The organism is Haloterrigena sp. H1, assembly GCF_005938085.1.
Lineage (GTDB): Archaea > Halobacteriota > Halobacteria > Halobacteriales > Natrialbaceae > Natrinema.
In genome coordinates this window covers 517126-572397 of record NZ_SMZK01000002.1, presented here as the reverse complement: position 1 = coordinate 572397, position 55272 = coordinate 517126, and the positions used below count along the sequence as shown (strand labels likewise).

Genomic DNA, 55272 nt, shown 5'->3' with positions numbered 1-55272 from the left:
GATCGTGCATCCAGACGGCACGCTGGCGACTCGTCACGGCCGAGTCGGTGATCACGATATACGTCCTGCCATCGGTCCAGGCATCGGCACTCGCCTCGCCGTAGTACACCTCTCGGTCAATCCCAAGCTCCCGTGTGAGCACTCGAGCGACTCAGAACATATTTACCAATTGAGTAATGTGTTCTGGATATCTCCGAAATGGCAGTCTTGAATGATTTCTCTGGGTTCGAGTTCGAGGATCTGATGGAAGACGTCTTCCGAAACCTCGGTTACGAAAACGTCCAGCAGGTCGCAAAAACGGCTGATGGAGGTCGGGACATTCTGATGGAAGAGATCGTCGACTCGAGGAGCGATTGTTGTCGAGTGTAAGCATACAGGGACTGTCGGACGGCCGGTCATACAGAAACTTCATTCGGCCATTGCGACGTTTGACTTCGACGGACCCAAGCGCGGAATGGTCGTCACGACAGGTCGGTTTACCAGTCCCGCCCAAGAGTACGCCGACCACCTCGAGCAGAACGGCAATCCCTATTCGTGGACATCGTACGGTTCGACCAGCGTCAGGATCTTCTGTTCTAGTTCACCGCCAATAAACCGGATATTATCCGTTTCACCCTCATAGTCGATTATCGAGCCTCGTCCAGTTTTGGAAGATGGGTATGATGAAGTGCGATCCGGACGCGTTGTCGGTGTTCGTCTGACTCCCATTTCGCGTCTTCGTCTCGAACCCGGTCTGCAACGCGATCTACAAGCACATCGTATTCCAGTGTCTTCTCGGATGCGTGTCCAACGCGTCGAGATGGCGCGTCGGTGTTCGTTCGCTACTGCCGACAGAATCGTATCGGGGGAGATCGGTCTCTCACACCCTGAAGAATCGGAAACCGCATCAATTGACTGAATATCACGTGTTCAGATCTCGATTCTCTCCATACTCACATAGTGTGGGTCCAACTGGCTGGTTCTGTCCCATGGTGTATCAGGAAACAGTCAGTCCACTTGCCCCGCTGACTCGGGAGTGAGAAATGCGTACCTCCCGAACTACGATGGCACGACGCAGTCGCTCCGTTACTGCCTGATCGGAAATCCCGAGTTCGTCGGCTAACTCCGCAGTCGTACAGCCGCGTGGAATGTCGTAGTATCCCATTCGAACGGCAAGCGTAAGCGCTTCTCGTTGGGCCCACTCAAGCCGTACCACGGACCGGCTCAGGGTCCGTCGGATGTATATACGGGTTAGCTTCAGGTGATGTGCGCGTCCTCACAACAGTCCTGGCACTGACTCAATGTCTCGCGGTCTGAGAATCGCATCTCGAAATTCCACCCTTCTGGTATCCAGTCGCACTCAGTATTGCCCGTCGGTTCCAAGATGCATCGAAAAAGGTGTCCTGGCTCGCATCCCATTCGAGCCTGATCAACGTCCGGTCTTCGAACACGTCCACCTTCGTGACGCTGTTGACAGTTGGATAGCGTTCGACGGTATCGAGAAAGCCGTCTTCGACCGGTTCGTAGACCAGAAGAGCGGCACGGTCACGTCCCCACTCGGGACGAGCGTTTCAAGCTCGATGGCCGACGCTTGCTCTAGACTGAGATTTGTCCGAGTTCGAAATCATCGGACGGGATCCGAATCTCCGTTATCACACTCATGCTCGCTTGTGAGACTAGATTGCTTGGTCGTACAAAAGGAGATGACATGGTACACCATGGCTTCTCGGAATTCGACGAGGACTGCCTATTCGTGAAGTACCTCGGGGACAAGCCCCGAGGCATTCGCCCTACTCAGCCTGTAGAAGGCACGATAACGATAAAACAACCGTGTGTTGTCTCTTCTCGAAGCTATGGTACATCACCCGTGCCGGTATCTTCCTGCTAGACGAAGGCTTACCATGGCGACTGTGATGGAGTTTACGAGTCCAGTAGAGGAGTTTCCACTGGGAGTGTGTTCGAGAACTTGCCGGGAGTGACGGTCGAACTGGAGCGGCTTATTCCACACGAGACGCTGATTATCCCGTACTTCTGGGTACGCGGTGCGGAAACGGAGGACATCGAAGCTGCGTTCGAAGAACACGCCGGCGTAAGCAACATCCGACTGGTCGATAGCATCGAAGACGAGTATCTCATGCGTGCCGAGTGGGAACAAGAGTACTTGGCATCCTGAATGCGCTGGCCAAGGCCAACGTCGTCGTGCTCTCTGGAATCGGAACGAAAGACGAGTGGCGATTCGAGGTGCGTGGCGAGAGCCAGGAGGCAATCGCTGATTTTCGAGAGTACTGCCAGAAAAACGACATTCCGATAGCGATCACCGCCGTCCACGCCATGCTTCCGATCCAGGGAGAGGGCTACGAGTTAACCGAGATGCAGCGCGAGGCGTTGGTATTAGCATACCAGCGAGGGTATTTCAACACCCCGCGCGAGGCGTCGCTCGAAGAGATCGCTGACGAGCTCGACATCACCCAGCAGTCGCTTTCCTCACGCCTTCGACGTGGGCATCGACGCCTCATTGGAGCTACGCTCAGCAGTTCGTTGTGATCATTCGGAGAGACACTACGTTATAAACCACCTGTATAATCAGTACCCCTATTGAACCGACTCAGACGGCTAGAATCAGGCAAGATGGACGCAACGGTATCTGGGGTTGGAGTTGAAGCGGTTGAGTACTCTCAGGAATCTGGGACTGCTCGCACCCAGTTCGATCAAGAGAAGACACCTGCGAGCATGGCTGTTATCGCAACGCTGGCGGACCTAATGGGGACTGATCCGGTTGAACTCGACCCGCTCCATTCTACTGTTGACCCCGACGAATTAGATGCGCTCGTCCGCGTTCGAAACGGGACGAACGGAGATTCCCACGTGACATTCACGCACGAGGGGCACGCGATAACCGTACACAGCTACGGTGTGATCACCATCACACCAGAACAGGAACTCACAGCGGAGAAGTACGAAAGGGACGTGGGAAGATGACTTCTGAGGAGGCCTCGCTTACGTCCAAGAAGGAATTGAACGTGGAGCTGAAAGCCCTCCTTCGCAGGGCCTACGAGAGTGGAATCGATGTGGAAGGCGGATTCGAATGTCGGAATGGGGTCGAACATCCTGACTGGGACGTGATCGTCACGGAAGTCGAAAAGAACGGGCGTTCGGAGTGACCGACGACGAGGGTAACCGGTCGTAGCAGATAACAGGCCCGTGGGACAGAAACTCTGTTACGAACTCCATCACGTTCTACTCCCCGAATTAACGGATATGGAACTTGTCGAGTTCGGCAGGTTCGAAGACGAGGTATAGCGAGGACTGAGATTCGACGAGGTACTTCGATTTCTCGAACAGATCGCTGACGATAATGACAAGTAATCTGGAACTGTAATCGCTTTGCTGCTGAATATGCGCCCTGAGAATTGCACGACGCTACGAACATCATCCATAGCTGGTAGGAATCCAGCAGTCCGTTCTCACATCTACTTACTGGCCAATTCACCGCAGCAGTCGGTGGATCAAACCAGTAGGAGAATCCTCTGACACCCGCCGAGAACAAGGTTTAGTCGGGACGGCGCGTAACTCCACTGTATGCCATTCAGCGTCAGTTGGCACACTCTTCTCGAGCATCTGGATGAGTTGCCGGCAGACGCAACACTGATCACACCATTGTCGCACTCTCGCATCCATATCACAGATATCCAGGAACACCGTATTGTCGTCCAGTTTGACGAGTCCAACGAGAAGCGTCCGCTCCAGCGCGAGCAGTTTGAGACACCCTACCATCAGATACAGACTGCGCACGATGGGTTCGATCTCGACCGGCTGCCGCCAGATGCCGACCCGTATCCAGCGGTGTTGAGCGTTCATTCCCCCTTCGAGACGACGACCCCACCGATCCCATACTCCCGTTTTGTCGTCACATACAGTCCATTACTGTAGATGTCGAGTCCCTCGTGGGGCGTGTACTCGAGTGCGAGAATCGCATCTTTAGTTTCGCGTGTGAGTGACGGATGGGGTGAGTCAGCCACTGCCTCGAGTGGATCGCCCTTGTCGACTGACTCGCCGTTGATCACGACCGAGACGCCTGTCCGGGATTGCACGTATGCGAAGCGCTTGCGAAGATCGCGAACGTAGCGTCGCCAGCGGTAGCTGTCCGGGTCCGGCACTTCGTCTTCGCAGTGGTCGATCTTGACGAGCATTCCCTCGAGATGATGCACAGCGTCCACGAGCTGGCCATCACGTCCGCTGACGTCTGCCCACTTCCCAGAGTTGCGTCGATCTCGGTAGTCAAAACACAGTGCGGTGTCGTGACTCCAGATACGAACGGCACCCTTCGCGATGATCGCACCCTTGCCGATACCCCACTCGCCGATTGTCTCGTCGTCTGCGCGTTGCTTGCTTCCTGCGCCGAGCACCGACAAGTTGCGTCGTCCCTCAGTCGACTCGAGGTCAACGTCAGCACCGTCGTCGAGGATGATCGATCGCTCGGGTGAGATGCTGATCAACACACGGGATGACCCAGGACTGCCGATGCCGTTTTGGACCGCTTCACGGATCGCGTCTGTGAGATCCGCCATCTGATCTTCGATAGGTGCGTTGCGACCCGCTCGTCAGCTGTCATCGTCACGGTCTCGTCAGCCGATGGCTGACTAGCTGGCTTCGAGTCAGTTGTCTCGTTCGTGGTGAACTCCGATAGCGTCGGATGGTCTGTCATGGTGTCCACTCATGTGGCATCATAGAAACCGAACCGTGCGGTCACTTGGGAACAGGAATGAAATCCGGTTCGACTTGGCGCAGTCTCCCGGTGCTCTCGAGGAACTCGGGGACCGCGTTTCGTGCGTGCCCGCTGAAAGCATCGCATTCAACTCCGCTCGTTCATCGGCAGACAGATCGGCAGAGTACTGTTGTGTTCGTGGCATAATTCTCTTCAGAGAATTTCTGAACACACCACGCAGGCGCTCTACGCAGACAAAGCTAGCAGTTCAGGGCTGAAGACGCAATAGGCCACTAACTCCACACTGCTGGCGAACCGTCCGTTTCTGCTGCGGTACTCAGTTGGTACTAGATCTCGATCGTTCTACTGAATGCAGACATAGTTCTGAATAATGTACTGGGTCGTGTTTAGATAAACTGGTTCCTGTGATGACGAACGATTTAACCCACTAATCAGTCCCAGCCTCTCATCCACTTGAGTGCTGACGACTTGATCTCGAGAACTTGTTTGAACTCTTCTGAGACGGCGATCAAAACCGAAAGCCGTCGGTAGTGATTACATATCAACCTTCCGTTTAAACCAGGTACCGTCCGTTTCTCCAATTGCATGAGCGGGGAAGCCGACACTCACAACAGTATTGAACCACCCGAGATCACTGCCGACTCGATCCATCAACTCGACGATCCTCGGTTTGCGAATGAGAACGTGGCGATCGTAACTGGCGCGGCTTCGGGATCGGCCGTGCGACGGCGCTTGTCTTGGCAGCAAACGGCTTGACGACGATCGCAACTGATGTCGACGAGGACGGTCTCTACGAGACAGTCGAGAAAGCAGACGACCTTGCGGTGGAGGGTAACCTCGAGACGGTCGTCTGTGACCTGACTGACGACGCCGAGATCAAGGCGCTTGTCGAAACGGCTGCTGATGCAGGACAGCTTCGGTACGTCGCGAATATCGCCGGCGTACAGCATATCTCACCAATCACGTCGTTCCCGATGGAGATGTTCGACCTGCTCTATCGGGTGATGCTCCGTGCGCCGATGTATCTCACGAAACTGGCGCTCCCACACATCCGTGAGGCTGAGGACGGCATCGGCGCGATCGCCAACATGGCGTCCGTCCACGGTCACTACGTGACTCGCGATAAGGTCGCTTACAATACGATGAAATTTGGCCTTCGAGGGCTAACCAAGTCGACTGCGGCCGAGGGTGATGGTGATATCCGTGCGTTCACGGTCAGTACGGGCTACGTCAAGACACCACTCGTATTGGATCAGATCGAGGATACGGCTGAAGAACGCGGTATTTCCGAGCGAGAGGTTGTCGAGGACGTGATGCTTGGACAGGCACGGTCTTCCGAGATGATGGAACCGGTTGAGGCTGGCAACTTGTTCGCCTTCGGACTTTCACGTCACGGTAAGCATCTTAACGGCGACGACCTGTTGTGGGATGGCGGCTTCGTGAACACGTACGAGTGATGTACACATGGAACATACAGATCGGGCCCAAAGGCGCGAATTGGAACACAGAAATCAGAGCCTCAAGTCGACCATCGAGAGGGCAGCGACATGTTAGACGGCGAGATAGACGTCGAAGGAATGACCTCGAAGCTGATGCTCGTAAGCGGTGTGCTATGGACAGCTGTGCTCGGACTCGGGATAGCCGGCCACTGGTTCATCGCCTTACTCGTCTCGGTGTTCCTCTTTCATCCGTGGTTCGTCATCGGTGCGAGCTCCAACGGGACGATTTCGACGAAGCTACTCGTCTACCCCCTCGGAATCTGGACTGGGCTCCAGCTATCGGCGTTCGTCCTTACCGAGTACTACTCGAACGCGTTCGCAGGCGGCTCCCCGGAGTTTCTGATTACCGGAATGCATCCGTCCTTCGCCGCCGTCTACTGGCTCTACTGGGTCGGCGGGTTCATGACAGTCACGCTTGCCTACGGAATTTACTTCCGGACACATTTCCTGCCGGACGAGGAGTGGGACCGGTTCCTCAAGGAAGTCGAGCAGGTGAACACGGAGAGCGAGACACAGGATGTCGACGAGTCCATGGAGGTGTCTAGCCAATGAACGACGTGCTCGTTCCCGGTTTCGTTGCGCTATTTATCCTCTCGGTATTCGCTGTCGGCCTCTATAGCCAGCGCCTGATCGACTCCTCCGATGAGTTTTATGGTGCGACGAAGATGTTCGGTGCGGCGGTCATTACCCTCGCGAGTATGTCCGGGATCATGAGTGCCTTCGGGTTCATCGGCGGCCCGGGGCTCGTTTACCAGATGGGCACGTCCTCGCTGTGGATGACCTTCGCCAGCGGCCTCGGGTTTGCGATGGCCTACTGGATCGTCGGCAAGCGCGTTCGCGGGATGGCAGACGTCGCCAACATTGGCACGCTCGGTGACATCGCCGACGAGCGGTTTAACAGCGGCGCGATCCGGGGGATACTTTCGGTGATTCTGTTTATCGCGTGTTGGGCCTACCTTGCCTCGCAGGTCGCTGGCGGCGGCTACGTCCTCTCGGTGATCCTCGGGGTCTCGATGGAGACCGCCGTCTGGCTCGTGTTCGGGCTGATCATTGTCTACGTTGCCGTCGGTGGGATGGCGTCGGCCCAACTCGCGGGGGCGTACACGGGTGCGGTGATGCTCATAGGCGTCGTCGGTGTCATCGTCGGGTTCTTCCAGATTGCCGGTGGGATGGAGAACACGACCATGACCGTTGTTGAGGCCGGCGAACTCACGGGCGAAGACGTGACGAAGGCCTTTACCCCCAGATGCTTGATGGCTGGGGGCTCGCTGAAGGCTCTGCCCCCGGTCTACTGTTGATCTGGCCGATCGTCTTCAGTATCGGCGTCATGGGCCAACCCCAGGTTCTCCAGCGGATGTTCTCGATCAACGACCCGAAGGGACTGAGAACCGTCGGCCTCGTTAGCGGCGTCACCTATGCCGTCGGGAGTCTTCTCTGGTTGCTTATCGGCTTCATTGCGCTCTATCTGGTCGCTTCCGGAGCGATCGAACCGCTTGCGGATCCAGACATGGCCGCCTTCGAGTTCGTCGAACGGTTGCACATTGTCCTGCAAATGATCATCTACGCGGGGCTGGTCGCTGCAATCATGTCCACCGCCGCATTCTTCCTGTCGGTCGCCTCCGGCGCGATCGCCCGTGACTTCGTGCGAGCGATGGGCTGGGAGTTTTCCGAACGACGGGAAACGTGGCTGGGTCGGGTTGCAGTCCTCGTTGTCGGCGTCGGCGCGGTGATCTTCGGCCTGTACGGCGGCCACCTCGTCGCGATTCTTGGCACCTTCGGCTGGGGGACATTCGTCAGTGGAACGATACCCGCTGTGGTTGTCGGCCTGCTTTGGAAGGGTGCAAGCCGAGAGGGCGTCACTGCCGGCCTCGCCTCTGCACTCCTGCTCAACGTCATACTGCTGACTGCGACACAGCTCGGGTACTCGTTCCCGATCGGGATGGACTTTTACTTCATCGCGATCGCCGTTTCGATCTCCGTGACGACTTTCGTCTCGTACTTGACTGACGGTGCCAGCGGCGAAAACGTCCCGGAGCACGTCAAACCCATCTTCAAACTCTAACGGAGGTGAAAGACATGGAACTCTGGCTCGTCGGCTTCGTCGCGATGATGGTGATCAACCTGATCATCCTCTTCTTGAAAATATAGGCGGCTCTCCGCTGGCCGCCCTCCTCGCTGTTTCACGGCGCGACTGTGCCTCGTTTTCGAAGCACCCACGACGGCTGTCGACTCTCTCAGTCAACAGTCACAACCGATATCTGATTTGTTCCAGGAAACCCGTTTCCCAGACCTGCCGTCATGTGTTAGCGCCTGCGAGCCCGGCATTGGTATACATATCAACCCGCCGGTTTTCGCCGCTAGAGTACCTTTCACCAGTAATGGCAGAGATACTGATAGCTGGTGTCGGTTCGACCGCGTTCGGCAACCATACCGACCGAACCGGTCGGAAACTGTTTGCCGAGGCGCGCTCAAGCGCACTCGAGAAAAGCGCCGTACCACGTTCGGACGTCGATGCTCTCTACTACGGCAACTACATGGGAGAAACCTCCGAGAAACAGAGCCACCAGGCCCCGCTAATGGCTTCCGGGATCGGGACGCCCGGTCTTGAGGCGACACGCGTTGAGAATGCGTGTGCCTCCGGCGGCTATGCCGTCGCCGATGGCGTGCGGGCGATCATGAGTGGCGAGGCTGATGTCGTCCTCGTCGGTGGACTCGAGCGAATGACAACTCTAGAGACCGCAGAGACAACGGCAGCACTCGCCCGGGCCGCAGACGAACTTCACGAGGGACGTCCCGGCCTGACGTTCCCCGGGGCGTACGCGTTGCTCGCGGATGCCTACATGGAGCGCTTCGGCGGCACGCACGAAGACCTGGCACACATCGCGGTGAAAAACCACGAGAATGCGGCGACCAATCCGAATGCACAGTTCCATGACAGAATCGACGTCGAAGACGTCCTCGAGGCTCCACCGGTCGCCGATCCACTCGGCTTGCTCGATGCCTGTCCCATCAGTGACGGGGCTGCGGCAGCCGTCCTTGTCTCGGGCGAGTACGCGGCCGAACACAACCTCAAGCCCGCAGTCGCGATCACTGGTTCCGGATGCGGGACGGAGTCACTATCTTTGCAAGAACGGGGAGAACTGACGCGGACGAAAGCGGCTGAATCGGCTGCCCAGGCCGCCTATAGTCAGGCCGAAGTGACCGCTGACGATGTCGACGTTGCCGAGGTCCACGACTGCTTTACCATCGCCGAAGTGCTCGCGCTCGAGGCACTGGGGTTTTACGAGCCCGGTGAAGCAATCACAGCAGCCCGCAAGGGCGAAACGGTTCGCGACGGACAGCTGCCGATCAACCTCTCCGGCGGGCTGAAAGCGAAGGGCCATCCCGTCGGTGCGACGGGTGTCAGCCAACTCGTCGAGCTGACCAAGCTACTCGCGGGAACGCACCCGAACGCCGACGCGGCTCCCGATGCGGAGGTCGGCGTGACCCACAATGCGGGTGGGACGGTTGCAACTGCTGCTGTCCACGTCCTGGAGGTGGCGGAATGAGCGTCGAGATAGCCTGCGAGACTGGCTACGACGCCTGGCTCGACGCACTCGAGGCCGGCGAGGGCTACTACCTCCGTCGCGACGGGCGGGCACTCGTCCCGCCGGCTATGGCGGGGGCAGCAGCCGACCTCGAGCGTGAACCGCTTCCCGACACTGGGACAGTCGAAGCGAAAACCGTTATTCGTGTCCCCCACCCCGACTTCGGATCGGACGTCCCCTATGCGATCGCAATCGTCGAATTCGGCCCTGTAACGCTGACGGGACAGGTCACTGGAATCGACCCCGAAGCCGTCGGGACCGGCTTCGAGGTCGAGGCGACGGTACTCGAGGCGGAGACGAGCGGCAAGCGGTTCGTCGCGTTTCGCCCCGTAGGCGAGGTGAGTGATCGATGAACGTCATCGACGAGGGGAACGGCGAACTTGTTGGTTGGGAACACCCCGATGATGTCCGAAAGTGGAATAGTGAAAAGCGCTCGCGTGCGTTCGAGGACAAACGCATGGACGCGGGCGAGGCGGTCGAACGGTTCGTCGACGACGGTGATCTCCTCGCCAGCGGTGGCTTCGGTCATGTCCGGATCTCGACGCCGATCCTCCACGAGATCGTCAGGCAGGACATTGAGGATCTGACGCTCTCGGGGAAAACCACTGTCTTCGACGCCGATCTACTGATCGCAGCAGGTGCAGTCTCGAAAGTTGAGGCCGCTTACTGTTTCGCCCACGAGACCCGCGGGCTCGCACCTGCAGGTCGTCGCCGAGTTGAGGAGGGCGATGTCGAGGTCGTCGCCGAGGCAAGCAACGCAACTCTTCAGTGGCGATTTCTCGCCGCGAAGATGGGTGTCCCGTTTGTTCCATCTCGGATTCTTGCAGGAACAGAGACCTTCGAGAAGAGTGCAGCGAAGATCGTTGAGGATCCCTGGACTCGCGAGCCGATCACGCTCGTTCCCGCCTGTTATCCTGATATCGCTTGTATCCACGTCTCGAAAGCCGACAAGTACGGGAATGCAGTTATCGACGGTATCAGCGTCGAAGACCCGGAACTTTCGGGAGCTGCGAAGCGGCTGATCGTCACCGCCGAAGAGATCGTCGACAGCGACGAACTCCGGGCGCGGCCCAAAGACGTTGAGATTCCCTACTTCCTCGTCGATGCGGTCGTCGAAGCGCCCTACGGGAGTCACCCCGGTGAGATGCCCTACCAGTACTACTTCGACGAGGATCACCTCAAGGAGTGGATGGAACTCACAACGACTGAAGAAGGCCTAGAGGAGTATCTCGAGCGCTACATCACCGGAACCGAGGACTTCGAAGAGTACCTCGAGGCTGTCGGCGGCGAGGAACGACTCGCTGACCTCGAAGCGATCGAGAATTACGAGCGCCCGGACGCGGGCGGTCCCGAAGGAGGTGAGCGCGCATGAGTGAGGAGTACACATCAACGGAGCTGCTGACGACCGTCGCTGCAAGCCTCATCGAAGACGAGAGTACGATCATCGTCGGGACGGGGATGCCGATGCTTGCGGCGATGCTCGCTCAGCGGACGCATGCGCCCGATGCGACCATGATCTACGAGGCCGGTGGCATCGGCCCCGAAGCACCTGAACTGCCGATATCGGTCGGCGACGAGCGGACCTTCCACAGGGGCGTAAAAGCCGCCGGGATGCACGACGTCATGTCCTACATGAGCGCCGGCTTCGTCGACTACGGCTTTCTCGGGGCCGCACAGATCGACCGCTGGGGAAATCTCAACTCGACGGTCATCGGCGACTGGGAGTGCCCGACCGTTCGGTTCCCAGGTAGCGGCGGTGCAAACGACATCGGGTCGCTCGCCAACGAAACGATCGTCACGATGCGCCAAGACGAGATGAGTTTCGTCGAGGAACTTGACTTCCGCACCACACCGGGCTACCTCAAGGGGCCGGGTGCACGCGAAGAGGTTGGGCTGCCTGCCGAAACCGGACCGAGCCACGTGATCACCCAGTATGGCGTCTACGGCTTCGACGACAACCGCGAGCTGACACTCGAACTCTTACACCCAGGCGTTGAAGAGACAACAGTAAACGAGGAAAGCGGCTTTCGGATTCATGTTGGGACGTACGATCGGAGTCCGGAGCCGACCGCAGAACAGTTACGACTCCTGCGCGAGGAGATCGATCCACGAGGCATCATCCGCTGAACACCCCTCCGACTGGCCGAGAATCTCTCACACTTATCGAGTGCTCTATGTTTCGTCCTGTAACTCCATCTGAGCTTCAACGTCGTTCATTACGCGAACAATTCGGCGGAGAACCTTGCGCTGGCTCCGACGAAGGTTCTTTGAGGCACCCATTTTCGAGATGTCAAACTCCCCAGCAACGTCGTCTAGGGTCGCTCCCCGCGGTGTCGAAAAGTACCCCTTTTCGACTGCGGTCTCGAGGGTCTCGCGCTCCCTGTCGGTGAGATTCTGCAGCGCCCGAAGCATTGCACCGAGGGATTCAACGTTCTGAAGGATATCGAAGAAGTCGTCGATGTGGACCGAGTCGTCACCCTTGACAGTGAACTCGTTCGAGGCGTCGAGTTCTGAGAGAGCATCGTCCGCCAACCGCTCTCTATCGAAGCCGACGTTCCAGATCTCACTTCCGTTTCGAATTACGAACGGACCTGTAACATAGCCATCATTATCGCGGATCGTCTGCATGGCGTCAGTTTCATCGATTCGCGACCGGATGAGCGCCGTATTCTGTTTCCGAGAGAGGAGTTCATACCCCTGAAGCATCTCGTAGCCAGTGAGCGTCTCGAGTGCACCGTGTAGCTCTTTTGGGTTCTCCCCGATCGCAAGCAGCCGCGTCTCGAGGGTCCGATCCGCCTGGTTGAAGTCCCAGTGTTGGGTGTGAAAGGTGATGTCGTGTTCTCGAGTAGTCCTGATGTACGGACAGTCGTACTGGACCATGTCAAGCTTTAACGTATTCATTTTGCAGAACTCTTGTGATCCAGCCGTATAGCGTTTTCTAAACCCGAATTGCAAGATACACTCGTTTACAAACCTCTGTGGAGAATTGTGATGATAGTGTGGGAATTATAATATCTATGAGTGGGTCATAGAATGACCTTCTCACGACCCGGATCATCTCCCCGCTCGAAATTCGTTGGTATCTCCGGGACAAAACCTGAGGCACTTGCCTTGTCCACCTGTAGACGCCAGCGAAGCCACCGAATGGGTGAAGGGTCCGTCTCACAAAGCGTACAACGAGGGGACGAGCGAGAGGGCCACGATGTGACCGAATTACCTGACTTAGAGACATCCACACTGGTGAATCTCTACACACTGCTGTCGGATGTCCAGCGTGACGCTAACGACTTTCGACAGGAAGTCGCCGATGTGCTTCTCTCACGGCTCCATCACGACCGTCCTGTTGCCGGTCAGTACGGCTCGGTCCAGCGCACGAGTCGCCGTAACCGCTCGCTCAAAGACGACGAGGACGTCCTCTCGATGCTCGAGGCGGAAGGGATCGACCGTGAGCGCGTCATGAGCGTTGATCGCCAGAAAGTCGACGAAGCACTCGAGGTGACGACACTCACCGAGTCCGATGTCTATGAGATCGATGAGAGCGAATACGTTCGCAAGGCGGAGGTTGATGACGACGTCAAGGAGTCACGCCTCCAGGGCTTGAAGGACCGACTTGCCGCTAGCGAGGAGACAGAAGCCGAGGAACTGCAACAGGAAATCGAAGCACTCGAAGAGCGTATTGACGACCTCACGAGCTTCCGGGAAGGGACGGAGGTACAGGGATGACTGCTAACGGCTTCTGTGGCACCACGTGCAGAGCAAGGAATTGGCAGGGTTCCTCCCGGTCGTCCTACAATCTGCCAGCAGGCACGTCGAGTTAGTCATCCTTGTCCTGTGAACGGAGTTCGTTGGCTCGCTTCTCGAGTAACCGGAGGATTGGGACACGTTGTTGGTGTTGGTTTTCGTAGGCGATGCAGGCTCGCAGCGTGTCCATATTGTTGCTCTGTTGAATGCCGACGCCTTCTGCGGATTGTATCGCTGATTTCAGGGGATTTGGACGCCGTCTGGCGATATGGGACGTCTCAGGAACCTCGCACAGACGTTTCAAGAGTTTGCCATAACCCACGTAGAAGAGCCAGACGTACCCGCCGTCGCCGACGGCGACGACGGGTACGACAAATCCACGAAGATCGCGTTGCTCTTGCTCAAAGAGGAAGTCAACAAGCCGCTCCGGCAGTTCGAGGACTATCTGAACGAGATGCCGGGAATTCTTGCTGTGTTTGGCCTTGAGAAATCACCTGATTACACGTCTTTCAGCGTGTGGGACGGAGAATTCCCGATGAAAGAGTTGCGCCGCCTGCTCCGCCGGTCAGCGGAGCAGGCGGGGCTCTCGGGAACTGCTTCGATCGATGCCAGCGGCTTCCAGCGAGATCAGGCTAGTTCGCACTACCGAAATCGTGTCGGCTACTCGTTCAATGCGATGAAGACAACGCTGCTCGTCGATACGGAGTCACTTGCTATCATGGACGCTCATTTCACCACAAAGAAAGCCTATGACGGCCACATTGGGCTGCAGGTCTTTCGGCGCAATGCCGAAGACCTGCAGGCACTTCTGGCTGACAAGATGTACTCATGGAGCAATCTCCGGGAGGCCTGTCGTGAAGCGTCAACGCGACCAGTGATTAAACACTGTGAGCAAAACGCACTCAAGAAGGCACATAACGTCAGAATTGACGACGAAGTCTACAATCAACGGTCAATGAGTGAGACCGTATTTGCGATGCTGAAGGACGATGGCGACGAGATCCGCTCCCGGAGCTGGCATGGCCAGTTCCGGGAGCTCACACGGAAGTGCATCGTCCATAACCTTGCGCAGGCGGCGAGTTAAGGCTCGCCGCCTGCTCCTCTTCTCCGGACGTATTCGAGAGAGGCATCGCCATCGTCCATCTCACACTTCGTGCAGTATCTTGTGAAACTGACGTTTTGATTACTGCACAAGTCGGCTGAAATCGAATCGTCCGATCTCAGAACCTACCGATAGAGCGTAGTTACCGGTGGAAAAGTGAATGTCAAAATTCCTATGACGGCGCTGTCTTGCGTTCAACACTGCATGAAGCCTAAAATAGATTTCACGATATTTCGCTCAGACTAATCGAAATCGCCGCTTCGATCAGTTCTTGCGAAGTCAGTTAGGGCCCATCCCATCGACGAGAGACTCCGTGTCTGTGACGCGGTGTCTCTCTTTGAGTTCCCGAAGGAACTACGTCGGTGCTTTCGTCGCACGTTGGGGAGAAAAAGTTCTTGATAGAAGGGCTTCTTACTCATCAGCCTCGATTTACCAGTGCCATCACGAACTCTTTCCAAACATCTAAGATAGTTCGTAGCGAAATATTGTCTGTATGTCGGACACGTACAGAAACTACTGTAACGGTGAGTGGGTTGAATCGAAATCTGGCAATACGTTCTCTGTCAATAACCCTGCAGACGTAGAGGATATCATCGGTCATTTCCAACTGTCCACTGCGGCAGACGCAAATCAGGCTATCGATGCAGCCTCAGCAGCACAACCAGAATGGGCGGCAACACCTGGTGTTGACCGAGGAAAAATTCTACTCGAGACTGCATCACTGCTTGAAGACCGGATAGACGAACTCACTGAAACGCTCTCCCGCGAGGAGGGGAAAACAAGAAGTGAGGCCGCTGGAGAGGTACAACGAGCGGTTGATATTTTCTACTACTATGCCGAGAAGGCCCGTGATTTCGGGGGTACCATCAAATCCCCGAGTGAGCCAAACATGGAACTGTACACAAAAAGTGAACCACTTGGAACAGTAGGGCTCATTACACCCTGGAACTATCCAATCGCAATTCCAGCATGGAAGCTTGCGCCTGCGCTCGCAGCCGGGAACACAGTTGTTCTAAAACCAGCATCAGAGGCACCTCGTGTTTCACAAGCGATTTTCGAGTGCCTTGACGAGGCAGGGCTCCCTGAAGGTGTCGCTAACTACGTAACCGGTTCCGGGAGCGAAGTTGGATCTGCGTTATATCAGCATGATAGTATTGATGGTGTTTCGTTCACGGGTAGCACAACGGTTGGAACAATGGTCGCACAGTCTGCGGCAGACGATCTGAAGCGTGTTCAATGTGAGATGGGCGGGAAAAACCCGACAATCGTCATGCCAAGTGCCGATCTTGATGAAGCTGTCACCATAGTCGGCTCTGGGACGTTCGGAACTACGGGACAGTCCTGCACTGCTACTTCGCGTGCGATTGTCCACGAAGATATCTATAACGAGTTTACTCAGTTGATTACTGAGTATGCTGAATCGCTCGATATTGGGCCTGGACTCGAGGACCCTGATATGGGGCCTCACGTCTCGCAAGACGAAGTTGAATCAACCCTAGATTATGTCGATGTCGGTGAGAAGGAAGGCGCAACGCTCGAAACCGGTGGTAGCCGGCCTACTGATCAACAGTACGATGACGGACATTTTGTCGAACCGACTGTCTTCTCTGATGTGACCAGCGACATGCAGATCGCTCAAGAAGAGATCTTTGGACCGGTACTATCGATAATTGAAGTCGCGGATTTCGAGGAGGCGCTTGCAGTCGCAAATGATGTTCAGTTCGGCCTCTCTTCAAGTATCGTCACGCAGAATCTCACAGAAGCAAACCAGTTTATTGACGACATCGAGGCAGGTGTCGCTAAAGTTAACGAGAAAACGACCGGACTGGAACTGCATGTCCCATTCGGTGGCTACAAGAACTCTTCCACGAATACGTATCGGGAACAGGGCGACGCTGGCCTCGATTTCTTCACAACTACTAAAACAGTTTATCTAAATTACTGACTACATTAGTACATCGTGTTCAGAAGAACGGATTCCATGAGAAGCTGAACAATTCGAGCCACTCGTCAGCGGTTTCGACTTCCGCGTTGCTGAAACAGTTTGAGAACCGAGAGTTCCGTGTTTTATTACTCTGAAGACACGTTCATCAGCCTTCTGATTTCCGTGTTACCCGTATCTGAAATCAAAACCGTGACCGATGACACGCATTCTGTAACGAGTGCGAGCCGTTGACGAGAAATACAACATCGTTGATGTCGTGTTTCTCGCTGCGTCCGATGAGAAACGACTGAGCCAGAATCTTTGTTCTGGTCGTCTCAGGCATTGTGTGCAGCAAAGAATTCGTTTGCGGGTCGACAGCGGCGTACAGTCAACACCTCTCAACACTCAGTTGAATTATGGTTTTATTAGCCGCAATGTGATCTGATGATCGCCCATCCTTCGACTGTAGATCGGCCTTGTGAACACCACTTCTGTACCGTCGATCGAGCATGTACGACACAAATACCTCAAGAAAAGATATAGTATTCGAAAGTGAGAGCCCAGCTGGATACGACTATACACTCGACTTCATCAGCAGCCGTGATATCATAACTCGTTGATGTGGTAACGTAAGCCGCTCTTGATTTTATCGTTTGACTATGTTAAAAGAAATCGGCACAGATCTCTGTGAGCGGATCGCCCGCCGAAACGCGGTCGATCTTCGAATCATATGATCACGCACACGACGCCCGTATTAACGACAATCGGTATGCTCAGCAGTCAATGACCGAAACCGCGAACGCAGGGATAAGGCGCTCGCTCGACTACGCCGTGCGAACGCCTGCATAATATCGAGGATGGGGAGTTACGTGAAGGTTATAATATATGATTTATAATATCAGGGCCATGCCACAATGAAATACAATACCGTGTGGCGATTCAACAGAGCCGAATTGGGACAGCGGCAGGGCGGATACTCAAGGAACGGAATACAGCGAGCGACGGGTGATAGTTACTGTGAGAACGCTCAATAGTCGGCTAGTCTGATCTATTCTACCCAGACCGTTTTTCTGTTCACGAACTCTTGGATACCAATCGCTGATAATTCTCGACCATAACCGGAATCACCGATACCGCCGAACGGGACGCGAGGGTCCGACTTGACGAGTTGATTGACATAGACACATCCCGCATTGACATCACGAGCCAATCGTTCACCACGTTCTCGGTCAGCGGTCCAGATACTCGCTCCTAGTCCAAACCGAGTGTCGTTGGCAATCTCGAGCGCTTCGGCTTCGTCGCTAGCATGATAGACTGTCGCGACGGGACCGAACAACTCTTCGGAATCCGCCGGACAGTCTGCTGGGACATCTTTCAGGACGGTCGGCTTGTAGTATGCTCCTGGTCGATCGAGCGGTTCACCACCGGTTAGGACCGTTGCTCCGGCATCGACGCTGGCAGTCACCTGCTCGTGAAGATTATTACAGAGGTCGGCTCGAGCTTGCGGACCGATATCCGTCTCTTCGTCCAGAGGTTTGCCAATGGTCAACGCATCGACTTCCTCAACCAACTGGTCTACAAATTCATCATAGACAGCGTCGTGGACGACGAACCGCTTCGCAGCGATACACGATTGGCCGCCGTTCTGATTGCGCGCCCACGCACCCTTCTCGGCCACGCGTTTGATATCAGCATCGTCAAGGACAATGAACGGGTCACTCCCACCGAGTTCAAGCACGGTCTTTTTCAGGTTTTCACCTGCTGTCGACGCAACGGCTCGTCCTGCTGGTCCACTCCCGGTGAGTGTTGCAGCACGTATACGTTCGTCGGCGATGATATCGTCGACATACTCCACCGGTGCTAGCAGGGACTGAAAAACACCGTCGGGATAGCCGGCCGTACGGAAGATGTCCTCAATCGCCCGTGCACAGCCTGGGACGTTCGTAGCATGCTTCAAAATTCCAACATTCCCTGCGGTAAGATACGGTGCGGCAAACCGAAATACCTGCCAGAACGGGAAGTTCCATGGCATGATCGCAAGGACGGCGCCAAGTGGGTCATACGCCGTCTTAACGCTTGACCCGGCTGGGCTTGGGTGATGTTCGTCGGCGAGATAGACGCTCGCGTGCTGAGCGTAATGCTCACACCCCCAAATACATTTCTCGATTTCTGCAGTCGCCTGCGAAATCGGTTTGCCCATTTCTTGTGTTATCAATTCGGCGTACTCGGCCTTTCGTTCCCGAAGTACGTCCGCAACACTCGCAAGGAGATTTTCCCGCTCCCGTAGTGGTCGATCTCGCCAGTCGTTGAAGGCCTCCGATGCTTGGGTGAGCGTCGCTTCCACGTCGCGCGTATCGGCTTGTTCATATGTCTCGATGTGCTCACCGGTTGCCGGATTGATCACTTCAATCTCGCTCATGGAATTCTTCTCTACCACACAGACACACTCTGTCGGAATAAGTCTAGCTGATCTAGCCAACATCGGATTTAGTACAATATATTAGAGTGATGCTGAACGGCATGAGTTATTAGTATACTACTACATCTTTCACAGCGTACATGGCGAATTCAGACCATGCCGAATCTAGATTCTAGTGAGGGGTGAAATGCGCGTGCAAGCAGTGCGTCCGACAGGTGCACGCCAGTGAATCCGAACGTCACTGTTAATATTAGGAATGCGATAGTTTTCCGCTAGGGGCCTTCAGTAGTCAGTCTGTCCTTGGTCGCGGACGTGTAACACGAGGAGACGATGACCATCATCCACGCGAGGACAACGCCGATCCACTGGCGATCTAGCCGAGCACCTGTCTATCAAACAGTGGTGAGAACACCGAGAAGTTGTCACTACGCGCTTCGGTCAGTAACGACAGAGATGTCTCGTCTGCACCACGGCCTCGGTCTCCCAGTGGCCTAACCAATATTCCTATATACGTGATGCTACTATTGGATAGTATTCAGGATTCGCCCATGGATGAGAAAGATATTCGGATTTTATCGGCGATTGCCAGAGAGGGAACGGCGAGCCCGGAAAAGCTTGAGGATGCGACTGGAATACCGAAATCGACGGTTCACTATCGGTTGAACCAGCTCCGCGAATCTGATGTCATCACTAACGATCTCTATGATCTCGATCTAGAGAAAGTCGGCATCTCTATCACGCTCATTTCGGAAATCTGGGCGGCGTTCGAAGAAGGATATCACGAAACTGTCGGCGATAAACTCGCCTCGGTCGAGGGTGTTAATCAGGTGTACTTTACCATGGGAGATACCGACTTCATCGCAATCGCTCACGTGACGAGTCGCGAGATGGTCGAGTCGCTCGTTGAGGACTACGAAGCCATTGGAGAAATTGAGCGAACGTCCTCAAAGTTTGCCATCAAGACGGTCAAGGATGAACAGAACCCGCTCAACGACTTCGACGTCGAGACGCTCATCGAGGAGCTCTCCGACTGATTCAACCACGGCTCGCCTGCGTCCTCGTCTTCGCTGACCGAGTGCACAACCACTGGTTAGGTGATCCGTGGAACTCCCGTCTTTCTTTAGATAACGTCACGGTCGGCGAGTTCTGCGATCATCTCGTCGTCGTACCCGAACTCGTTGAGGATTTCTTCGGTATGTTCGCCGAGCAGCGGTGGATGCCGCTCAATCACGGTTGGTGTCCGTGAGAAGTGCATCGGACTCCCTGCCATTTCCACGGACCCGATAGTCGGGTGATCGACGGTCTGGTGCATGTTCCGTGCCTGCACCTGTGGACTTTCGAATACGTCTTCCATATCGCGGACGCGACTAGCCGGGACGCCGGCGTCCTCCATCCGCGCGACAGCCTCGGCAGTCGAATACTGTGCGAACTCCTCGTCGAGAATTTGATCGAGTTCCGAACGGTTCTCGACGCGATCAGCGTTGACTGCAAAGCGCTCATCCTCGATCAGGTCCTCGCGGTCGAGTGCGTGGCAGAATTTCGGCCAGATGTTCTCGGAAGCGGTCGCGACTACAACGTAGCCATCGGTGGTCTCGAACGCCTGATAGGGTGCAATCGTCGGGTGTTTGCTCCCCATGCGACCCGGCGGGTCGCCCGTCGCGAAGTAGTACGATGCCATGTAACTCATCCATGCGACCTGTCCGTCGAGTAGACTGACGTCGATCTTCTGGCCGTTGCCGTCGCCAAGTTCCCGATAGAGCAGCGCCGCGAGGATGGCCTGCGTAGCGTACATGCCAGCCCCGATGTCAGCGATCGCGACGCCGACACGCACCGGGGGCCCGTTCTCTTCGCCGGTGATACTCATCAGACCACCTTCAGCCTGCATCATGATGTCGTAGGCCGGTCGGTCCTTCTGTGGTCCCCATTCTCCGTAGCCCGACAGCGAACAGTAAATCAGTTCAGGGTTGACCTCGCTGAGCGTCGAGTAGTCCAATCCCCACTCTTCCATCTTCCCGACCCGAAAGTTCTCGACGAGCACATCGGCCTCCGATGCCAAGTCGCAGAACACCTCGCGCCCCTCTTCGCTGGCGAGGTTTAGCGTCAGAGAGCGCTTGTTGCGGTTGACACTGACATAGTAGGCGCTCTCTTCGCCATAGGTCGGCGGGTGCCAGCCACGGGTCTGGTCGCCACCGTCCGGTCGTTCGATCTTGATGACTTCCGCGCCCAGGTCGCCCAGTTGCATCGTACAGAACGGCCCTACAAGGACCCGCGAGGCGTCAAGGATCGTCAGTCCATCGAGGGGCTGGTCGTCGCCATCAGGAGTGCGTGCCTCGCCAGTCATGGATCACTCGTAGGCAGCGATGCCGGTAAGGTCCTCACCGAGGATGAGGGTGTGGATGTCGTGAGTGCCCTCGTAGGTGTAGACCGTTTCGAGGTTGGCCATGTGACGCATCGGCGAGTAGTCCGCCGTAATCCCGTTGCCGCCGAGTATCTCACGGGCAATACGGGACTGGTCGCGGGCCATCCGGACGTTGTTGCGCTTGGCCATCGAGACGTGCTGAGGGCGCAGATCTCCCCGTTCTTTGAGGTCTGCGAGTCGGTGGGCGAGTAGCTGGGCGAGCGTGATCTGGGTAGCCATCTCGGCGAGCTTGTCCTGCTGGAGCTGGAAGCGCGCGATCGGACCGCCGAACTGTTCGCGGTCGGTGGCGTACTGGCGTGCAGTCTCGAAGGCGTCCTGAGCAGCGCCGATGACACCCCAAGCAATGCCGTAGCGGGCCTGGGTGAGACAGGACAGCGGGCCTTTCATGCCGGAGACGCCGGGAAGAACGTTCTCCTCGGGGACGAACACGTCGTTGAGGCCGATCTCGCCGGTGATCGAAGCCCGCAGGGAGAGTTTCTCGTCAATCTTGTTCGTGCTGACGCCGTCGCGGTCGGTCTCGACCAAAAAGCCCCGGACGGGCGTGTCAGGGTCGGTCTGGTCACGGGCCCAGACGACAGCCACGTCGGCGATAGGGGAGTTGGTGATCCAGGTCTTCGAGCCGTTCAGCAGGTAGCCCTCGTCGGCTTCCTCGGCTCGAGTCTCCATTGCGGTGGGGTTCGAGCCGTGTTCAGGCTCAGTGAGGCCGAAACAACCGACGGCCTCGCCGGAGCCCAGTTTGGGGAGCCAGTGCTCTTTCTGCTCCTCGCTGCCATAGGCGTGGATCGGGTACATGACGAGTGCGCCCTGAACGCTCGCCATCGAGCGCAGGCCCGAGTCACACGCCTCCAGTTCCTGCATTAACAGGCCGTAGGCCTTCTCACTGACGTTGGGCGAGCCATAACCTTCGAGATTGGGCGCATAAAAGCCCATCTCGCCCATTTTCTCGATGAGATCCGTTGGAAAAGTTCCTTCAATCCAGTGCTCGCCGATGTCGGGCCGTACCTCCTCGTCGACGAACTCCCGCGCCGACTCCTGGATCATCTTCTCTTCTGCTGAAAGATCCGCTTCCACTTCGTAGTAATCGAGCATGAATCTACACATGGTTCTAATATATAATAAAATTTTGGATTAGGTGCATCCTAGGACCATATAGTTGGAAATACTATAGCAGGGGTGGATTCATTCTTGATCGCCAACCATCTATCTGTGCAATCGACGGAGAACTGTATAGCGGAGTGTCGGATTCGTCCTGGCCCTACTGGATCAGGCGTCTTCTTGAATTGCTGTGATCACGGCCAGAGACCGCGATTAGCATGGGCGTCAACTAACCGCGAGAGTGCGACGATGTATGCCGCATCTCGCCACGTCACCTCTCTCTTTTCAACCTCTGCCCGAACGTCATTCCACGCAGACATCATTTCTTGGTCTAGTACCGTCCCAATCGTGGACAGCTAGGTTATCTCCTCTGGCGCGTATCTACAGGAATGAGCCGGAAGAAGTACATCGCCGATCTCTCATGAAGAACGCACTGAACTCGGCGTGAGTATATGCGTGAACGGCTTGCGGACGCTTTTGAGGTGGACCAATGATACGGTCTGCTGTCACTGTGTACCGGTGCAACTGCGACCGTCGTGCGGGTATACTAGACCTGGCTGACAGAATCCGTATCACACACTCGAGCAATCTCTCTTGCTGAGCGAGCGCTTCACTGTGGAGTAGGAGGTCTCGTCCAGAGACAACATCACCACCAGCGATACGAAGGTGGCTCGTCGTCCACTGTTTACGCAGATAAATGTCAGGAGGAAATACTATTGACCGCTAAGCTCGTTCCGAGATCGGAGAATGTTTCTCCGAAGTCGAGGTAAATAGTGAGCTAAATTAGTCGTTGTCAAAATCCCCACGACCTCATCGTCATCAACGACTGGGAGGTGTTGAACCGAATGCTCTCTCATCAGTGCGGCCGCTTCACGGATCGATTTGTCACTTGTGACCGTGACGACGGCGGTGTTCAGATAAGGATGACGGATGAAGCGGTTCGTTTTCTGAGTGATCTATGCCCGAAAACGACCGCCTCAATGGTTGTTTAGACGAGATCAACTTAGAGTTTGTTGAACGAGAAGCGACACCGCGATTGCTGATGAAGCTCAGTATTCAGCTGCATCTCGCGGGACTCTCGCTTTCGAATACTGTCTCTATTCTTGAGGTATTCGGTGTCGAACGCGCTCGGTCCACCGTTCACAATTGGGTTCACAAGGCCGATCTACAGCCCGAATCTGATCGGTGTCCGGATCACGTTGCGGTTGACGAGACTGTGATCCAACTGAATAATGAGCAGTATTGGCTGTACGCCGCAGTCGATCCCAAGACAAGCGAATTGCTCCACACAAAGCTTGAGCCGACAACAGCGAAGGTTCTTGCTCATTCGTTTCTTACGGAACTCTCCGAGAAACACGACGTCTCCGACGCCGTGTTTCTCGTCGATGGATCGCATTCGTTACAAGATGCATGTCAGCGTCACGGCTTCGATTTCAGATACGAGAAACATGGAAATCGGAATGCTGTTGAACGTGTCTTTCGAGAGATAAAACGACGAACTCTCTGTTTCTCAAACTGCTTTAGCAATGCCGAAGCAGAAACTGCCGACGACTGGCTCAGATCGTTCAGCTTCGCATGGAATCAGCTTATCTGAACACTACCGTGACGACCGGTGTCGACATAAACGTACCCACAGAGATGGACGAGATATCTGCATCAACAGCGACCTGGTGCATAATATCGGACTTGGTAACGATACCTAGAATACTCTTCATTTCTGGAGAGGTCACGACCACGGATCCGATATCGTCTTCCGCGAACACTCTTGCAATAGTGCTGGCCGTCGTCTCCCTGGTGGTAGTCTGTACGTCTTGTGTCATTACGCTTGATATGGTTTGTTCTATCATGGCTGTGGTACAGTACAGAGACGGTTAACTCCTCGCTCAAGCGGGCCGTCAAACAGTGAAATCCAACGCCGTATAGCGATTCAGTACAGCCGACAGTTCTGTCGGTGTACTCGTCCTTTTAGTGCACTGATCGGGTCAAATCGATGGTGTTGAGGCGGCGACAGGGGGTTCAAGTTGATTCCGAAGTTTCGAATAACCCCGTTGAGGAAAACATATTAGTATCTACTTGTATAAGCTATTGCTGATATGGAAGAGGATGCGATCGCTGACGGAACCACCGAAGGAGCTGAGACCTGCTGTGCACCTCCCGGCGACGTCGACTCGGACGCGATGGCGACGGACCTCCAAGTGCTAACTGCGATGGGGAACGACACGCGATACGAACTGCTTCGCCGAATCGCGAACGCAGATGACGGCGTTTGCGTCTGCGATCTCGAAGCCGCAGTCGGCGTCAGTCAGAGTGCCGTCAGCCAAGCGCTCTCCCGTTTGTACACCGCAGGACTGGTCACGCGCCGCAAGGAGGGGTCGTGGCGGTACTACGAACCGACTGAAACGACCGCGGCCCTCCTCGAAACACTTGACGACCTGCGAGGTACCCATGAATAACGATACGGTGGCTGGTGACCGCGACCCCGAGGAGACCCGTGAGATGGTGCGCGAACGCTACGGGACTATCGCTTCGGACGGTCAGGACTGCTGTGGCGATGTCGGCCTCGATGTCACCGACGACGGTGGGTGCTGTGATGGCAACGCGGACGTGACCGGGAGCGAACGCCTCGGCTACGACGCGGACGATGTCGCGTCGGTCGCCGACGGTGCAGACCTCGGCCTCGGGTGTGGAAATCCGAAGGCGTTCGCCGAGATGACGCCCGGCGAGACAGTGCTCGACCTTGGCTCCGGTGCCGGCTTCGACTGCTTCCTCGCTGCACAGGAGGTCGGCCCGGACGGCGACGTCATCGGTGTCGATATGACACCAGAGATGGTCGCGAAAGCGAGGGAAAACGTCACGAAGAACGACGCCGACAACGTCGAGTTCCGCCTCGGCGAGATCAGTCACCTTCCCGTTGCCGACGCGACCGTCGACGTCGTCATCTCGAACTGCGTCGTCAACCTCGCCCCCGAAAAACAACACGTGTTCGACGACGCCTACCGTGTTCTCAAGCCCGGCGGTCGCGTCGCCATCTCAGACGTCGTCCAAACCGCGCCGTTCCCTGACGACGTCAGGATCGACCCAGACTCGCTAACTGGCTGCGTCACCGGTGCGTCAACCGTCGACGCCCTTGAAGCGATGCTCGACAGTGCTGGCTTCGAAGCAATCGAGATAGCGCCCAAGGACGAGAGCACTGAGTTCATCAGCGACTGGGACGCTGACCGCGACCTCGGTGACTACCTCGTTTCCGCCACTATCGAGGCCCGGAAACCAGCGCACGACACCTGACTGACCAGCATGTACGGACGGTCCTGACCACGTAATCACTCTTATAGACAAGTTAAACGTGACCCTACAAATTGAAGAGTGCTGTCTCGACCCTAACGAGGGTCATTCTGCATCCGTCGCGAGTGCGCTCGCGAGATCAAGCAATTGGAGTACAGCTGTGTCTCCGATTCGGTAGTACGTCCACTCACCTTGCCACCGCGTCTTGACAAGTCCCGCATCCTGGCATTGTCTAGTTTACCGGCTCCGACGTAGAGAGGCGTCTTACCGTCTACTGCGGCGCTAGAGTGAAAATGGAGACAGTCACTCTTTGTGAGAAGTGTGCTAAAACAGCTGAATTTCCGCTGCTCATGGAACAGCGTCTCGTTATGACAGCTTGAATAATGACTACTATCAGAACTATGGGGTACTGTAATCACGTCTCAGGAGAGTTCGTTAGCCGATGGCATTTGATTTGCGATATTGGCAGCTATAGCTGCTTATATCGCCAAAATAGAGCATTTCCACCATTTGTCCACGCAGATCTGCCATCCACGAAAATTGCATGGACACCTCTGTCCACGCAGAATCGCATGACGGGAACGCTGTCCACGCAAAAACACCACCCAAAACCAACTAGTATACACTGGATACCATCCGCAGAACGATGCGGGGACAGGGAGCTTAGACACCATACACAGAATCGACATTTCTATCTATATTCTGATATAGTTTGTTCGAGGGCCTCAGTAAGTGCCCCTCGGGGGTATTACCAATGAGTTCTACACCATCACTCGATAGAACAGTACTCCCAGCAGACTTGCGAAAACGCGATCAGTGGGTCTGCTGGAAAGAAGAGCCTCGAGATGGGAAGCCGACGAAGATACCCGTGACACCCGGGAGTGACGCGTTCGCGTCATCGACGGACCCGGAGACATGGGAGTCATTCGAGACAGCGCTCGAGTACGCTGACACGGGGAATGCCGATGGCATTGAATTCGTCTTTACCGACGACGATCCCATCGTCGGCGTGGATCTGGATGACTGTCGGGATCCCGAAAGCGGTGACGTTGACGACACAGCACTGGACATCATCGAGCGACTCGATTCCTATACGGAGATCTCTCCGTCGGGTACTGGGTTCCATGTACTCATTGAGGGGGAACTCCCAGACGGGCGGAACCGGCGTGGTAGCATCGAACTGTACGACACTGCGCGCTTTTTCACCGTGACCGGCGATCGCCTCGAGGACACGCAGGCTCGCGTTGCACGTCGGCAGGACGCGCTGGTCGCGATCCATCGTGAGTACGTCCAAGATACTGACCCGAATCCAGAGCACGAACCTGGGGGCCATCGCAGTAGGGACGAGACGGAAACGACGGGCAGTGCAGCCCATACCGATGTTGACCTCGAGGACGAGGAGCTGCTCGAGCGAGCACGGAACGCATCGAACAGTGAGAAATTCGAGCGGCTGTGGCGTGGCTCGACTGCTGGTTATGAGAGTCAGTCAGAAGCGGATATGGCGCTGTTTTGTTTGCTGGCGTTCTGGACTGGCGGTGACCACCAGCAGATGGATCGGCTCTTCCGCCAATCGGGACTGCTCCGAAACAAGTGGGATGAAGTCCACTATGCTGACGGCTCTACGTACGGCGAGAAGACCATCGAACGAGCGATCGCGAGTACCTCTGAGTTCTACGATCCGGACACTCGAGAGACGGCAACCGAATCTGCACACAGAACGAGCGAGCCGTCGACCACTGCTAGCCGTGACAAATCGGAGCGGACTCCGAATCGTGCGTATCTGGTCGAGAAGAATCGACTGTTGACTGACCGTGTCGACGAACTCGAGGCCACGCTCGAACAGAAAACTGAGCGTATCAATGAACTCGAGGCAACCAATCGAACGCTTCGCGATCAACTGACAACTTGTGAGGAACGACTTGAGAAACATGATCAGCGTTCAGAACGCGAGACAGACGTGGATTCGTCTCCCGATCGTGATTCACTCTGGACTCGTACAAAGCGGTTCGTCGACAGAAGAAAGGAGTAGCTCTGATGGTCACACATCTACTACGCAGATCTGTAGCCGAGCTACTACCGTGGATACTGCTCTCGGTAGCGGTATTTCTCGGTTGTGCTCTCTATGTCAGATGGGCTGTTCCGACCGTCGACCTCTCTATGGTCGCCATCCCCTTGGCAGTCATGAGTGTCATGGCATCTGCTCTCGTACACTCTGTCGTTTCCCCAGCACAATATGTGCTATCGGAAGTGCGGCGGATTCTCGATGAAGAGAGTTCTCGTATGGATGCGATTACGCGGATTACAGTCATCGGATTCAGCGTTCTCGTATTATTCGTCGCTGGTGCACTGCTCATCTTTGGAGAATCACTACTCGAGCTTGTTGTTGCGGTGCTCCTTCTTGCAGGGACAGTGGCGATGTCGGGTACATTCATTCGGAATCATGTCGCAACACGACCCTTGAACGAGCGAGAACGCGCTGCATGTGAGATCGGTGCCGACCAAGACGTTACATTTCGAGTGGCTACTGGCGAGTTCGGACAGACAATCAACGGACTTGCTGCCGGCGTCTTTCCGGCTTACAAAATCATTCTGATCAACGAGCACTCGTTTGAAGCACTTGACGACGAATACATCGCGATGATTGCAGCTCATGAACTGGGTCACGTCGACGAAAACCACGCAGTCGTCTCTCTGGTTGGGGCGGTAGTGCTGACAGCTCCGTCCCTCCCCTCTGTTCGGTATTTTGTGCAGCACCACTGGATGCTGTTTCTGGTTGCCGGTAGCGCAGTGCTCGTTGGACGAGTCGTCTTCTCGTGGATCCGACGACAGCTCGAGTATCGAGCAGACAGATACGCAGCCAACCTTCTCGAGGACCCACACCAAGTTGCCAATGGGTTACGTGCACTCAGAGACATCCGGATGACAGGGACAGCTGATGAACAATCCCCTGCAAGGCCATACGAGAGAGCTGTACGCCGAATCTGCCACTGCTGGACACGAATAGTGTCTACACATCCTCCGATAGACGACCGGATTAGCCATGTTGAGCGATTGATGGAACGCTGACTGACTAGTGCTGGTGTAGTTCGATTGAATGTCCGCAGCGCCCGGCTAACTCGGTCAGACTACTCTCGTTGCACGTATTCGGCTCTGCTGAAACCCGCAGGTAGTGATAGGTTCAGAACCCTCTGCGGTAAGTACAAAGCGTACATTTATCACTCCACTCGCGCTGCTTTCCGTTTAGAATATGTCGGGAAAGCCACTGATACAACGGATTCACGTTCTGAGATCGACCGGAGTCACTGTTCGTAAATGTAGGTGAACCCCTCCCCGGAATGCCTGCCTGCGACGATTGTTGTTCCGTTTGTGGTCGCTATCACGTCGCCGAACTGCTCGGACGTATCAGGTGCTGTGAAATATATACCTCGCGGGTCGTTTGTACTGGACGGCTGATCTAGCTTGTATACCGCACCGACCGAGTCGCCGAACTGGACGTGCGGTGCGCCGACTAGCAACGTATTGCCGTCCATCGCAACTGTGTCACCGAAGTACTGAGACGAATCACCACTGGTCGCAGTGTACATCTGCTCGCGAGACCAGTGATCGTCTGAGAGGCTGAACACGTACGCTGTATCGTTGATGTAATCGCCGATCAATGCCTTCCTATCGGCCACCGAAACCGACCAGCCGAAGTGATCGCTCCCCGTCGCTCCGGAGAGGGTCGTCTGATGGTTCCACGTACCGCTCGATCGCTTGAAGACGTGAACGACGCCCGATCTGGCGCGGCGACGCTTCGGCCCTGCCTTCGGTGGCGCTCCGACCAGTATCGTCTCTCCATCAGTCGCAACTGATCTGACGATCCGTCCGTCGTTCCGATTGTCAGCAGACAGCGTCTGTCGCTGTCCCCATTCTCCGTTTTCGCGCTCAAAGACATCTACGAGCTCGTCGCTGTCTGCCGTCCGCAGGACGGCCGTATCACCGTCCACGGCCATCGATTCGACGTAGACCCGCTCAGTTAGTTCCGTCGCCAGTTCCCAGCCGTCACCGTTCGATCGCTCAAACACCGACACGGGGATTCGCGATGTCCCCGAGTAGTTGTACTCGTTGCTGATCAGCAGCGTCGACCCGCTGGCTGCGATCTGTCCGCCGAAATAGTCGCGTTTATGTTTCCGACCAGTCAGTGTCGCTGTCTGCTCCCATCCATTCCCCAATTGTTCAAACACGGCCACGATTCCGGCTTTTTTGACGCCATCGGGAGTAGCTTGGGGCACGCCGACGAACACAGTATCGCCCGTCGTAGCGACTGCCCGCCCGAAAGATTCCGATCGATTGGAGCCGCCGAGTGTGGCTACCGGAGAGCGGGATTTGGCGACGGCGGTAAACGGGTTTGGCGAGACAGTCTTCCAACTTTCATCTTCGGATTTGGGACCGCTTGCGTTCTCCGAGAACATTTGCAGGCAGCCACCCATACCGGCGAGCGTTCCACCTGCGAGGGATCCCAGGATTGCCCGCCTCGTTGGTCGGTTCATACTAGAACGGGAGATGCAAATTGATAAAGAAGTTGTTGATGGAACAACAGATACTGAGGTCTCTATCGGTCTCACGTTATGTTACCATAGATTAGTGTTGTACGACCGATTCTGATCGAAGCTCCACCTCCCCTTCTTTCGAAGCACGGAGAATACGCACCTGTAGTGCGCAGTGGTTCCACGGAAGCAAATATCTAAAAAATGGGATTTAAATAGAGCTACGTGTCCTAAAACTGTCACACCGGAGTGTTTTCTCACCCCGAGATGGGTGCGGGGCGGTCGAACTGCCCCGAGATAGCGAATGACCACTGAGCGACAGCACCCACGAGACCGTGGTATTGATCGAACACCAACTCACCGACAGCCCTCCGAGCCACCCTGGTCTGGCCTCGAGTTACGTGTTCCGAATGATCGGAGTCGAGAGTCACTCATTTCATTCGTCGAGTGTGTTCTCGTCGAACTCACACCCAAGGCAAGAGGCGTTTCGCAGAGGGATCAATAACATCACCAGCACGGGCGAGAAGTACTGTTCGGTCAGTCCGATGTACTACTGTCCGCGGAACCGAACCAACGAGACGACGGTGCAAAGCTCCTTGGCGTGTTGCTCCGAAAACGATCACATCGTGGTCAATAGCGGCCTCAATAATTCCCTCGGCTATATCGTCACCATCGTGAATCACTGACTCCATCTGAATCTGAGGGCCAGTCGCTTCTTCGAGATTCACTTCCGCACTTGCAATGTACTCGCGCGCTGTCTTGGAATCCGTATCAGAAGCGGCAACTGAAAAAACATATACGGTGGCGTCGTTGCGAGCAGCAATTGCCTTCGCTATGGATGCTGCCGGACGGACGTGAGGACCGCCAGCCACTGGTAAGAGAATGGAATCGACACCATTCGCCTCTTGGCCAATTCGTTCGACATAGAGGTCACACGGTACACGCTCAATAAGCCGATCGATAGTAGTACCGAGGACAGCATTTGTTCGACGTTTCCGCTCTTGCCAACCCACTACGAGTGCGCGCGCATTGGTCTGTCCAACTGCTGTGAGCACGCCGTCAGCAATTGATCGGCCGACGATTAGCTCACTAGCTACCGTGATATCGTCAGGGGCGACTTTAGTTGCTTTGTCGAGTATTTTCTGGCTGGTTCCCGAATACTGCTCGATAATCGTCTCATCGGTGTACAGGGAAAACGGTGAGTTACCTGGTTTGGCGACCACAGAAACGATCTGTACGAGGCCATCGGTCACCCGGGCGAGGTCACTAGCTGTCCGGACCAATTGCTCTGCGTGGTCAGGGTTACCAACTGCGACCAGTATCGGTCGAGACTCGGCTATGCTTCCCATGAACGTTACTTCGTGTCATGGTACTGAATACCCTTGGGTCAAATGTAGTTAGATAGCGTGACTCCGACCGCACTTCCAGCAGCGAGTTTCTTGGCGCCGTGAGGCATGAGGCGCGCTCAACGGTGTGCCTCCATGTGGTTTCCAATGACTGATCCAAACCCGATTGACGACACTGCAGATGATTACAGCCGGTTCGAGGCCAGACTCGTTGCCCATGATCAGGATGCAACTCGCATCGTGACCGCAGATCTCGGCGAGACAACCGCCCGACAGCTCGTTACGGAACTGATCGATAACGGTGTGGTAACGCCGGTACCTGGCAAGCGGGTGTTCATCCATGAGCCAAGTGGGACCGCTTTTGACTCGAGCACCCAGCTTGCTGTCTTCCATCAAGGTTGGACGGCTGCTTGCAATGCCGACGAGGTGGGTGAGTGATGCAGCAGACGCTCGCTGGCTGTGCCTTCTGCGACACCCTGCCTGGCACCGAGGCCGGTGAGGCACATACCCGGGGAAAAGACGAGCGAGTCTCTCACCCCATCTGTGTCGACTGCGCTATCCAGGCGGACCGGACCCTGACGAGCGCGATCACTGCACCTGCGATGGCTGTGGGCCCGTCGTCGACGCGCTTGCAGCCCTCACGCGGTTCCGCGTTGAACTTGGCCGTCTTGAAGGCTCGCTACAGCTGTGTGCGTGGTGTAGTCCGAGTGGGCCAGCTACCTATTGGACACGCGACCTCGAGAAGCATACCGTATCTGACTGACGATCGGCCGACCGATCGTCGACATGAGGCGAGCGTGGCTCACATTGTACACACGACAAACGCTAAATGGACTGGCTCACAATGTACACATAATGAGTAGCGATAAAAAGCGCGTCCAGTTCCGGGCGCCCCACCGACTTATCGACCGGACCGACGCCCTCGCAGACGTCCTCGGGGAAGACCGGACTGATATCCTCGTGACTGCGCTGCGAGAGTACCTCCAAGAGGCGACCCATGACGACGCGCTCACACAGGAAATCGCGGCCGCCTACTACGACGACGAGATCGCCTTCGAGCAACTCAAAGCGCTCGTCGGTGCCGAAGAGGCGGCGAACCTCCAAGTGTTGAAACAGCAGCTGGACGAGGACTTCATCGACGAGGTCGCCGACGCATAAATGTCGACGCTCGTCGCTGACGCCTCTTCCCTCGTGAGTCTCGGGGTCGTTGCTGACGACGACCCCGATCTACTCGAGCTCTGTCTGTCCTGCTACGAGGTCATCGTCCCAACAGTGGTCATCGAGGAACTCCGAGAGACCGCCTCATACGATGACGTACACGGTCGGGCTGCAACGACCGTCCTCGACCGAACTGAGACGCTCGAGGCACGATCGGTCGATTTCGACGCCGAATTTCCGCTTGATGACGGCGAAAACGCTGCTGTCACCCTCGCGAATGACCTCGACGCCACACTATTGCTCTGTGATGAATTCAATCAACTCGGCCTGGTCCACGCCTCGCTCGCCGATACGCGGCTCGTCACAACGCCGACGCTGCTCTCAGTACTCGTTCGCACCGAACAGCTGTCAGCTGCCAATGCTCGTGCTATTCTTGACGAGATTAGCGATGCCCGCAGCTGGGACGCAAACAGCTACGTGCAACGGGCCCGGTCATTGCTCGAGCAGCCCTGACACCGACGTTGCTGCCAATCGGTTCACAGTCACCGCCCTGAACTGAATACCCGTCCTTACCTACCCCTTTTCGGCGAAGACCGTGTGCAAGTCTGTCTCGTTGTTCTCACATCTTTAACATACGAGCGACCCTCGAGACGACTATGGATTGCCCTGCATGCGACTCACCGGTTACGCTCGAAGTGGGCCCAGAGCAACCACTTTCGACATCACTTCCCGACGCGCTCCTTGCGGCCGAGGAAGACGAGTGTATTGAGATTACCCGAAATTGTTGGACCTGTGGCTGGCATGAAGACCGACAGATTCGCGTTGAGTCAATCGAGACGACCGAAGGAGACGAGGCCGCTGTCGAGCGAGCCGTGCTCCTCAACGAGATCACCGACGAGCTCTCGGCCATCGACAGTTTGGCAACGCTCAAAGATACTCTTGCCGAGGTCCGCCGGCAGCGTCGGCTTGATCCGACGACCACGGATACAGACAGAGACACCACGGGTGAATAGCGATGCCCGATGGCGACGCTCTGTACGACGTTCGTGAACGTACCGGAAACCCCGAGCACGCATCGGTCGACGAGGTAGTTGAGCTCGTGTTCGAGCGCGCACAGAACCCTCGAGAGGATCACCAGGATGCGCATTTCGACGCGGCGATGGCGACCGCCGTGGACAGATACGGGACAGAACCCGTCCGTACGGTTATCCGTCGCGTCCTCGTCGACCACTATCCGTTCCGTACCGCCACGACTGACCTCGAGATGCGCAACATCGACGGCATTCGTATTGGGACGATGGCCGGCTGGTTCCTTGAGGAGCTGAACGAACAGTAAAACAACTGAGACGAGTCTCGTGAAAGCCTGCGACCGCCGCTACGCTTCGGTATCAAATCGATGAATCGCCAAGGCTAGCGACATTCTATAGGCGTTTGTTTCAAGTAGATCGACACGTAGGCGGATAACTGATAGCTTATCGGAAATTAGGGTGTCATAGAACTCCACTCACACCTCTATGTGGGCATCCTGATTCGATAAGTACAGGTGAAAGCGTTACCAGAGCAGCTACCTAACTCTTGGATCGACGTCGGAAACGAGCTGCTGAATATAGGGAAAACACGTACTGGACGAAAGCACAAAAATATTATCTGTCAATCACATCTAATCTATCATGTGCCCTCCCCTGTCTCGTCGTGGTGCGCTTCAATTCGGAGGTATGATTTGTAGCTTAGGTTTAGCTGGATGTATCGATCTGTCTCGGTCTGAAGAACAGACATCAAGGATTAATAAAATAGAATTTCATAATTACACTCCCAACGAACAGTCCGTGTTGGTAATCGTCGAAGACGACGGTGAACAGGTGTATGATGGGTTTACCGCGGTTCCGCCAGCAGTTGATGGCTCACCCACAGTCGAAAAAGTCGAAGACCTGCCTGTGGAGTCCGGTGTCTATGATATCTACTTCAACCTTGCTCGACGGCCGGAAGATATAGAAGGTGAATTCTGGGCCCGCGCCGATGATACAGATGCTGAATGTCGAGAATATCGCCTCAATATTGAACTAGACGACAATGGTGAGCCGCTGTTTGGAGTATATCAGTCAAGTTGCTAAATTCTAAGGCATATACTTTATAATCACTTTTTGTCAATACATATTTCGCAGTAGTAAAAACCCTCTGAACCGTTCAGTAAGCAGCCATAGTGATTGGCGAGCTCAAAGAATTCCCCTTGGAAGAAGTCTCACAGAGACCCACCTCTCGATCGCTCAGTACAGAGAAAGTATTTACCAGCGACAACAATAGTTGATTTATATTCCTTCCCCGCCATCACGCAGACGCCTCCTCCGTCTTGTTGGGGCGTCTGCCTCAGTGCCGCTTGCTGGCTGTACCGTCTCCGCATTCCACTCCGAGGAAGCAAACTCAGACCCCGAATACGCAGATGAAGCGGATGTTGTCTACGAACATGATCAGTTGACCCTCTCTGTTCAACCAGATATTGTTCGGTTGGGCGACACAGTCGAGTTCGAGATTCGCAATCAGGGTACGTCCGATTTCACCCTCGGCTGTCACAATCCGTGGGCACTACAGCAGCAGACGAACGACGGATGGGCGCACCTAACGTGGACTGCAGATGGGTATTATGACCTCTGTGCCTTCATACTCCCTGCTGGCGAACGTACTACCATCCAACTCACGCTCTCAGAACAAGCGTTAACAGAGCGAGCCGCCCCCCTCGATGGCGAGCTTCAGTCCGGTACGTACCGATTTCTGGTTTTGGGAACGACGCCATATCTCACGGTCGAGTTCACTGTCAACGAATCCGATTAGTTCGCAGACCTACTCATCAGCCAATTCACCGTAGAGGTGGCTGTAATAAACAGCATGAGAAGACTTCTATGACACCCTCTATCGGAAATGGTTATCCGGAAGCATGAGAAAGCCAAGACTGTGACTGACGACGTCGCGTATCCCTCTGTTGATTTAGCTGAATCGAGGCGCTAAGCCCCCTTCCTCAGCGAGCGAAGCGAGCAGGGAGGGGATATAGCGCCGCTCGTTTTTCATACACTCTACTGCGGCAGGCCCACAGGCCCACGTTCCGCAGGACTTATGCGTACCTGTGCGCATAATACGTATGTCGTGAGACGGAAGAATATCACCATTCGAGAGGACCAAGCCGAGTGGGTTGAGGAGAACCACCTGAACCTCTCGTCGTTCGTCCGTGGTCAACTCGACGAACTCATTGAGGAACGCGAGAGCTGATGTACTACGCCTACAAGTATCGTCTTGAGCCGTCCGACGCCCAACGCGAGGAGTTGGACCGACATCGTGATATCTGTAGGCAACTGTACAACCATACCCGCTACCGCCTCAACGAGTACCGAGAGAACCACGGCGAACTGCCGTCCATGACCACACTTCGATCGGAGCTACCCGACCTCAAGAAGTGGTGGGACGGACTCTCGGACGTGTACTCGAAAGTTCTCCAAACCGTCGTCGAACGCCTGTTTAACAACCTCAGTAGCCTTTCTGCGCTCAAGCAGAACGGCTACGGCGTCGGGATGCTCAAGTGGAAGCCGCCGCGCGAGTTCCGCAGTTTCACGTACAATCAATCTGGCTTCAAGCTCGACAAGAAGGGCGGCCAGACTGTGCTGTCACTTTCGAAACTCGCGGACATACCGATCCGGCTCCATCGAGAAATCCCCGACAACGCCGCACTCAAGCAGGTCTCGCTCAAGAAGGAACCGACGGGCGAGTGGTTCGCTACGTTCGGTGTCGAAGTTGACCGAGAGCCGCCGGAGAAGCCCGATCGTCCGAAGACCGTCGTCGGGATCGACGTGGGTATTCTGAAGTACGCCCACGACACCGACGGCCACGCGATCGAATCGGCCGACCTCTCGGACGAACGCGACCGACTCGAGCGAGAGCAACGGAAGCTTTTACGCAAAGAGCACGGGTCGAGCAACTACGAGAAACAACGCCGTCGCGTGGCCAAATGCCACGCCGACCTGAAGAACAAGCGCCGCGACTTCCTTCACAAACTCTCGGCGTACTACGCACGAGAGTACGATCTCGTCGCGGTCGAAGACCTAGACGCGAAAGGTCTGGTCGAACTTGACGGCAACTCACGGAACCGTGCCGGAGCAGCGTGGGGAATGTTCCTTCGACTGCTTGAGTACAAGTGCGAACGCGAAGGCACGCATTTTGTCGCGGTCGATCCAGCCGGAACGACCAAAGAGTGTGCGGCGTGCGGCGTCTCGACCCACAAACCGCTGTGGGTTCGCGAACACTCCTGTCCCTCGTGCGGCTTCACCGCCGACAGGGACTGGAACGCAGCGTGGAACATTCTTTCTCGCGGTATCAAACAGTTAGGAGCGGGACGCTCCGAATCACCGCCTGTGGAGACTGCGCTCCCTACGGGAACCACTTCGGTTCCTGCAAAGCGCGTCATCGAAGCAGGAAGCCCCTCCCTCAAGGAGCGAGCGCAAGCGAGCGAGTAGGGTGGGGTAGTTCACTCCTTGACCTTCACGAGCAGATTGTCGAGGAAGGCGACAACACGGAATCAGGGGTTCGATCAGAAGATGCAGTTGCATCTGCACTGCAGTACGTTTCGGAGGGGTTTTTCGGGGAGGTCCCACAGACGATCCATGAGAAAGCAGTCCAATTGATGAGGTTGCTTGTTGCAGATCATCCGTTCGTCGACGGGAACAAGCGAACTGCACTCCGAACGGTCGTCGTCTTCTACATGCTGAACGGATACACATTCGAATACGGCGACGAAGTTCGTGCCTTATTGCACCGCTTTGCGACCGACGAAGCCGCTGTCGACACCGATACCGCAGTGATTTACTTCCGAGCGTGTGCTCGTCGCAACTGATAAAGGGACACAATGAGTATGTTCAATATAGAGATGGCGTCCAGCACCGATTCCTCGGCGACGGTCGACGAAGAAGCCCGCCGACTATACGAGCGGTATCAGTCGGCCGAGAGTGATGAGGAACGCCACGAGATCGCCCTCGAGATGGGGAAGCTTGACGGACGTCGTCACGCCGATATCTACGCTGCACTCGAAGATGAGTGATTGACAGGGGTTCTCAACGCTTCCGTAGCAATCAACGGCTGCCTTGATCCCGGTAATGACGCCTCGTGGCCAACTGATCATCATGGCGTACTCTAGCTTGGTTTTGACTTGACAGCCACCTGCATCTAGAGACACGGGAAAAGTTAACACCCATATCAATTCACTGATTGTTGAGTTCAGAAATTCCACCCAGCGTTTAACTTTTGAGAGTGCTGATAGTTAACTAATCGATGGAGCGGTTAAACCGACAGCAAGAGAACGAACCTCAGTCAGGGCAAGAACTAACCAAACAAAAGGGCGAGCAGACCTGTCCTGAATGTGAGTCAAGTGCGCTCACGAGAAGTGCAGACGAGAGTGAGATTAGCTGTGCGGAGTGCGGGTTGGTTCTCGAAGAGGAAGCTATCGATCGAGGGCCTGAATGGCGGGCGTTCAACGCGGCAGAACGGGACAGCAAATCTCGAGTAGGAGCACCAACAACCCAAACAATGCACGACAAGGGCTTGACAACCACGATTGGGTGGAGAAACAAAGATGCCGCTGGTCGCTCACTGTCCTCAGAAAAGCGCCACCAGCTCAGCCGGATGCGGAAATGGCAAGAGCGGATTCGAACAAAAGATGCTGGCGAGCGGAATCTCCAGCTTGCTCTCTCCGAAACTGATCGGATGGCGTCCGCGCTGGGTGTTCCGCGATCCGTTCGAGAGGTTGCGAGTGTGCTCTATCGACGTGCACTTGATGAAGATCTTATCCGCGGACGCTCCATTGAGGGCGTTGCCACAAGTACCCTATACGCGGCCTGCCGAATGGAGGGTATTCCCCGGTCGCTAGACGAAATTTCGGCAGTTTCTCGTGTTGAACGCATGGAAATCGCGCGTACGTATCGGTATATCGCGCAGGAACTCTCCCTCGAAATGGAGCCCGTTGATCCGAAAAAGTACGTCCCTCGCTTCTGCTCTGAACTCGAGGTTTCCGAAGAAGTGCAGGCGAAAGCGACTGAAATCATCGAGACAACTGCGGAGAAGGGACTGTTATCGGGAAAATCGCCAACTGGCTACGCTGCGGCAGCAATCTATGCGAGTTCTCTATTGTGTAATGAGAAACGAACACAGAAAGCCGTCGCCGACGTTGCTCACGTGACAGAAGTCACGATTCGGAATCGATACCAAGAACAGATCGATGCTATGGGGATTCAGAACTGACGATCGTTTGTTGGATTCGGTGTGAAAACTAGAGTCAGAGATACTGTAGCGTTTCCGTGATGGTCAGGCAAATAAAATAGCCGATGGGACTATACTTCTCTGATCTGAAATACAGATGCTATGTCAAACAATCAGGTTATTGACCTCCTCAAGCAGGCGTATAACGATGAAATGGAGACAGTAATGAACTATCAAGCTCTCTCGATTGTTCTTGATGGAATCCATGCGGAGGAAATCAAAGACAGCCTCCAACAGGACGTACAGGAAGAACTCGGCCATGCCGAACAACTCGGCCAGCGGCTCAAGCAACTGGATTCCAGTCCACCAGGGTCTGAAGAGTTCGTTGCTCATCAGGATACGCTTCAACCGCCAGCGGACACCACGGATATTGCCTCGGTTATCGACGGAGTACTCGATGCCGAAGAAGATGCGATCAACACGTATCGTGAATTAGTCGATGCAGCCGAAGCCGCAAACGACCCCGTCAGTGAGGATCTCGCAGTAACGTTACTCGCTGACGAGGAAGCGCACCGCACTGAGTTCCGTGGCTTCAAGAAAGAATATAAGGGCAACTGACGAACCGTACGCTCCGGGTGGTGCGGCCGAGCCAGTCACGTTAGCGGGCCAGCAACGAGACTGTCAGCGCGTAAAAAATAGGGGTGTGATTTTTGCGTATTAAGAATGAAGTTTCTTGTATGGTTTCAATAGCTGACAGTGTTGTCGTTGTTACCGGTGGAGCATCGGGCATGGGCCGATCAATGGCACTCGAGTTCGCGAGTGAAGGAGCGTCTGTCGTCGCTGTCGACATTGACGAAGACGGTCTCGACGAGGTCACGAGCGAAATCGCAGCCGACGGTGGTGAGGCAATCGGCGTGGTCGGCGACGTCTCTGATCGCGATAGTGTCGAGGCAGTCGTTGAGCAAGCAACCGACGAATACGGCACGATCGACGTGCTCTGTAACAACGCAGGCATCCTCGACGATTACGCCCCGGTTGGAGAGACGTCCGAAGAGTTGTGGGACAGAGTCATGGATATCAATCTCAAGGGCGTGTTCCTCCTCACGAAAGCAGCGTTGCCAGCACTTATCGATGGTGACAAGGAAGGCGTCGTGATCAATACCGCCTCCATTGCCGGCAAGGTCGCTGGTGGCGGCGGTGCTGCCTACACATCCTCGAAACATGGCGTGATCGGATTCACCAAGCAGCTGTCACACGATTACGGCCCTGAAATTCGAGCAAACGCCGTCTGTCCAGGATTCATCGAGACGGGAATGACCGAAGACATGATCGAGCAGACGCCCGACGAAGTCCATGAGATTGTCCAGGAGACGCCTGCTGAACGTTACGCTGAGCCAGAAGAAGTCGCGCAGGTCGTTGCTTTCCTCGCGAGCGACAACGCCTCGTTCATGCATGGGACTGCCGTCGACGTTGACGGTGGCTGGCTCGTCGACTAACTGCCAGTCAAACCATCCAGCCATTCTGCTTTGGAACGCCCTGTGAGCGTAAGACGTTGTAACTCTTGGAAAAATCTCGAGAGCAGAATGTGAATTTCCGTGTTGTCACTTGTTCTCGGAACGTTCATCAACTGAGACACATATCTCCAGATATGTACGATCTCACCAAATTCCAGCGGGATCTGCTGTACGTGATTGCCGGTCGGGACGAGCCACATGGCCTCGCAATCAAAGACGAACTCGAAGAATACTACGAGAACGAGATCCATCACGGGCGACTGTATCCGAATCTCGACGACGTCGTCGACAAGGGACTCGTCGAGAAGGGGAAGGTCGACCGTCGGACGAACTCCTACACGATTACAGCACGTGGCCGACGCGAACTCAAGGCCCGGCGGGAGTGGGAAGATCAGTACGTCGGTGAGCTACTCTCGAGTTCGGAGTGAGATGATTACGACCGCTGAGCGTGCGTGATGGGGCAGATTCCCTCGAGTGTCGAACCATTACGATCACAGTCTCAGGATGTCGTGAACGGAACGAGAGTCAGCTAGTGGTATAAAGAATCGACTAGTTGGATGTGCTTACAGCTACGTACGTGTGAAATAACAAGTATCATCTCAACTGAATGGCTGTCCCATGGACGACCTCACAGGATTCCAACGAGACCTGCTGTACGTGATCGCGGGCGCTGACCAGCCATCTGGACAGGACGTCAAAGACGAGATCGAGCAGTACTACAGTTCAGAGATCAATCACGGGCGACTATATCCAAATCTCGATACGGTCGTGAATAAGGACCTTGTCGAGAAAGGGCAACTCGACAGGCGCACAAACTACTACGCGATTACAAACGAGGGAGAGCAAGCAATCGAGGACCGCCGTGAGTGGGTATTACAGTACATCGACTAATCGAGATCGGAAACGATCTGGATCCTTGTTTTGATCTCTCGAACCTGGTAACTACTCGCATTCCCAGCAATTATCATCCACCAACCTACTGTATTTTATAATGAATCGGCGGAGCGTTCTTGTTTGGTTCGGAGGTGGAATGGCCGTAGTTGGACTCGGAGGATATTCCCAGCGCCGCCGTCTGCGACGGTGGTCCGACCGCGACGCGTTGCATGAAGCACAGGAGATTGACTATCCCATCGTCTCATCTCCTACATATCTCCGTCCAACAGAAGGTCATCTCACTGACGCCCTCGACAAACTTGCCCAGCGCGTAGACGCAGCTCGAGAGCGGTGGCCAGACGAGGAGATCGAGGCCGACGACCGGGAAATTATAGCGAACTCTAGAAAACAGTTCGAAAGGGCGAAAGCAACACTCGAGGATATTGAAGGACAACGTGGATCGTTTGGGGGGCTCTCGGCGGCGGAACGGCTCGACGTTCTCGGTGATCTCCGAAGTGCATTGGGTGGCGCAGAGCAGGCAGTCGCCCTGGCGGATCTCCAGCGCGGTAACCGTGAGCGAGACGACATCATCGCTACTCTCGGGGCATTACGCGATGAGTACGAGTCCGTCATCGAGGACCTACCGTACGTTGCACCCAATCTCTCGTGGGTCGTTATCGCGTATGGGGAGCTAGACGAGTGGCTGGACAACGTCCGCGGCTCCATCCGGACGGGCGAGCACCACGTGCACGATGAAGGGAACACCGACATCGTCGAACCACAGTATTCGGCCGCCCAGGCAGCCAGTGCACGCGCACGTCTCGCTGATGTTGTCCGGTTGCGCGACTCACTCGAAGAAACCGCACGAGAGGACACGACTGCGAACTCATTTGAACAGGAACTCGACGACGCGTACGAACGGCTCAACGAGCGAACGGACACGGTTACCGAGCAGGTCGATTTTGATATCGAGGACGGTGCGGACGAGATGGACTCCTATGCATACGAGATTTCGATCCAGCAGCATGCCGGAATCTACGGCAGACCCGACGATGCGTACGAGAAGGAGTTGCTCGCACTCGCAGTGCGTCAAAAGGTGGAACACCATGCTTATGCACTGATTCTCTCGGAGTTCGAGGATATACCAGCCACTCACCAGCCTACCGCTTCCATCCCTGAGTTTGACACGACGGGTGCAGACGTTCGCGACGCAAAAGATCGTGCCTCCGCCGCGCTCGACAACCGTCTCCGTACAGACGGAGACGATCCACTCGTTCGCCATCTGTGTGCAACACTCGTGGAGCGATTTGATCAGCAGGAACATCGCCTCGACCGACACCTCAACGCGATTAACGACGGTTCGGCGAACGAATGGACTGTCGAACTCGAGCGAACTCGGCTCCGATACCGCGAGATCGAAGAACTGGCTACGACGATTCCGGATGCGATAGCAACCGCCATCGGTAGCAACGATCATGCGTAGAGTGTCCCGTATCTAGAGTCGCTCGTGACCGACTAGTAGCCAATCCTTGGCGATTGTTGAGATGTGGCGTCGACGAGGCTCCCCCATTGGACGGAACACTCAAACGCGTCTCGTGAGATGACCCGTATATGAACCGAGCAACCCTCGTGGTTTCCGTGGCGCTCCTCGTCGTTCTTGCGGGATGTGCGAGCGACACCGGCGGCCCCGAGGATGCGATTGGCGACTCTCAGACCGTTGGGAATGCTCTCGAGGTTGTTGATATGAATGTCAAGGACGTATCGCCCGACGAGGAGTACATCGTTCTTGAGAATACTGCCGATGAATCCGTTGATTTATCCGGGTTTGAACTCCGTGACCGAGAGGGTGGACAGGTCGATGGCGGCCTCTCTCCGTTTTCGTTTCCAAGTGAGTTCGTCTTGGAGTCTGGGGAGGCGGTGAAGATAACGACCGGTGAAGGCGATCCAACGGACAACGAACTGTACTGGGGATACAACGTGAATATCTGGCGAGACGATGGTGACGTGGTTCGGCTCGTCGACACCAGTGGCCAAGTTGTGGTCGAGCACGCCTACGGCGATATTGATATCGATGCGTCGGACGGCGATGTAGAGGGCGATCACGGTGACGAGAGCGATGGACTCGACGGGAGCACTGTCGACACTGTCGAGGGAGAACTCGAGATTCACCACATCGACGTCGGGCAAGGCGATTCGACTCTCATCATCACGCCAGCCAATGAGACGATCCTGATCGATACTGGAGACTGGCGCCAGGACGGCAGTGAGATCATCGCCTATCTCGAGGCCCAAGGGATTGATCGGATCGACCACCTCGTCGCGACACACGCTGATGCCGACCACATCGGTGGTCACGCCGCTGTGATCGAGCACTTCGAGACGACTGGTAAGGGTGTCGGAACCGCATACGATTCGGGCGTCCCATCGGATTCTGCGACCTATGCGAACTATCTCGATGCTGTCGACGAGTATGATGTCGAGCTTCTCATCGTCGAAAGCGGTGATGAACTACCGCTCGAGGGCGATGTCTCTGCCCAAGTGATGAACCCACCTGCCGGGGACGCTGGGAGCGACGTTAATGATAACAGTGTGGTGCTGGCATTCGAGTTTGGCGACTTCCAGTATTTAGCGCCCGGCGATGTCGATACTGGTGTCGAGCAGCGGCTGGTCGATGAGTGGGGAAGCGACCTCGAGAGCGATGTCTACAAGGCTGGCCATCACGGCTCATCGACCTCCTCGAGTGACGCCTTCGTGGATGCCGTAGATCCGGAGACGGCTATCATCTCGAGTGCCTACGACTCACAGTACGGGCACCCAAGCGATGAGGTCCTCGAACGGTTTGCCGCTCGAGAGATCGAAACGTACTGGACGGGAGTCCACGGCGATATTGTGGTTCGCACCGATGGCACGTCAATCGAGGTAGAGACGGAAGAGTTGTTCTCGACGGACCCAGAGGATATCCTTGCGGAGACACCTGATTCCGACGACGAGACGAACTCTCTGATATCTCCTCCGCTTGTCACAGGTAGTGTCGCCAGTGGAATTGATGGAGCTGTCGCTCCTGCTATGGGGTGAGAAAGATGGATGGGACCTACACTGGCGTTGTCGATCGAATTGAGGACGGTGAGGTTGCCGTGATCTTGCTCGAGGAGAATGAGCAGGTGATCGAGCAAGTCGATGTCCCTGTGGCTCGATTGCCTGAGCCCGCTCAAGCGGATGGTGGTGTGTTGTCGGTGACGCTCGAGGATGGCGACATCGTGTCGATGGAATATCGACCGGACGCCACTCGAGACCGCCGTGAGTCTGCACAAGAGAAACTGGACCGGTTGTCGGAGAGGTTGTCCGATCGCGAGGAGTAAGTCGACGCTGGAGGTAATGAAGAGCGACTCTCGAGGAAAAGTCTGTAGTGGACACTTGGTTCTGTTCCGAAGTTCCGTCTGATAAGAGGCGAACCGTGGATAGGTGAACGGTCAATACAGGTAAACCACATACCGGTCAAAACTCGTCTAGTCACTATCATATCTTGAGCAGTTACTTTGCCACATCAGTGTGATACTCTGAACTTAGTGTTGCATCCTATCGGGCCGATAGACTGACACGGTTACGAGGCAACCATGTTGAAAGAAATACCTGCTCATCAGCGATGACAGGGCTCCCAACACTTTGTTCGGATATCATTACCTGCGTCTGTTCAGTACCGTCTTGAAGATCAAACACGCGGAGTCTACTGGACGATGTTTCCTCACTGCGCTCATGGTGTTCGGTAAGGTACATGCTTCCGCCAGCGATAACTGGTAGACTAAAGGAAACTGTTCCATCACCCTCCCCTACGACTGTCCATAGCACGTTTCCACTATTGAGGTCACGACACTCAACACGATCATGAGTATAGTCGTGAAAACCATGATGAACGAGAGAGCGATTCTCAGCAACAGCCGCAACAGACTGCTCACCGTTAATCGTCTGCCTGCCCATCTCATACTGGAGGTCAGCGGTTTCTGACCATTTGAGGTCCTGTGTTGTGAGATTTAGTGCAAACAATTTCTGTGCATCAGGTCTGCCAATTGACGCGAGTAGATACGATGATCTCACTGCTGCGTTTCGTGGTGCAACTGTTGAATTCCTCCATCGTGTTTCGCCCGTGTGTGGCTCTAATGCGTGTAGTTCTGACGACTCTCCGTCATGTGCTGCACTAAGCGTCACGTATATCGCTTCGTTGTTAGCGGCGACAAGATGCCAGTCACGGTTGTCCTCACTGCGAGTCCAGTATGGTGTTCCAGTATACGGATCAAGGGCTTCAAGAACGGGTTCGCTAAGAGTTCCACCGACAGTGACGACGAGGCCGTGGGTAACGATTGGGCGTCTATAGTTACGACTGTCGTGGGTCCATTGGATGGTCCCATCAGCCGTATTTAGCGCATAGAGCTTGTCAACGGATGTGAGCCAGAAGACAGTTTCACCCGCAACTGTCGGTGGATAGGCAAAGGCACTGCCACGTATCTCAACTTGCCATCGTTCCTCACCTGTCCGGGCATCAACGGCAATGAGTCGCTCAAACTCCTCACCGCGGTCAACGCCAGCATATACTAGATAGGCAATTCCGTCTGCAACGATTGGTCCAGCAACGTTGTCAATAGTTCGAGCCGTGTATGTGGCAACCCAGTTAGTAGATTCAGACAGAGTGTCAGGAGCCGCGTATTCGAGCGTAGCATTCGTGTTTGCTGCATCGTAGTTAGGATGTTCCCAGTCACCCGCCTCAGTGAGAAACGGTTTCGGTGCGAGACGCTGTTTGTCACTTTTAGAGAGATCCAGTCTGGCACATCCACTGAGAGTGGCTGTTCCGACTGTCGCAAGGAATAATCGTCTAGTGGAGGGCATATATTACCTATTTTATTTAATCCAAATGTATTTTGTGAGGTCCGATCCCCAGATAAATATTCTTTCTAATGAAAACTGCCATGAGTGTTGTTACTGCTTTCAAGATTCAGTCAAGAGCCCCTGGCACGCTCGAGTCCCGGGCTGGCGAGACGCACGCATTTCGCTTCCCTTCGCTCGGATCACTCGCGAAGACCTCGCTGCGAACTATTATGCGATTACAGCCGAGGGAGAGTAAGCAATCAAAGATCGTCGTAACTGAGAGTCACAGCATGTCGAGTGAACTGAGAGCAGAAGCGGCCTGGACCCTTATTTTCCTTATCATAACGGGTATGAGTAATTGTACAGAGTGTACGTGTATCAGTTGCCACAATATGGGTTGACCTACTGTTCGAACATACCGGGATTGTCCGTTGCACGAACCACCCTCGAGATTTCACCAAATGAGTCTACAACTCCTGCGACGGTGTAGTACTCCCTTTCAGACGGTGACGGGTTGAAGGGGACTCGACTATTTTCACCAGGCGTAGTACTGTCGAGCGTGAACTCAACTAAATAGTATACTGATTCCGTAAAGATATTTTCAAATGTCTGAGTTTCGCCGGGATCCATTGACGAAGTGGCGGTCAATGTTCGTTGCTGAGGTGGGACAGTCACGTTCCCAGAGACGGTGTAGCCATCTGCTGTCGTCTCACTTTCAGCGCCAATGTCTATCAGCGAGATCCCGATATTGTGTGGAAAGTTGTCTCGATTTTCGAATTGGAGACTCCCGGCGGGGGCATCGTCGTTACGAAACTGGGAACATCCAGCAAAACCTGAAACGCTGAGCACACCGAGTGTTGTGAGGAGGGTACGACGGTTCATGTTCGAAACCCAGCCGGAAATGACAAGTAACTTTTGTAACTTGGCTGTCCGAGAGTCTTAATCAACAGGATGACCGAAACATTTGCAGCTGTAGTGGCGGGTGGGTTACTGAAGCAGCTGTACTAGTAGACATCTTACTGAGCGGCGTGCAATCACCGCTTTCGATAGTAGGTGAAAGCCCCACCCACGTGGATTGATCGGGCTGCTGTTGCGTCGGTTGCTCGCTCTTAGGATCGGCCCGCTCCGCTCGCCGCGTGCCGCCCTCCGCGTCGCTCGCGACCGACCATTCCGGGCTGCGGTTCGCTCCTGGCGTCGCTCATCGTTCCGGGCTACAATGAATCTGGTCTCGACGCCAGCATTAAGCGCGTTTTCGGTTGCGCCCCTCGCGGGTTTTCGCGTTCCAGCGCTTGGTGCCGCCTGCGCTGTCGCGCGCCATACTGCGGCGCGCGTTCTCGACGACAGTCGCGCTGGACACGGACCCGCAGTCCGGGCCGGACACGAGAAACGGCTTAAAGCTGGCCGCTCGCTTCGGGCGGGACGCCGCGCGGTGCTGGTTGGGACACCTCATTCAGGCGCGCTCTCACTCGCGCCCAGATGGACGCTCGCGAAGGCGCGAGCGCGAGCGCGCAGATAGATCTAGTCGGTCGGTGTCGTCGGAAAACCGCGATGTAGTAGCATCGCGGTGGCAGGCGCGTGAACGCCTTCGGATCGAGTGAGATCCAATGTCTAGTAACAACTCGAGTAGCAAGGTCGTTACGGTCGATGAACAGGCACTCAAACAGGCGGGCGAGCAGGCGGTCGATAAAGACGGTTTCCCGGTCGTCGACGAGACGCCGGAATTCGAGGCAACGGTCGAGCAAGAGGTCCAAGCAAAGGTGGATGCGAACCACCCGGACGGAATCGCAGACACGAGCGATGAGCGGATCCACGGCGCGACCCTCGAGCAGGAAGAACGCATTCGAGCACGAGAGGATGAACTCGAGCGGATCAGTGCCCAGGCCGAGATAGGAACACAAGAAGGTCGAGAGAAGCGGACGCGAGCGATCGCTGCGAACCAGAGCAAAGAGCGGCGTCTCGAGTTCCAAAAACGGGTGGCAAGCGTGGATCCGATGGCGGATCCGGAACGAGCGGATCCCCGGACAGAACTCACCCAAGAGCAGTTGGCGGCCGTGAACAAGCAGTCGATGCGACTCGCGAAGCAGTTAGATGGCTGGTCTCGAGCAGCGATCAGCCGGTGGTTGAGTGAAGCCGTCGTCGGTGGCCAAGACCTGACGAGTGCGGTTGTCAACGTGTTCGAGGAACTGCAGACGGCGCCCGGACACGTCATTCCCATTGGAAAACTCGAGGAGGTCTCTCGGAAAGAAGTGAGCATCGAAGGGCGTGTCGAAACCCTGTGGGATCCCTCGCATCCAAGCATCGCACAGGTCGGGCTCATTGCAGACGACAGTGGCCAGACACGCGTGACGATCTGGAAGTCCTCTGACGCACCGTGGATCGAGGAAGGCGAGCAAGTTCGCATTCACAAGGCTGCCCGGAACTGGCACGAAGGCCGTGTCTCACTGGCCGTGACCGGCTGGACGACGATCCACTTCCCCGAGCGCGGCCGCTGGTGGGAATAGCCGGAGCGGTACCCCTTTTTTGCTGGTGTGAACGCAGTCACCGCCACCTCCCACCACCTCCACGGTCCGGGCTGCTCACGGCCGGTGGCCGTTGCGCTGCCGGGCTTTCGCCAGAGTATGAGTCCGTTCCACGACCTTGCCGTCACCTAGTAGTAGTTAGTAACACGACTTTTTATTCAGAAATATGTCTGAAACTGAGTCGAGCAATTCGGTAACTACATCTGCGAACTTCTCACAGAATGTTTTGATAGTTGAAACACATGTTTTGATAGATGTGCGAGATACACAGCGCATATTCAGCAAACCTGTCTTAAAATTGTTTAATCCGAGTTCGCCAAGGCCCCATCTGGATCCATTCGTGCCGGGTGAGTCTTACCAGTCCAAGGGGAAAGGGTGGAGCCGATAGTAAAACCAACTTCTGTAAGCAATCGAGGCACGATGGTCGTCTCGGGCCACGTTGCTCGGTAAGTGTGCCTAATACCGTTATCCACCGAGCCACCAGCCGTAGAGCTTCTCCTCCTCCTCAGCGTCGGGGTGCTTCTTCGATTGGCCGTACGTTTTCCCCTTTAGGAGTTGTCGTTCGACTGTATTCGCGGCGAGACGGAGTGCATGGGTAGCGCCGTAACCCTCGCCGTCGGCGGTGAAGTAGCCACGATCAGTGACCAGCCGTATTCGTGCCAGCACGAGCGGCACGCCCCGGGTCTGTTCCTTGTGCTCTTGCAGTTCGATGCTGGCCTTGATCACCTGCATATCGCCGTACTTCGAGGTCATGCTCTCGATCAATGCGGAGACGCCGTCGTAGTCCATGCCATCGAGCAGGTCGAGACCAAACACTTGCACAGGCTGGCGCCCGTTATCTTGTTCCCAGGTGAGTGCCTTGATGACATCCGTTTTCGTGACGATCCCGCTGGGTTCGCCCGTCTCACTGTCAGTGACGACGAGCGAAGAGATTTCCTGCTCGAACATCGTCTCAACCACCTCGTCGAGCGTTGCGTCTCGCCCGATGGTCACGACCGCATCGGACATCAGGTTCCGGACCGGCAGATCGAGCATCCGATCAGACTCCCCTTCGCGCGCGCCGAAGCCCCCGTGGCTCCCACCGGCGGCTTTCCCACCGCCGCCGACGTTGCCGGATGAACCCCCCTGGCTCCGACTCCCCCCTCGCGTCGTGAACTCGATGACGTCGTAGAGGCTTAGCATCCCCACTACTTCGTCGTCTTCGACGGCCGGGAGATGGGCGATGCCCGATTCCCGCAGCGTGTTGAGCGCTTTTCCGATACCGGTCTCGGGGGTCACGCTGATCAACTCGGCCGAGTACGCCTCGTCGACGGTCGCTGCGTCGAGGAACGGACGGACGGTCGCGAGGACGGCATCTGCGGTCACGACACCATAGACACGTTCGTCGTCGAGGACGGGAAGTGTCTTGGCGTCGCTCCCGATCATGAGTCGGGCGACCTCGCGGACGTCTTCGGTGCGTTCGACGGCCGGGACGTGTTGCACCTGCGAGCCGACCTTCGCGGAGGGCTGATTAGACGACGATGCCAGCTGTCGACGGCTGACGACGCCGCGATACTCGTCGCCGTCCGTGACGACGACGACATCGAGTTCCTGGTTCTCGAACGCACCTGCGACCTTCGAGACCGGTGTCCCAATGTCGAATTCGGTGAACGATGTGGAAACGATCTCGGTGATGTCCATGTTGACTCTCTCTTGGTAGAGGATCGCCGTACGGTTATGGCTGTCCCACCGACCGGGGGTGAGGAGCCGTGAGCTCGAACTCAATTCCAGTGGGCTGATTCGATTACGGAGCAGGAGTTGGTAGAAATCGACTGCGAGATAGAGAGGGTGAGGGCACCGTAAGAAAGGGTGGAATCGAAATTTACCCTTGTAATTTGGTAGTAAGGCGTTTGATACCTCTATTCTAATATGAAATGAGTATTTTTACTGCGCCCTCAGAGGGTATGTCTTGTAAGGCAGGCAACTCCAATTTCGTTGGTGTTATTACCTGACAACGGTGACCGGAACGGTAGCATGCTCGACGACGTCTCGCGCCACGCTGCCCAAGAACTCGATGGTTCGTTCCGACCGCCCCCGGTGACCGAGGTAGAGCGTCTCGAACGCCCCCTCCTCAGCGTAATCCGTTATAATCCTCGCTGGTTGGCCGTAGCGTAATTCGCCAGATACGGTTTGTCCTCGCTCCGCGGCAAACTCGATCGCCTCGTCCAAGATCTCTTGACCTTCCTCCTCCGCGGCGTCAAAGCTATCGATGATCAGCCTGTCCCGACGGTCAGATTCGGAGACCGGCTCTCCACCGCCAGTATCATAGATATCCGGTTCAATCGCGTGGATCAGTGTGATTGATCCGTCGGTCGCGTTAGCAATATTCGTGGCGTACGAAAGCGCCCGATTACTCTCCCCGGATCCGTCAACAGCGACGAGCAGTTCCATACCGAACTATTGGGGCCAGAACCGTTAAAACAGTCGTCTAATCTGACGATCTGGGAACGATTCTCCACCCCTGGGGCCCGACCGCCCCACCGGCCAAGCGGAAAGATCATAGATCCTTTCGAACACCTCGTCCTCGACGAATCAGCTTCTATTTCAACTTTGGGTTCTCTGTGAAATATCTCGCCGCTGCATTCTGCCTCTGTATCTTGCACGACGCTTCTGACAACAGTTCGGTAGTTAGTCGAGTCTCTACAAGATACACAGCGCGAATGCAACGCGAGATGAGAGGCGATCTATGAGAGTTGGTGATCGCTCAGTACAGATAGACGATGTAGCACGACGGTTAGTTCTTTGTCCGCCATCTGGTACCGTTCAGATGGACACGTACTACCAAACAGTCGTTACCGGGATCGGTGACCGTTCGAATACCGTCTTTGCAATGTACCCTACCAGAAAGCTTCGTGTAAGACCCTCACTGTGCTCTCCATGAGCCCCCATTACAATCGTGTCGTAGTTTTCAGCACGGTTTACGATTGCTCGCGTTAGGTGGCCTAAACCGACGGCCGTCTCTATCTCTGTGTCATACTCAGCAGCAATATCGTGGGCCGCATCAAAAATCGGTTTGGCCCGTTCCTCAGCGGCTGTTTCGATGTCCTCTTCTAATGCAAGACCCACTGCGCTGCCCATCATCATCGATGGAGCGCCAACGACATGATAGACAGTTATCTCCGCATCTGAATAACCTCAAGTGCATACCTGAGTGCCCGTCCCGCTATCTCTGAGTCGTCCATTGGAACGAGAACACGTGAAACCATGACGAACGCTACAACGAAGGTATGAATAAAGCCTTGTAGGTTCATGGCTTCGGAATGAAACAAACAAAGCCGTTGTACTGAACCTATCCTCTATAGTCAGCAGGCGAATTTTGACAGATTGGATAGAGATCGGTAGTCGCTGTAGTAACTGTATGCCCTGTACTGACCGCGAGTTTCACAAAGAGCCCTGAAAAAGGAACTCTGCCACTGTCTACTGAGAGAGGTTTCTCTACCCTACGAGCAGGTGAGGGGCAGTCGGAGTTACTCATTGCCCCTCGTGAACACCATGACTTTCAGAGAGGTTTACGAGACAACATTCTACGAAGACGTCCAACCCGATTCGAGCGCCAGTCCGTGTCCCAACTGCAACGGACGGGTGACCACCAACGCAGTCGAAACTCGTTGTGAGGGCTGTGGACACCTTATTGAACCACAACACTACCAGACCCAGAAAAGAGTCAATCCCACTTAGATAGGATGCTATTTAGAAAGATCATACAAGTATTAGAACAAGATATTTACTGGAGTAGCAATATAGATTTGTATAATGCCAGAATATGATGGCTGTGGCTCTCATGTCACAGAGAACTACTACCGGGTTTTTGCTGTTGATGGTGATCTGCCAGCGTGTATCCATTGTGCCAGCAACCGTGAAGCTCGAGAAGCAGGACTCCGCCAGCAATAGCGTCTCAGTGATCTCATTTACAGATCTTCTCTATCGAACTGAACCTGATCGAGACGTGAGACCATACAACCCACTACCCAATCAATGACTGATCGAGATTCTGACTTTGAAGAGCTTCGTCCGACCGGCGAAGCGTCGCATATCCCAGACGAGACACTCAGCGAAGATGATGATGGCGAACCTGATCGACAGCGGAGCGCGACGGCGACGACTGGATATCCGGACACGCCAACGGAAACGGATACCGAGTGTCGGTCCTGTGGCGCACCGATCTCAGTTAACCGGACCAAATGCTTGTTCTGTCTCACGAACCATCTCGAGGACACCGCTTCTGAGACAGACGCACCAGCAACAGAGTGGACACTCCTCGGCGTCATCCACATGTTTGTCAAGTCGTCGACGTTCTACGGCGCTGTCGCGAAAGGCGCGGCCGCTGCGACGCTCCTTGCCTCGAATGCGACGGAATCAACTGTCGACGACTGCACAATCATCTATGATCTCGAAGACGAGCCTGCAGCCCAATTGACCGATCGGTGGCCTGTACTACCCGCTGCAGTGCGGATCTCGTCCACTGACGGTGAGCAGCTTTTCGCAGCAGCCCATGATTGAACAGCGTGGACTGACCAATCAGCGGTGGATAGCGACTGCGAACCAACAACCTATCTCTACGATGAGGGTGGGTCCGGAATTCGTGACAAGCAGCGGCTTGCGACGGTGCTCGACAACGCCGACGATGATGTGTGGCTAGTCCCAGCAATTGCCCTCCAGCAGGCACCTAAAGAACGTGAACCTGAGCATCAAAACAGTGGCATTCCGACCAAAGAACGCCTCGAGTGTCACCAGTGCGGACGCACAACCGATCATCGATTCAGCGCTCATGAATCCGTGCCCGACGAAACCTGGACCGGCCACGCAATCTGGGAGTGCCAGGTCTGCGGGACGCCGTGCTATGGGCCGAGCCCAGAATGAGTTGTTAAGAGTTGTTGATCCCCAGACAGCGAGTTGCAGAGTGGGTCCCCTCGCTGACAAAAGACGATTCGATGGTTGGACGAACATTCGATTGATGGACGCGAAACGATAGATAAGGCAGTGAGCTATCTGTACTTGTCCCATGAGAATCCCAGTTCCGACGAACAGACTTGTTTCGCTCACGCTCGCCGGCGCAGTGCTGACCAGCTTCGTCGCGCTCGCGTTGGCGGCCCCCGGGCTTGGAGTCGGCATCGATTCGTTGGCCGATAATGAGAACCCGACGGTCGCAAGCGACGCGCCAGCACCGAACGAGGACTTCACGCCGGCGGTCCAAAGTGGCGGCGGTGAACACGAGAACGATGAGTACGAAGAGCATGAGGAGTACGAAGAATACGAAGAGCACGAAGAGGAGGACGACTAGTCATGAGCCTGGCGGATACTCTCACTTCCGCCCGTACACGACTCGGTGACGCTCGTCTCGAGTTTCGGTGCTGTGACACCGACTTCACCGTTCAGATGACTGGCTACCGCGCCGAGGTTGCAGCCGAGCGAGCGCGGCAAACTGCGCTGTCGCTCGAGGCCGAACTCAACGCGTTCGATTCAGAGAGTGAGGTCGCACGTCTCAACCGGACAGGACGCGTCGAGAACGAACACGTCGCCCGGCTGGTTCGACGCGGCCTCGAGTACAGCGAGCGTACCGACGGCGTCTTCGACATCCAGCAGGGGGCGGTCGAACACGACCTGAAGGCATACCTTCGCGGCGACCGAAAGACGGTTTCGGCGACGTTCGAGACCGGATCGGTGCGCGTCGACGGCGATCTCGTCGTCACCGAGACGGAACTCGACCTCAACGGCCTCGCGAAGGGCTACATCGTCGATCACGCGGCCGCTTCGGCGACGGGGCCGGGCCGACGCGGCTTCGTCAGCGGCGGTGGCGATATGTCGCCGCCGATTGGCCCGATCGCTGTCGAGAGTCCGTACGGCGATTCTCGTCCGCTCAAAGTCCTCGAGACCGACTGGAGCGTCGCCACCTCCGGGAACTATCGCCGGGAGCGCGATGGCATCGATCACGTCTACGATCCGACGAGCGAGCGGCTGGGTGCACGCCACGAGTCGGTCACTGTGGTCGCAAAACGCGACTGCATGGAGGCTGACGCGCTCGCGACGACGCTCGCTGCACTGCCGCTCTCGGATGCGCTTGAGCGTGCAGCCGCGTGGCCGGACCTCGAGGCGTTCGTGGTTCACGACGGTGTCTTTCGGACGACGGAGGGATTCGATGAGCACGTCGCATAGCGGGACGATCACAGTCGTCGCTGTTGTGTTACTTCTCGCAACGGTGCCGGTGCTGTGGGGGATCGCTGACGTTCGCGAAGCGCAAGCGGTCGACCGCAAGCAGTCGGACCTCGTCGACTCGACAGTGCCGACAAGACAGGCTCCGAATGATTACGACGGCGATGGGATTCGTGACAACGCAGACCAGTGTCCGACGCGAGCGGAGACGACGAACGGCTTCCAAGATGGCGACGGCTGTCCGGACGTGGTCGAGACAACGGGGGCCTCATAATGGAGGTTATCT

At 55.7% G+C, this 55272-nt stretch carries 52 protein-coding genes and 13 pseudogenes (1 of these 65 only partly in view); 48 read left to right on the top strand and 17 right to left on the bottom strand.

Going from position 1 to position 55272, the window contains the following annotated elements:
• Positions 1-198 precede the first annotated feature (198 nt).
• Positions 199-532 (top strand): annotated as a pseudogene (locus tag E2L06_RS18205) (restriction endonuclease); the annotation flags it as partial.
• 444 nt (positions 533-976) lie between these two features.
• Here E2L06_RS18205 and E2L06_RS22565 read toward each other — a convergent pair.
• Positions 977-1144: a helix-turn-helix domain-containing protein gene (locus E2L06_RS22565; RefSeq protein WP_249361517.1), complete on the bottom strand. Its 168-nt coding sequence runs from the start codon at positions 1142-1144 to the stop codon at positions 977-979.
• 736 nt (positions 1145-1880) lie between these two features.
• Between E2L06_RS22565 and E2L06_RS18190 the strand changes: the two are divergent.
• The 4 genes and pseudogenes from E2L06_RS18190 to E2L06_RS22560 form a co-directional block, all read left to right on the top strand.
• A pseudogene (locus E2L06_RS18190) lies at positions 1881-2523 on the top strand (helix-turn-helix domain-containing protein).
• A gap of 84 nt (positions 2524-2607) precedes the next feature.
• Positions 2608-2958, top strand: coding sequence for a HalOD1 output domain-containing protein (locus E2L06_RS18185; protein ID WP_138782951.1), 351 nt, complete (start codon positions 2608-2610; stop codon positions 2956-2958).
• Positions 2955-3140, top strand: a complete 186-nt coding sequence (locus E2L06_RS18180) for a hypothetical protein (protein WP_138782952.1) — start codon at positions 2955-2957, stop codon at positions 3138-3140. The genes E2L06_RS18185 and E2L06_RS18180 overlap by 4 nt, the downstream gene beginning before the upstream one ends.
• Before the next feature lie 418 nt (positions 3141-3558).
• Positions 3559-3849: pseudogene (locus tag E2L06_RS22560) on the top strand (hypothetical protein); the annotation flags it as partial.
• On the opposite strand, the pseudogene E2L06_RS18170 reads toward E2L06_RS22560, so the two are convergent.
• Positions 3840-4684, bottom strand: a pseudogene (locus E2L06_RS18170) (ATP-binding protein); the annotation flags it as partial. The pseudogenes E2L06_RS22560 and E2L06_RS18170 overlap by 10 nt on opposite strands.
• A gap of 606 nt (positions 4685-5290) precedes the next feature.
• On the opposite strand from E2L06_RS18170, the pseudogene E2L06_RS18165 reads away from it, so the two are divergent.
• The 8 genes and pseudogenes from E2L06_RS18165 to E2L06_RS18135 all read left to right on the top strand — a co-directional run bounded on the left by E2L06_RS18165 (position 5291) and on the right by E2L06_RS18135 (position 11918).
• Positions 5291-6162 (top strand): annotated as a pseudogene (locus tag E2L06_RS18165) (SDR family oxidoreductase).
• Positions 6163-6252: 90 nt separating this feature from the next.
• On the top strand, positions 6253-6756 hold the full coding sequence (locus E2L06_RS18160; RefSeq protein WP_138782954.1) for a hypothetical protein: 504 nt from the start codon (positions 6253-6255) through the stop codon (positions 6754-6756).
• Positions 6753-7502 (top strand): hypothetical protein, encoded by a 750-nt coding sequence (locus E2L06_RS22840; RefSeq protein ID WP_283241369.1) that lies wholly within the window; start codon positions 6753-6755, stop codon positions 7500-7502. The genes E2L06_RS18160 and E2L06_RS22840 overlap by 4 nt, the downstream gene beginning before the upstream one ends.
• A complete protein-coding gene (locus tag E2L06_RS22835; protein WP_283241368.1) occupies positions 7451-8266 on the top strand; it encodes a hypothetical protein in 816 nt (271 codons plus the stop codon). The genes E2L06_RS22840 and E2L06_RS22835 overlap by 52 nt, the downstream gene beginning before the upstream one ends.
• Before the next feature lie 316 nt (positions 8267-8582).
• Positions 8583-9752, top strand: coding sequence for a thiolase domain-containing protein (locus E2L06_RS18150; protein WP_138782956.1), 1170 nt, complete (start codon positions 8583-8585; stop codon positions 9750-9752).
• Complete coding sequence (locus E2L06_RS18145; RefSeq protein ID WP_138782957.1) at positions 9749-10144, top strand: Zn-ribbon domain-containing OB-fold protein; 396 nt, start codon at positions 9749-9751, stop codon at positions 10142-10144. The genes E2L06_RS18150 and E2L06_RS18145 overlap by 4 nt, the downstream gene beginning before the upstream one ends.
• Positions 10141-11163, top strand: coding sequence for a CoA transferase subunit A (locus E2L06_RS18140; RefSeq protein WP_138782958.1), 1023 nt, complete (start codon positions 10141-10143; stop codon positions 11161-11163). The genes E2L06_RS18145 and E2L06_RS18140 overlap by 4 nt, the downstream gene beginning before the upstream one ends.
• Positions 11160-11918: a CoA-transferase subunit beta gene (locus tag E2L06_RS18135; protein ID WP_138782959.1), complete on the top strand. Its 759-nt coding sequence runs from the start codon at positions 11160-11162 to the stop codon at positions 11916-11918. Before E2L06_RS18140 ends, E2L06_RS18135 begins: the two co-directional genes overlap by 4 nt.
• A 45-nt stretch (positions 11919-11963) precedes the next feature.
• Here E2L06_RS18135 and E2L06_RS18130 read toward each other — a convergent pair whose 3' ends face one another.
• Positions 11964-12671 carry a helix-turn-helix domain-containing protein gene (locus E2L06_RS18130; protein ID WP_138782960.1) on the bottom strand — a complete coding sequence of 236 codons (708 nt, stop codon included), beginning with the start codon at positions 12669-12671 and terminating at the stop codon, positions 11964-11966.
• Positions 12672-12974: 303 nt separating this feature from the next.
• Between E2L06_RS18130 and E2L06_RS18125 the strand changes: the two are divergent.
• From E2L06_RS18125 to E2L06_RS18110, 3 genes and pseudogenes are all read left to right on the top strand, one after another.
• Positions 12975-13514: pseudogene (locus tag E2L06_RS18125) on the top strand (hypothetical protein); the annotation flags it as partial.
• Between the two features lie 286 nt (positions 13515-13800).
• On the top strand, positions 13801-14616 hold the full coding sequence (locus tag E2L06_RS18115) for an IS5 family transposase (RefSeq protein WP_138782962.1): 816 nt from the start codon (positions 13801-13803) through the stop codon (positions 14614-14616).
• 511 nt (positions 14617-15127) lie between these two features.
• Positions 15128-16579: an aldehyde dehydrogenase family protein gene (locus tag E2L06_RS18110; protein WP_138783001.1), complete on the top strand. Its 1452-nt coding sequence runs from the start codon at positions 15128-15130 to the stop codon at positions 16577-16579.
• A 19-nt stretch (positions 16580-16598) separates the two neighbouring features.
• On the opposite strand, the pseudogene E2L06_RS22555 reads toward E2L06_RS18110, so the two are convergent.
• Positions 16599-17123: pseudogene (locus E2L06_RS22555) on the bottom strand (IS6 family transposase); the annotation flags it as partial.
• A gap of 152 nt (positions 17124-17275) precedes the next feature.
• On the opposite strand from E2L06_RS22555, the pseudogene E2L06_RS22550 reads away from it, so the two are divergent.
• Positions 17276-17395, top strand: a pseudogene (locus E2L06_RS22550) (IS5/IS1182 family transposase); the annotation flags it as partial.
• A 211-nt stretch (positions 17396-17606) separates the two neighbouring features.
• Here E2L06_RS22550 and E2L06_RS18100 read toward each other — a convergent pair.
• Positions 17607-18977: an NAD-dependent succinate-semialdehyde dehydrogenase gene (locus E2L06_RS18100; RefSeq protein ID WP_138783000.1), complete on the bottom strand. Its 1371-nt coding sequence runs from the start codon at positions 18975-18977 to the stop codon at positions 17607-17609.
• Positions 18978-19525: 548 nt separating this feature from the next.
• On the opposite strand from E2L06_RS18100, the gene E2L06_RS18095 reads away from it, so the two are divergent.
• Positions 19526-20011, top strand: coding sequence for an Lrp/AsnC family transcriptional regulator (locus E2L06_RS18095; protein ID WP_138782999.1), 486 nt, complete (start codon positions 19526-19528; stop codon positions 20009-20011).
• An 86-nt stretch (positions 20012-20097) separates the two neighbouring features.
• Here E2L06_RS18095 and E2L06_RS18090 read toward each other — a convergent pair whose 3' ends face one another.
• The 4 genes and pseudogenes from E2L06_RS18090 to E2L06_RS18075 all read right to left on the bottom strand — a co-directional run bounded on the left by E2L06_RS18090 (position 20098) and on the right by E2L06_RS18075 (position 23408).
• The gene (locus E2L06_RS18090) at positions 20098-21318 is read right to left on the bottom strand and encodes a CaiB/BaiF CoA-transferase family protein (RefSeq protein WP_138782998.1); all 1221 of its coding nucleotides are present in this window, start codon (positions 21316-21318) and stop codon (positions 20098-20100) included.
• A gap of 3 nt (positions 21319-21321) precedes the next feature.
• A complete protein-coding gene (locus E2L06_RS18085) occupies positions 21322-22485 on the bottom strand; it encodes an acyl-CoA dehydrogenase family protein (protein WP_138782997.1) in 1164 nt (387 codons plus the stop codon).
• Between the two features lie 200 nt (positions 22486-22685).
• Positions 22686-22826 (bottom strand): annotated as a pseudogene (locus E2L06_RS22545) (Glu/Leu/Phe/Val dehydrogenase); the annotation flags it as partial.
• Between the two features lie 378 nt (positions 22827-23204).
• The gene (locus E2L06_RS18075; RefSeq protein WP_283241371.1) at positions 23205-23408 is read right to left on the bottom strand and encodes a cyclic nucleotide-binding/CBS domain-containing protein; all 204 of its coding nucleotides are present in this window, start codon (positions 23406-23408) and stop codon (positions 23205-23207) included.
• A gap of 41 nt (positions 23409-23449) precedes the next feature.
• On the opposite strand from E2L06_RS18075, the gene E2L06_RS18070 reads away from it, so the two are divergent.
• A complete protein-coding gene (locus E2L06_RS18070) occupies positions 23450-24085 on the top strand; it encodes an IS6 family transposase (protein WP_138782996.1) in 636 nt (211 codons plus the stop codon).
• On the opposite strand, the gene E2L06_RS18065 is transcribed toward E2L06_RS18070, so the two are convergent.
• Complete coding sequence (locus E2L06_RS18065) at positions 24078-24311, bottom strand: CBS domain-containing protein (RefSeq protein ID WP_249361504.1); 234 nt, start codon at positions 24309-24311, stop codon at positions 24078-24080. The two genes, E2L06_RS18070 and E2L06_RS18065, sit on opposite strands and share 8 nt — an antisense overlap.
• Before the next feature lie 273 nt (positions 24312-24584).
• Between E2L06_RS18065 and E2L06_RS18060 the strand changes: the two genes are divergently transcribed.
• The 4 genes from E2L06_RS18060 to E2L06_RS18040 all read left to right on the top strand — a co-directional run bounded on the left by E2L06_RS18060 (position 24585) and on the right by E2L06_RS18040 (position 28839).
• On the top strand, positions 24585-24944 hold the full coding sequence (locus tag E2L06_RS18060; RefSeq protein ID WP_138782995.1) for a helix-turn-helix transcriptional regulator: 360 nt from the start codon (positions 24585-24587) through the stop codon (positions 24942-24944).
• A complete protein-coding gene (locus tag E2L06_RS18055) occupies positions 24937-25776 on the top strand; it encodes an arsenite methyltransferase (RefSeq protein WP_138782994.1) in 840 nt (279 codons plus the stop codon). Before E2L06_RS18060 ends, E2L06_RS18055 begins: the two co-directional genes overlap by 8 nt.
• Before the next feature lie 751 nt (positions 25777-26527).
• Positions 26528-27802 carry a hypothetical protein gene (locus E2L06_RS18045; protein WP_138782993.1) on the top strand — a complete coding sequence of 425 codons (1275 nt, stop codon included), beginning with the start codon at positions 26528-26530 and terminating at the stop codon, positions 27800-27802.
• A gap of 251 nt (positions 27803-28053) precedes the next feature.
• Positions 28054-28839: a M48 family metallopeptidase gene (locus E2L06_RS18040; RefSeq protein ID WP_171052428.1), complete on the top strand. Its 786-nt coding sequence runs from the start codon at positions 28054-28056 to the stop codon at positions 28837-28839.
• Between the two features lie 233 nt (positions 28840-29072).
• Here the strand turns inward: E2L06_RS18040 and E2L06_RS18035 are convergent, their stop codons facing one another.
• Positions 29073-30302 carry an FG-GAP repeat protein gene (locus E2L06_RS18035; RefSeq protein ID WP_138782991.1) on the bottom strand — a complete coding sequence of 410 codons (1230 nt, stop codon included), beginning with the start codon at positions 30300-30302 and terminating at the stop codon, positions 29073-29075.
• Positions 30303-30763: 461 nt separating this feature from the next.
• Entirely contained in the window at positions 30764-31648 is an 885-nt protein-coding gene (locus tag E2L06_RS18025; protein WP_138782989.1) for a universal stress protein, read from the bottom strand.
• 144 nt (positions 31649-31792) lie between these two features.
• Here E2L06_RS18025 and E2L06_RS18020 point away from each other — a divergent pair, with 144 nt between their 5' ends.
• The 19 genes and pseudogenes from E2L06_RS18020 to E2L06_RS17940 all read left to right on the top strand — a co-directional run bounded on the left by E2L06_RS18020 (position 31793) and on the right by E2L06_RS17940 (position 44780).
• The gene (locus tag E2L06_RS18020; protein WP_138782988.1) at positions 31793-32083 is read left to right on the top strand and encodes a hypothetical protein; all 291 of its coding nucleotides are present in this window, start codon (positions 31793-31795) and stop codon (positions 32081-32083) included.
• Positions 32083-32408 (top strand): annotated as a pseudogene (locus E2L06_RS22535) (hypothetical protein). The gene E2L06_RS18020 and the pseudogene E2L06_RS22535 overlap by 1 nt, the downstream one beginning before the upstream one ends.
• Positions 32409-32500: 92 nt before the next feature.
• The gene (locus E2L06_RS18010; RefSeq protein ID WP_138782987.1) at positions 32501-32803 is read left to right on the top strand and encodes a hypothetical protein; all 303 of its coding nucleotides are present in this window, start codon (positions 32501-32503) and stop codon (positions 32801-32803) included.
• On the top strand, positions 32804-33316 hold the full coding sequence (locus tag E2L06_RS18005) for a hypothetical protein (RefSeq protein ID WP_138782986.1): 513 nt from the start codon (positions 32804-32806) through the stop codon (positions 33314-33316).
• 143 nt (positions 33317-33459) lie between these two features.
• A complete protein-coding gene (locus tag E2L06_RS18000; RefSeq protein ID WP_138782985.1) occupies positions 33460-33816 on the top strand; it encodes a hypothetical protein in 357 nt (118 codons plus the stop codon).
• A gap of 2 nt (positions 33817-33818) precedes the next feature.
• A complete protein-coding gene (locus tag E2L06_RS17995; protein ID WP_138782984.1) occupies positions 33819-34139 on the top strand; it encodes a hypothetical protein in 321 nt (106 codons plus the stop codon).
• Positions 34140-34518: 379 nt separating this feature from the next.
• Entirely contained in the window at positions 34519-34914 is a 396-nt protein-coding gene (locus tag E2L06_RS17990) for a hypothetical protein (RefSeq protein WP_171052427.1), read from the top strand.
• Positions 34915-35938: 1024 nt separating this feature from the next.
• The gene (locus tag E2L06_RS22830; RefSeq protein WP_255542762.1) at positions 35939-36061 is read left to right on the top strand and encodes a hypothetical protein; all 123 of its coding nucleotides are present in this window, start codon (positions 35939-35941) and stop codon (positions 36059-36061) included.
• Positions 36061-37299, top strand: a complete 1239-nt coding sequence (locus tag E2L06_RS17985; RefSeq protein ID WP_138782982.1) for an RNA-guided endonuclease TnpB family protein — start codon at positions 36061-36063, stop codon at positions 37297-37299. The genes E2L06_RS22830 and E2L06_RS17985 overlap by 1 nt, the downstream gene beginning before the upstream one ends.
• A 14-nt stretch (positions 37300-37313) precedes the next feature.
• Positions 37314-37676 (top strand): annotated as a pseudogene (locus tag E2L06_RS17980) (type II toxin-antitoxin system death-on-curing family toxin); the annotation flags it as partial.
• A gap of 33 nt (positions 37677-37709) precedes the next feature.
• Positions 37710-37880 (top strand): hypothetical protein, encoded by a 171-nt coding sequence (locus E2L06_RS22085; RefSeq protein WP_171052426.1) that lies wholly within the window; start codon positions 37710-37712, stop codon positions 37878-37880.
• A 230-nt stretch (positions 37881-38110) separates the two neighbouring features.
• Entirely contained in the window at positions 38111-39076 is a 966-nt protein-coding gene (locus E2L06_RS17975; protein WP_138782981.1) for a transcription initiation factor IIB family protein, read from the top strand.
• A gap of 120 nt (positions 39077-39196) precedes the next feature.
• Entirely contained in the window at positions 39197-39652 is a 456-nt protein-coding gene (locus tag E2L06_RS17970; protein ID WP_138782980.1) for a ferritin-like domain-containing protein, read from the top strand.
• A 119-nt stretch (positions 39653-39771) separates the two neighbouring features.
• Positions 39772-40530: an SDR family NAD(P)-dependent oxidoreductase gene (locus E2L06_RS17965; protein WP_138782979.1), complete on the top strand. Its 759-nt coding sequence runs from the start codon at positions 39772-39774 to the stop codon at positions 40528-40530.
• 152 nt (positions 40531-40682) lie between these two features.
• Positions 40683-40976, top strand: a complete 294-nt coding sequence (locus E2L06_RS17960; protein WP_138782978.1) for a PadR family transcriptional regulator — start codon at positions 40683-40685, stop codon at positions 40974-40976.
• 190 nt (positions 40977-41166) lie between these two features.
• On the top strand, positions 41167-41439 hold the full coding sequence (locus E2L06_RS17955) for a PadR family transcriptional regulator (protein WP_138782977.1): 273 nt from the start codon (positions 41167-41169) through the stop codon (positions 41437-41439).
• Between the two features lie 139 nt (positions 41440-41578).
• Positions 41579-42904: a hypothetical protein gene (locus tag E2L06_RS17950; protein ID WP_138782976.1), complete on the top strand. Its 1326-nt coding sequence runs from the start codon at positions 41579-41581 to the stop codon at positions 42902-42904.
• 128 nt (positions 42905-43032) lie between these two features.
• Positions 43033-44496: an MBL fold metallo-hydrolase gene (locus tag E2L06_RS17945; RefSeq protein ID WP_138782975.1), complete on the top strand. Its 1464-nt coding sequence runs from the start codon at positions 43033-43035 to the stop codon at positions 44494-44496.
• A 5-nt stretch (positions 44497-44501) separates the two neighbouring features.
• A complete protein-coding gene (locus E2L06_RS17940) occupies positions 44502-44780 on the top strand; it encodes a DUF3006 domain-containing protein (protein WP_138782974.1) in 279 nt (92 codons plus the stop codon).
• Between the two features lie 217 nt (positions 44781-44997).
• Here E2L06_RS17940 and E2L06_RS17935 read toward each other — a convergent pair whose 3' ends face one another.
• Positions 44998-46299 carry a PQQ-binding-like beta-propeller repeat protein gene (locus E2L06_RS17935; RefSeq protein WP_138782973.1) on the bottom strand — a complete coding sequence of 434 codons (1302 nt, stop codon included), beginning with the start codon at positions 46297-46299 and terminating at the stop codon, positions 44998-45000.
• A gap of 381 nt (positions 46300-46680) precedes the next feature.
• The gene (locus E2L06_RS17930; RefSeq protein WP_138782972.1) at positions 46681-47160 is read right to left on the bottom strand and encodes a hypothetical protein; all 480 of its coding nucleotides are present in this window, start codon (positions 47158-47160) and stop codon (positions 46681-46683) included.
• 722 nt (positions 47161-47882) lie between these two features.
• Here E2L06_RS17930 and E2L06_RS17925 point away from each other — a divergent pair.
• Complete coding sequence (locus tag E2L06_RS17925; protein WP_138782971.1) at positions 47883-48779, top strand: replication factor A; 897 nt, start codon at positions 47883-47885, stop codon at positions 48777-48779.
• Positions 48780-49262: 483 nt separating this feature from the next.
• Here E2L06_RS17925 and E2L06_RS17920 read toward each other — a convergent pair whose 3' ends face one another.
• From E2L06_RS17920 to E2L06_RS17910, 3 genes and pseudogenes are all read right to left on the bottom strand, one after another.
• On the bottom strand, positions 49263-50477 hold the full coding sequence (locus tag E2L06_RS17920) for a CBS domain-containing protein (RefSeq protein WP_138782970.1): 1215 nt from the start codon (positions 50475-50477) through the stop codon (positions 49263-49265).
• Between the two features lie 303 nt (positions 50478-50780).
• Positions 50781-51227: a universal stress protein gene (locus tag E2L06_RS17915; RefSeq protein WP_138782969.1), complete on the bottom strand. Its 447-nt coding sequence runs from the start codon at positions 51225-51227 to the stop codon at positions 50781-50783.
• Between the two features lie 387 nt (positions 51228-51614).
• Positions 51615-52042: pseudogene (locus E2L06_RS17910) on the bottom strand (universal stress protein).
• Between the two features lie 769 nt (positions 52043-52811).
• On the opposite strand from E2L06_RS17910, the pseudogene E2L06_RS17900 reads away from it, so the two are divergent.
• The 5 genes and pseudogenes from E2L06_RS17900 to E2L06_RS17880 form a co-directional block, all read left to right on the top strand.
• Positions 52812-53696, top strand: a pseudogene (locus tag E2L06_RS17900) (hypothetical protein).
• Between the two features lie 142 nt (positions 53697-53838).
• Entirely contained in the window at positions 53839-54117 is a 279-nt protein-coding gene (locus E2L06_RS17895; protein ID WP_138782968.1) for a hypothetical protein, read from the top strand.
• Between the two features lie 2 nt (positions 54118-54119).
• Entirely contained in the window at positions 54120-54989 is an 870-nt protein-coding gene (locus E2L06_RS17890) for an FAD:protein FMN transferase (protein WP_138782967.1), read from the top strand.
• Entirely contained in the window at positions 54973-55260 is a 288-nt protein-coding gene (locus E2L06_RS17885; protein WP_138782642.1) for a thrombospondin type 3 repeat-containing protein, read from the top strand. Before E2L06_RS17890 ends, E2L06_RS17885 begins: the two co-directional genes overlap by 17 nt.
• Positions 55260-55272 carry the 5' end (the start) of a hypothetical protein gene (locus E2L06_RS17880; RefSeq protein WP_138782966.1) on the top strand. Its footprint extends 533 nt past the window's final position, so only the first 13 of its 546 coding nucleotides appear in the window; it begins with the start codon at positions 55260-55262; its stop codon lies beyond the right edge, outside the window. The genes E2L06_RS17885 and E2L06_RS17880 overlap by 1 nt, the downstream gene beginning before the upstream one ends.

Coding starts and splice junctions, on each gene's coding strand:
- E2L06_RS18020 (WP_138782988.1), top strand. CDS start 31,793: ATGACTGATCCAAACCCGATTGACGACACTGCAGATGATTACAGCCGG.
- E2L06_RS17995 (WP_138782984.1), top strand. CDS start 33,819: ATGCCCGATGGCGACGCTCTGTACGACGTTCGTGAACGTACCGGAAAC.
- E2L06_RS17940 (WP_138782974.1), top strand. CDS start 44,502: ATGGATGGGACCTACACTGGCGTTGTCGATCGAATTGAGGACGGTGAG.
- E2L06_RS17925 (WP_138782971.1), top strand. CDS start 47,883: ATGTCTAGTAACAACTCGAGTAGCAAGGTCGTTACGGTCGATGAACAG.
- E2L06_RS18185 (WP_138782951.1), top strand. CDS start 2,608: ATGGACGCAACGGTATCTGGGGTTGGAGTTGAAGCGGTTGAGTACTCT.
- E2L06_RS17890 (WP_138782967.1), top strand. CDS start 54,120: ATGAGCCTGGCGGATACTCTCACTTCCGCCCGTACACGACTCGGTGAC.
- E2L06_RS18070 (WP_138782996.1), top strand. CDS start 23,450: ATGCCCGAAAACGACCGCCTCAATGGTTGTTTAGACGAGATCAACTTA.
- E2L06_RS18095 (WP_138782999.1), top strand. CDS start 19,526: ATGGATGAGAAAGATATTCGGATTTTATCGGCGATTGCCAGAGAGGGA.
- E2L06_RS17960 (WP_138782978.1), top strand. CDS start 40,683: ATGTACGATCTCACCAAATTCCAGCGGGATCTGCTGTACGTGATTGCC.
- E2L06_RS18035 (WP_138782991.1), bottom strand. CDS start 30,302: ATGAACCGACCAACGAGGCGGGCAATCCTGGGATCCCTCGCAGGTGGA.
- E2L06_RS22565 (WP_249361517.1), bottom strand. CDS start 1,144: ATGGGATACTACGACATTCCACGCGGCTGTACGACTGCGGAGTTAGCC.
- E2L06_RS18115 (WP_138782962.1), top strand. CDS start 13,801: ATGGGACGTCTCAGGAACCTCGCACAGACGTTTCAAGAGTTTGCCATA.
- E2L06_RS17975 (WP_138782981.1), top strand. CDS start 38,111: ATGGAGCGGTTAAACCGACAGCAAGAGAACGAACCTCAGTCAGGGCAA.
- E2L06_RS22840 (WP_283241369.1), top strand. CDS start 6,753: ATGAACGACGTGCTCGTTCCCGGTTTCGTTGCGCTATTTATCCTCTCG.
- E2L06_RS18040 (WP_171052428.1), top strand. CDS start 28,054: ATGGATGCGATTACGCGGATTACAGTCATCGGATTCAGCGTTCTCGTA.
- E2L06_RS18100 (WP_138783000.1), bottom strand. CDS start 18,977: ATGAGCGAGATTGAAGTGATCAATCCGGCAACCGGTGAGCACATCGAG.
- E2L06_RS22085 (WP_171052426.1), top strand. CDS start 37,710: ATGGCGTCCAGCACCGATTCCTCGGCGACGGTCGACGAAGAAGCCCGC.
- E2L06_RS18060 (WP_138782995.1), top strand. CDS start 24,585: ATGGAAGAGGATGCGATCGCTGACGGAACCACCGAAGGAGCTGAGACC.
- E2L06_RS18025 (WP_138782989.1), bottom strand. CDS start 31,648: ATGGGAAGCATAGCCGAGTCTCGACCGATACTGGTCGCAGTTGGTAAC.
- E2L06_RS17935 (WP_138782973.1), bottom strand. CDS start 46,299: ATGCCCTCCACTAGACGATTATTCCTTGCGACAGTCGGAACAGCCACT.
- E2L06_RS17915 (WP_138782969.1), bottom strand. CDS start 51,227: ATGGAACTGCTCGTCGCTGTTGACGGATCCGGGGAGAGTAATCGGGCG.
- E2L06_RS17955 (WP_138782977.1), top strand. CDS start 41,167: ATGGACGACCTCACAGGATTCCAACGAGACCTGCTGTACGTGATCGCG.
- E2L06_RS17885 (WP_138782642.1), top strand. CDS start 54,973: ATGAGCACGTCGCATAGCGGGACGATCACAGTCGTCGCTGTTGTGTTA.
- E2L06_RS18180 (WP_138782952.1), top strand. CDS start 2,955: ATGACTTCTGAGGAGGCCTCGCTTACGTCCAAGAAGGAATTGAACGTG.
- E2L06_RS17970 (WP_138782980.1), top strand. CDS start 39,197: ATGTCAAACAATCAGGTTATTGACCTCCTCAAGCAGGCGTATAACGAT.
- E2L06_RS18055 (WP_138782994.1), top strand. CDS start 24,937: ATGAATAACGATACGGTGGCTGGTGACCGCGACCCCGAGGAGACCCGT.
- E2L06_RS17990 (WP_171052427.1), top strand. CDS start 34,519: ATGATTTGTAGCTTAGGTTTAGCTGGATGTATCGATCTGTCTCGGTCT.
- E2L06_RS18160 (WP_138782954.1), top strand. CDS start 6,253: ATGTTAGACGGCGAGATAGACGTCGAAGGAATGACCTCGAAGCTGATG.
- E2L06_RS18090 (WP_138782998.1), bottom strand. CDS start 21,318: ATGACTGGCGAGGCACGCACTCCTGATGGCGACGACCAGCCCCTCGAT.
- E2L06_RS18110 (WP_138783001.1), top strand. CDS start 15,128: ATGTCGGACACGTACAGAAACTACTGTAACGGTGAGTGGGTTGAATCG.
- E2L06_RS18000 (WP_138782985.1), top strand. CDS start 33,460: ATGGATTGCCCTGCATGCGACTCACCGGTTACGCTCGAAGTGGGCCCA.
- E2L06_RS17985 (WP_138782982.1), top strand. CDS start 36,061: ATGTACTACGCCTACAAGTATCGTCTTGAGCCGTCCGACGCCCAACGC.
- E2L06_RS18005 (WP_138782986.1), top strand. CDS start 32,804: ATGTCGACGCTCGTCGCTGACGCCTCTTCCCTCGTGAGTCTCGGGGTC.
- E2L06_RS18150 (WP_138782956.1), top strand. CDS start 8,583: ATGGCAGAGATACTGATAGCTGGTGTCGGTTCGACCGCGTTCGGCAAC.
- E2L06_RS18140 (WP_138782958.1), top strand. CDS start 10,141: ATGAACGTCATCGACGAGGGGAACGGCGAACTTGTTGGTTGGGAACAC.
- E2L06_RS18130 (WP_138782960.1), bottom strand. CDS start 12,671: ATGGTCCAGTACGACTGTCCGTACATCAGGACTACTCGAGAACACGAC.
- E2L06_RS18010 (WP_138782987.1), top strand. CDS start 32,501: ATGAGTAGCGATAAAAAGCGCGTCCAGTTCCGGGCGCCCCACCGACTT.
- E2L06_RS17895 (WP_138782968.1), top strand. CDS start 53,839: ATGAGAATCCCAGTTCCGACGAACAGACTTGTTTCGCTCACGCTCGCC.
- E2L06_RS22835 (WP_283241368.1), top strand. CDS start 7,451: ATGCTTGATGGCTGGGGGCTCGCTGAAGGCTCTGCCCCCGGTCTACTG.
- E2L06_RS18085 (WP_138782997.1), bottom strand. CDS start 22,485: ATGCTCGATTACTACGAAGTGGAAGCGGATCTTTCAGCAGAAGAGAAG.
- E2L06_RS17920 (WP_138782970.1), bottom strand. CDS start 50,477: ATGGACATCACCGAGATCGTTTCCACATCGTTCACCGAATTCGACATT.
- E2L06_RS17930 (WP_138782972.1), bottom strand. CDS start 47,160: ATGAACCGTCGTACCCTCCTCACAACACTCGGTGTGCTCAGCGTTTCA.
- E2L06_RS18065 (WP_249361504.1), bottom strand. CDS start 24,311: ATGACACAAGACGTACAGACTACCACCAGGGAGACGACGGCCAGCACT.
- E2L06_RS18145 (WP_138782957.1), top strand. CDS start 9,749: ATGAGCGTCGAGATAGCCTGCGAGACTGGCTACGACGCCTGGCTCGAC.
- E2L06_RS17965 (WP_138782979.1), top strand. CDS start 39,772: ATGGTTTCAATAGCTGACAGTGTTGTCGTTGTTACCGGTGGAGCATCG.
- E2L06_RS17945 (WP_138782975.1), top strand. CDS start 43,033: ATGAACCGAGCAACCCTCGTGGTTTCCGTGGCGCTCCTCGTCGTTCTT.
- E2L06_RS18045 (WP_138782993.1), top strand. CDS start 26,528: ATGAGTTCTACACCATCACTCGATAGAACAGTACTCCCAGCAGACTTG.
- E2L06_RS18135 (WP_138782959.1), top strand. CDS start 11,160: ATGAGTGAGGAGTACACATCAACGGAGCTGCTGACGACCGTCGCTGCA.
- E2L06_RS17950 (WP_138782976.1), top strand. CDS start 41,579: ATGGCCGTAGTTGGACTCGGAGGATATTCCCAGCGCCGCCGTCTGCGA.